Below are 57,671 nucleotides of genomic sequence, written 5' to 3'. Positions count from 1 at the left end.
GTTACTGGCGACTGGCATAATTTTTCGATGTCGCTACCAAGGTTAACTTCTCTTGGTGCCGGAGAGCCACATAACACCACTTGCATGCCTTGTTCGACAGCATAATCAGCAATAGCTGCATATCGCTCAGTTAACCAATTGCGTGAATCTTTGCTTGCAGCTGGGGAGATAACCAAGGTCGGCTTGTCTGCCATGGTGCTAATTGCGAGTTGTTCATCTTCAGGTGTTAAAGGGATATCCCATTGAGGCTTATCGAAGGGGACACCAATGTAGCGAGCAAATTCGGCAAAGTTATCCAACACATGAAACTTATCTGAAATAGGTAGATGGTGGTTGGTAAAGAGTGACTGCATTTCACGAGTACGGTTTTTGCCAAATCCCACTTTGCACTTCGCCTTTATCCCCCAAGATAGCACGCTGGCTCTGAGTGCGGCTTGCATATGCAGAAGTGCATCAAATTTACGATCAGATAGCTGACGCCATAATTCACGCATTCCTTTGAAGCCTTGTTTCTTATCGAAAACAATCACCTCAATACCGGGTAGATCACCGATCAGCATGGCTTCTATTTTGCCCGTTATCCAAGTGATTTTCGTTTCAGGCCACTGCTTCTGGATGGCTTGAACCACAGAAATAGCATGACAAACATCGCCAATCGCGGAGAGGCGAAGTATGCAAAGAGATTGAGGTGCAGTTGAGAACAGTGACATAAAGTGCCCGAAAAAAGTGAATAACATCAGAATTATGCAGATACTCGCATTAGTTGTAAAATAGCAATGACGAAAAGCGACCCAAAGGCCTCATAGATGGAAACGATTAGCATCAAGAACCAAACAATTTGGTACGACCCTGAACTTTTGGCTCAGGTACCAGAGGGCGATATCGCTCAGATCTTTGAGGCTGAATATTGGCAGCAACAAGACGCCATTTCAGGCAGTGCTCAAGGACGCGGTACCACATGGTTCATTCAGCTTGATGGAATACAGGCCGCATTGCGCCATTATCGCCGTGGCGGATTGTTTGGGAAGCTAGTCGAAGACCAATATCGCTTCTCTGATTGGGAAAGCACGCGCTGTGCGATGGAGCTTAATGTTCTCAAGGCATTGGCAAACTCAGGTGTGAATGTACCGAAGCCCATTGCTGCTAGAGCCATTAAAAGCGGACTACTTTATCGAGCGGACTTAATGTCTGAACGAGTTCCCAATGCCAAAGATCTGGTTGATGTCTTGGTCAATGGCCCGATAGATGCGGATGTTTATCGTCGAATTGGGCAAGAGGTACGCAAGATGCACGATGCTGGGGTTAATCATACCGATCTCAACATTCATAATATCTTGCTTGATACTTCACAAAACGTGTGGATTATTGACTTTGATAAGTGTGGTCATCAAGCGGGTGATGACTGGAAAGAAGATAACTTGAATCGCTTAAAGCGCTCGTTCTTAAAAGAAGTGAACAAGCGCCAGATTCAATGGCAAGAGCAGGATTGGGAACCGTTATTGCAAGGCTACCAAGGTTAGTTGCTGTTAGTTAAGAGTGGTGACTAGCTAAGAAGGCCATTAGCTAAGAATGTATGCCAAGGTTTTATTCAACGCCCCTCGGTTCTGTTCAACCACTTGATAAGCCGCTAAGCCTCTGTTTTTACGCAAGTCAGGCTGAGAGAATAGCTCTCTTAGCTGGCCTGCAATTTCATTACTGTTTTGACTAATAGTGACAGCTTGAGCTTCAAGTAGTTTGTCTGTGATCTCGCTGAAGTTAAAATAGCTAGGGCCATTGAGTAAAGGTAACTGCAGTGCCGCAGGCTCTAGAAGATTGTGGCCACCTACCTTATCGCCCACAAGGCTCCCTCCCATAAAGCACACATCAGATCCGCCGAGTAATACCAACATTTCTCCCATCGTATCCGCAATATACACTTCAACATTAGAGGTGATTGGTTGCTGACTCGTTCGAGTAATGGTGTTGAATTGGTGTTGTTTAGCCAGTTCCGTCACTTGATTAAATCGCTCTGGATGACGAGGCACAATCATCAGCAAAGTATTAGGATTGTCTTTAAGGAGCTGTTTATGAGCGTCTAAGATAATTTCATCTTCGCCTTGATGAGTGCTGGCTGCTATCCACACACAGCGTTCAAAGCCAATTTGTTCACGTAACGCTTTGCCTTTTGATACTTGTTCAGCGGAAACTTCAATATCAAACTTGATCGACCCAGTCACATGCACAGATGCTTTATCTAACCCTAATCGTATAAAACGCTCAGCATCACTTGGGTATTGGCAAAGTACTTGAGAGGGATTTTTGGCTAAGAGCTCAAAAACGGCTTGGAATTTAGCATAACGCTGGCACGAGCGTTCAGATAGGCGAGCGTTGAGTACCGAAATGGGGATTCCAGCTTTCGCGACGCAGTGCAGTGTATTTGGCCATAACTCGGTTTCCATGATTAGCATCTGTTTAGGCTGAACAGTCTTCAAAAAACCTCGAATACACCAAGAAAAATCAATCGGCATGTAGCGATGCTCGACTAAATCACCGAGTTTTTCTATCTGCTCTGCACCCGTGCTGGTTGTCGTGGTAACGATAATGGCTTGGTTTGGATTGCGTCGCTTCAGTTGCTTGATGATCGGTACGGCGGCAATCGATTCACCAACCGATACTGCGTGAATCCAGATAGGATTCTTACCTTGAGTTTGCGGTGTGATCCCGAAATGTTCTTTCCAACGCTGACCAAAACTTGGCTTTCCAGGTTTGTTCTTATAAAGCCCATACAGCAGTAGCGGAGAAGCTAATGACAATATGAGAGTATAGATAAGTCGTATAAGCATAAGAACAGTGACACCAGAAGGTAAAATCAATATTCAGAAGAGTATTTTCTTCAATCTCGAAAGTAAAGAGCGTTATAATTAAATGCTTAGTTGCGCTTTCAAACGGACATGGTGAATTTTATCTCATCGCTTATGCAAACCGATCAAACCTATCGTTTCTTGCTCTACGTCGAGCAAAATTATTCATTTGCTATTCTTCGCCCATTCTATGATTACGCGAAGCAACTCGGCCATGAGGTTAAGTGGTTGCTTGTTGGTGAAGACGCTTCTGAACATCTTTTACTGGATCAAGAGCAGAGCGTCTCTTTGACAGAAGCTATTGCCTTTAATCCTTCTGCCGTTCTAGTGCCTGGTGATCGTGTTCCGGCGTTTATTCCAGGGTTGAAGGTACAAGTATTTCATGGTTTGAACGAGAGCAAACGTGGGAACTTATACCCTGAACGTGGTCTATTTGATTTGTATTGCACCGAAGGCCATGAAAGAACAAGCTCGCTTGAGCCGCTAGCTAAGCAGCGCGGCTATTTTCAAGTTAAAGAGACCGGGTGGCTGAAGCTCGATAGCTTGTTTAATTATCAAGCTAGTGAGAATCGTCATGAGAGACCTCAAATTCTGTTCGCTTCCACTTTTTCGCCAAGCTTATCGTGTGCAGAGTTGGTTTATGAAGAGCTTAAGCGCCTCAGTCAACTGAGTCAGTGGCAATGGTTAGTGACTCTTCATCCTAAAATGAATCAAGAGACGAGAGCGAAATATCAAGCACTGGAAGGGGATAACCTTCTCTTTTTCGATAATGACCGAGTGATTGAAATGCAACATCGTGCTGATGTTATGGTGTGTGACAACTCATCGATATTTCAGGAATTCTTGTTGCTCAATAAGCCTGTTGTCACGGTAAATAATCGAGACCCTCAAGCAAGCTTTATTAACATTACTCAAGCCGAGAAATTAGAGTCAGCAATTAAGCAAGCAATGCTACCTGATGAAGAAAGAGATAACGCTATCGCTCATTACGGACCGTCAATAACACCATATTTAGATGGGCAATCCTCAGCGAGAGTTCTGAGTGCTATTACTGATGTGCTAGAAAGCGGCTGGCAAGATAACAAGCCAAAAAATTGGATTCGTAACTTTAAAATCCGTAAATCATTAAACTATTGGAAATTCTAGGGCTGAATAATGAGAAAACATACCCTGTCTGTCATTGTTATTACCAAGAATGAAGAAGACCGAATTGAAACTTGCCTTAAATCTGTTGTTGATATTGCCGATGAACTGATTGTTTTAGACAGTGGCTCAACAGATGCAACCGTTGAAATATGCCAAAAATATACAGATAACGTGACCATCACAGATTGGCCTGGCTTTGGTAAGCAAAAGCAGCGAGCGCTAGATAAAGCAACATGTGATTGGGTGCTATCAATTGATGCTGACGAAGCGTTAGATGAAGAAATAAGTAACAATTTAGTTGAACTATTAAAGCAAGATCAAATCAAACACACAGCGTACAAACTGCCTTGGGGAGTGACTCTGTATGGCACGACTCTAAAATACGGCCGCAGTGCTCGTGCAGTATTAAGGCTGTTTAAGAGAGAAGGCTCTCGATATACGTTGGACGAGGTTCACGAGACAATTATTCCGGAGCAAGGTTCTACTGGTGTCCTGAAGGGCTATTTACTTCATTATACCCATCGTGATTATGGTCACGGCCTAGACAAAGCAGCGCAGTACGCTTGGCTTGGCTCGCAAAAGTACCATCGCAAAGGTAAGAAATCACACGGCTTATTTTTAGCTTTATTACGTGCAATATGGACGTTCTTTCTTGTGTATATTATTCGTCGTGGCTTTATGGATGGCAGCGTCGGCTTCATTATGGCGATGACCTACGCTCAAGTGAATTTCAATAAATATGTTGGCTTATGGCTTATCGAAAAAGAAAGGAGCTAACCAGTGGCTTTTAAATTAGAGTACTGCTTGTCAGATACTTACAATGTAGGGGATGATCTAAATCCCTGGCTGTGGCCACAGCTTTTTGGTGACTTGATTGCAGAAGATAGCTCTCGTTACTTTTTAGGTATCGGGACTATTTTGACGGAGAAGCGAATAAATAAAAACTTAGCCAGTGCAGAAGAAATTATTATTTTTTCCTCAGGGGCTTGGGAATGGAATGTGCCGACGCTGGATGATAAGTGCACAGTGTATGGGGTGAGAGGTCCAAGAACGGCAAAAAAATTGGGGTTAAAACCCGAATTGGTAGTTGGAGATGGTGCTTATCTGCTGCGTGAAGTTGACTTTCCGAAAGCGGAAAAACAAAAAGGGAAGATTGGCTTTATACCTCATCACCGTAGTGAAGACTTTATTGATTGGGAAAAAGTTTGTCAGGAGATAGGTTTAACCTATATTACAGCCAAACAACCTGTAGAGGCCTTTTTGTTGGCTCTTCAAGAGTGTGAGTCCGTTGTGACTGAGGCTATGCACGGCGCCATTATTGCAGATGCACTTCGCATCCCTTGGAAAGGCGTTCGGTTCTCTCCAGCATTTGACGATGAAAAGTGGTATGACTTTGCCGAATCTATGGATGTAGAGCTGACCTTACACGACTTACCTTTCATGAGTGTCAATAAGATGCCCATTGGTAAATTATTAGAAAACTCATATAAGAGAATTGTGGCTAAATTATTGCCATCTTTATCAAGAAAGTGGTTGTCATTAGTAACAGTTTATAAACTGGCCTCTAATGATAATATGACCACGTTAAAAGCTAAGCTTGAAGCATTAGCCAATGACAAGAGCAATTACCAGTTGAGTTCTTTGGAACAACTGAATGCGATAGTCGAGACTCAAAAAGAAGTGATAAACAGAATTATTCAAGACCACAAGTAGGTTGTTTGGGCAAGTTGGTTTATCCACTTACTTGCCCTTTGATTGCTAAGCTATTTGTTCGTTAATTTTTCAAAAAAGCGAATGTGTTGTTTAACTGTTTCTGATGACGAAAAGTAGCGTTGGAGTCTGATCTTTGCTTTATGCCCCATTTCTGAACATCGTTCTTTACTCTTTGCCATGTTGTTTATAGATTCACCTAATAACTGAGCATTTTTTACGGGAACAATGTGGCCAGTTTCGTTTTCTTCGATCAGCTCTGGGGAGCCACCCGTTGTTGTCACTATTGACGGTGTTCCATTTGCCATGGCTTCAACAATCGTTCTTGGAAGCCCCTCTCCACTGATTGATGGTTGAATTTGAAAATCAGCCATAGCCATAATGGATGGAACATCTTTTCTGTGACCAATGAAGTGTATTCTCTCTGACATAGGGCTATCTTTCGCCATATCAAAATAAGGTTCGTAACCACTGCCAATTAAAAGAAGATGAAAGTTTGGGTTATCAACAAAGTGTGTAGCTTTTATTAGAACATCGATTCCCTTGCTAGGTCTCACATGAGCTGCACAAACAGCAATGACGTTATTGGAGTCTAAGCCAAACTCTTCTGGCTTATTTGCCTGAACGGTATACCAGTCTAGTTCATGACCTTTATAAATGGTAACTACATTATCTTTACTGCACCAAACTCTCTTTTTAACGTCGTTAGCCACCGCTTTTGATACGCAAACAACACCACTGACTTTTGGGTGCAGGTGAGTGAGGTAGGCTGAAGGATCATGGCGATACAAGCCACCTGTAGTCCCGCGATATGTAATTAATTTTGTCTTTTTGCCAATACAAGCAAACGCCGCATTTGGGATAGTTTTAGAATTAAACGCATAAAAGATGTCATAGGCTTTGCTGTTCAGCTCGGCTCTATAAGCTTTGATAGTGCTTAAGCAGATCTTTTTAGTTGGATATGCATCAACGACTTTTACACCACATGCTCTAAATCGTTCCGTATATTCGGCATCTCCTTGGGTAATTACAGTGACCTCATGGCCCTGTTTTACCATTTCTATAAACATTTCAGCTTCAGGGCGTACGCTATTTTGAGCATGATAGTAAGAACTAGCAACAAGAATTTTCATTGGGTTACCGCTTCGAGTATTTGAATTTTATATTATGTAGATGGCGTTGGATGGTTTCATTTAAATTAAACCACTCGCGTTTACATTTTTTTAATAAACTTCTGGTGCTTATTCTTTTTTCATAGCCGATATCAGAATCAAATTTAGGATCGTTTGTTAAACAAGGAACAGCAGTCCCATAACACTCAACTTCGTTTTGCCAGAATCGATCCATATAAATATCTACTGCCATACACCATTCATTCGAATGGTGGAGGAATTTTTTAGCCCCAGAAGGTCTTAAAAAATAAGCTGTAGCGCTCATGTGACCTTTAGTAAACTTGTGAATACTCGTTGATTTAGCTCCGAACACTTCATAAGAGTCATATTTACGGCGCTTATTTTTGAATAATCTCACACATTCTACAGTTTCAGGTATGTCACGAATATCTTGTATGAAATTAAGAAATGCCTCTTTAAATATAAGAGCATCATCTTCAATGACGATTATTGGTTCATTTATTTCAACACACTTTTCCCATAACAAGTAGTGACTCGCATAGCAGCCTAGTTGGCCAGCACTCAAAGTCTTTGCTCGGTATGTCTGGCTTAAACAATCGTTATAACGGTTAAGTAGTGGATGAGGAGGGGATGTTCGACCGTCTACAGCATTAAAAATATCAAATGAAAGATCTAATTCATTCAATTGATGACTAATATTTTTTCTTCTTTCTATAGAAGATTCTAGGTTTATGACAAAAATTTTAGTCATTGGGATCTCTCTGAATTCTTGAGTATGTAGGGGCTAGAAATAATAAATATAGCATCAGAGGCTGAGGATGATTAAAAGGAACATCAGTTAAACCAGCGATAAAAAATAAACTAACCAAACCAATTATGATATACACATCGAGTGGTGGTGATTTTCTCATCATCACTAGTGGATAAAGTAGAAGGCTAAGTACAAGTATTACGCCTATCATCCCAGATTTAACCATTTTATCCAAAATTTGATTGTGGAAGTGGGCTGAAGCATAATGATATAGCGGTCTGGATATTTCACCATGTTCTAACTTATCTTTTAATATCTCCCGTTGTTCCTTGCCGTGTCCTAGCATTGGTTTCTGTTTTATTAATTCCGGAGCTAACATCCACATTTGTAACCTAAGCCCAACGGAAGTATTATAATCGCCCGATTGAATCTTTTTGATTTCATAGATAGTTTGGTCGTATCTCTCATTTATTTTCTCTTTAAATAAGAAAGCGCCAGTAGCAGTGAGAACGGCTGTAAATACAAAAGTAAATAATATATATTTTCTCGAAGGCGGGTTTTTAATACATTTAGCTACGATTATAATAAAGACACTTAAAGTAAACGCTAACCAAATCCCTCTAGTTTCACTTAGTATGATAGGAGGCAACGACAGCAGAAAAGCGACTAAAGGAAGAACTTTACCCTTAAAAGGAGAGCTATCTAGCAATAAAGAGAACGCGATTATGGATATTGATGCGCACGCCGTCGAGTAAGGGATCGGGTTTATATAACCAGCATTGCGGCCCGTACCTATATAGAGGTTGAAATAGACGCTATTGGCACATATTGCCAAACTACCGATCAAAACGACCCATTGAATGACTTTTTTCGTCAAAATTTGGTATGGAAAAGCGATAAGAAAAAGAGTAACGCCAATCAGTGCTCTTAGTTCTCTAGAGCTGGACCCATGATAATAATAGCTAAACACAGTATATAGACACGAAATGCCAATGAGCCATACAAATGGGTTCCGTATGTTATTTAATATGGTTTCTTTTTTGAATGCAAATATACTAACGATGATACTAATCAAAAATAGTGGGATCATTTTCTTATCGCCACTATCCCAAACTAACATGCCCGTAACAGCAAAAAAATAAGGTAAGAGTAGGAGCGCTGTATAAATCTGCTGTCTGTTAATAATATTCATGCTGTTCAATGTCATGCTAACGATGATAAGGGTTGATATTGCTATCAGGACGAGTCTTAAGCAGCCTTAAGATCCACATATATTGCTCTGGGTTTTTGCTCACGTAATTTTCAATACATTGGTTCATCATACGGGCGTCCTCTTCTTCGCTTCCTGTTGGGAAGGGTAGAGCAGGGTAGAAGTCCAGGGCGTATTGGCCTGTACTGCTATCGTATTGAGCAAACAAGGGCACAATTTTAGCTTTACTTAGTTTTGATAGGCGACCAAGGCCTGAGATAGTTGCTTTTTGAGTCGCGAAAAAGTCAACGAAGACACTGTGCTCACGGCCAAGATCTTCATCAGGGAGGTAGTAACCCAGGTACCCATCACGTACCGACTTGATGAAAGGTTTGATACCACCGCTGCGATCATAAACACGACCGCCGTATTGCACGCGCTGTCGGTGCATTAGCCAGTCACTGAGTTTGTTTTTTTGTGCTTTCGCCATCGCAGATACAGGTAAATTGCGTGAAGCTAATAATACCGCTGGGATATCGATAGCCCATGTGTGTGGCACCAGCAAGATCACATTCTCGCCACTGTCTGTAATATCGGTTAGGTTGCTCAGGCCGTTTATCGCAGTGTTATTCTCTAGCCAAGTTTTACTCTTGAGTGTCAGTGAAGCAAATCCCATCAAAAATGAGATGGAAGTAACGTATGACTGATAGAGAGTTTCTTCGCGCTCTTCGATAGATTGCTCAGGGAAACACATCTCAAGGTTAACTCGAGCCCGGCGGTTAGCCTTATTCTTAATTTTTACAGCTTGCTTAGCCATAAACTTAGCTAATGCTAAACGAATGCTGTTAGGTAAGAAGCAGACTAAAGACGATAACAAAACAGCAATCCAAGTTCCCCAGTATTTAGGTGCTAGAAAACCCCATTCAAACTCAGGATTGTAAGCTTTTGGATCAAAATCATTGCGTTGTGTGGTCATTCATTCACTACATTATTTAAATCAGAGAGTTAACTTAATATCGGTCACTCTGGGAATGATTATATTCGTTAGACATTCCCAATAATACACGCTAAAAGTAGGGTGTATTATTGGTCCTAATCTGAAATATACCGTTAAGCGTTTACGATCTTCATGTACTCAGCAACGCCATCGGCTACTGCTTTAAACTCGATATCGCAACCTGTACCGCGAAGCTTCGTTAGGTCTGCTTGAGTGAATTCTTGGTAAGCACCTTTTAAATGCTCAGGGAAAGGAATCGTTTCGATTTCGCCTTTACCATGGTGCTTGATAACTGCCTTGGCGACTTCTTCAAACGACTCAGCATTGCCAGTACCTAGATTAAAGAGGCCAGATACCCCATTCTCTAAGAACCACAAGTTTACAGCCGCGACATCACCCACATACACAAAATCACGCTTAAAGGTTTCGCTACCTGCGAACAATTTCGGGTTTTCACCGGCATTCATTTGGTTGTTTAGGTGGAAAGCGACAGAGGCCATGCTGCCTTTGTGTTGCTCGCGTGGACCATAAACATTGAAGTAACGGAACCCTACGATTTGCGAAAGCGTTTCGTTGTGTGCTGCTGCATCCGCGGTTAAGCGACGAACGTAGTTATCAAATTGTTGTTTTGAATAGCCGTAGACATTCAATGCACCTTCGTACTCTCGTTCTTCAATGAAAGTGTCGGTTTCACCGTAAGTTGCAGCTGAAGAGGCATACAAGAAAGGAATTTCACGTTCAACACAGTAATGAAGTAGCTCTTTTGAGTATTCATAGTTGTTGAGCATCATGTATTTGCCATCCCACTCAGTGGTAGCAGAGCATGCTCCTTCATGGAAAACAGCTTCAATATGACCAAAATCATCACCGGCCATGACTTGAGTTAGGAAGTCATCACGATCCATGTAATCCGTGATGTCTAGGTCTACAAGGTTCTTAAATTTCTTACCATCTTTTAAGTTGTCGACGACTAGAATATCGTTGTGGCCCGCTTCATTAAGCGCCTTAACAATATTGCTGCCAATCATGCCAGCACCACCCGTTACGATAATCATAATTTTCTAACTCTTTTGAATACAAAACTGTCACGAGTATAGCAAGGAATGGATAAAGCGGGCTAGTGGAATAATTCCCCAACCAGAGTATGATATGGCAAGCTAAGTTATAAATTATGTTGAGTTAATTACTCAAAACTATAGGTATTATCATGAAGATTGCAGTAGCCGGTACAGGGTATGTGGGTCTATCAAACGCTATGCTTTTGGCACAACATCATGAAGTCATTGCGGTAGATATCATCGATGAAAAAGTGGCAATGCTAAACAATAAGCAGTCACCGATTGTAGACAATGAGATTGAGCACTTTCTATCAAATAAGACGCTGAACTTCATGGCAACAACGGATAAAGCCGCTTACAAAAATGCTGAATTTGTCATCATTGCTACACCTACCGATTATGACCCTAAAAACAATTATTTTGATACCAGCTCTGTAGAATCAGTCATCAAAGACGTCATGGAGATCAATCCTGATGCGATAATGGTTATTAAATCAACGGTGCCGGTTGGCTATACCGAGCGTATTAAGCAAGAGCTGAACTGCGAAAACGTCATGTTCTCACCGGAGTTTTTGCGTGAAGGTAAGGCCCTGTACGACAATCTACACCCATCACGAATTATCGTTGGTGAATGTTCTGAACGCGCTAAAGTGTTTGCGAATCTTCTTGTGGAAGGTGCGGAAAAAGAAAACATCGACGTACTGTTTACTCACTCAACGGAAGCAGAAGCAGTAAAGTTATTCTCAAATACTTATCTAGCGATGCGAGTTTCTTATTTCAATGAGCTTGATTCTTACGCGGAAGCGCATGGCTTGGATTCTCGTCAGATCATCGAAGGTGTTGGCTTAGACCCTCGTATCGGCAATCATTACAACAACCCTTCATTTGGTTACGGTGGTTACTGCTTACCAAAAGACACCAAGCAACTATTAGCAAACTATCAAGATGTACCAAACAACATTGTGGGTGCGATTGTTGATGCAAACCGTACCCGAAAAGACTTCATTGCGGATTCAATTATTAAGCGCTCGCCTAAAATTGTCGGTATTTATCGTTTGATTATGAAGGCGGGCTCTGACAATTTCCGTGCTTCTTCCATCCAAGGGATCATGAAGCGTTTAAAAGCCAAAGGCATCGAAGTCGTCGTGTATGAGCCGGTATTGGAAGAAGAGCATTTCTTTAACTCTAAAGTTTATTCTGACCTTGAAGAGTTTAAAACCGTATCGGATGTGATTGTATCTAACAGAATGGTAGAAGAAATCGCAGACGTAGCAGATAAGGTGTACACACGAGACCTGTTTGGCAGCGATTGATTACAGTAGCGATTGATTGTACGAGTGATTAAGATTAATGAAACGAGCGATTAATGACAGCTGTGATTGATCAAAGATGTGATTGATCAAAGGTGTGACGGTTGAAGGTGAATTTTAGCGTTTGCTAATTCGACCAGATGTTAACAGCTCGATCTATCCGTTTAGTGGCGATATACTGAACCTCTAAACGGATAGGGACACTTATTACCAATGAAAACACGTGACAAGATTGTTTATGCTGCTCTAGAGCTTTTTAATGAGCACGGCGAGCGCAGTATTACGACCAATCATATTGCTGAGCATATCGAAATTAGCCCTGGTAATCTCTACTACCACTTCCGCAACAAACAAGAAATTGTCCGTGATATCTTTACTCTCTATTCGACAGAGTTGCTTGAAAGGTTCACACCGATTCAAGGGCAACAAGAAAGCCTCACGCTACTCAAGCGCTACCTAGATTCTATCTTCACGCTGATGTGGAAGTACCGATTCTTCTATGCGAACCTACCTGAAATACTGTCTCGTGATGAAAAGCTCCACCTTGATTACATGGCCGTACAAGAAAAGCTGCAAACCAACCTTGTGGGTATCATGCGAGCCTTCGTTGAGTTGAACTTGCTCAAGGCAACAGATGCAGAAATGAAGTCGATGGTGACGTCTCTTCACTTGATTGCATCAGGTTGGTTGGCGTATCAATCTGCGATGTCTCCAAAAGCTCAAATTACCGAGCAAGTGGTTCATCAAGGAATGCTGCAGATGATCGCGACGGTTAAACCGATTGCGACAGCTCAAGGTTTTGAGCAGCTGACATTATTGGAAGATGGTGTAAGGGCGTTGAACTCTAAATAGAAAGAGACGAGTAAGCGATATACGGGATTCGAAGAAAGATACTCGCATCCCGTATCTGCTCTTTATCGAACCAACCAGCTCTTTGGATTCTGAGCTTGGCTGTTTCTACGAATTTCAAAGTACAGTGATGGGCGTGTTTGGCCGCCAGTGTCACCTGCAAGCGCGATGGCTTCACCCGCTTTAACCTTGTCACCTTCTTTCTTCAGTAGTGCTTGGTTAAAGCCATAGAGCGTCATATCACCTTTACCATGATCGAGAAGAACCACTAAACCATAGCCTCGCAGATACTCGGCAAATACCACCGTACCTGAGTAAACGGATTTAACCTGCTGACCGTACTTGGCGTTGATCACCATGCCTTTCCAGTTAATTTGCCCCGTTTGACGTGAACCGTAGTTATGTAGAACTTTATCTTTGATCGGCCAAGGTAGCTTACCTTTACGTTTTGCTAGGCCATCCATTGGGACTGCATTACGTCGTTCTCGAGCCGCTTTTTCTGCTTTTGCTATTTCAGCTTTCAGGCGAGTTTCATTTCGCTGAAGTTCAGCCAAGTAATTTTTGTCGCCAGAAATATTCTTCTTAATGCTACCAACGGTTTTCTTACGTTGTGTTTGAGTCTGAGACAACTTGTCACGCTTGGTGGTTTGCTGTTTTAACAATGTTGCGATTTGTTCTTGCTCGAGTTGACGCTGTTTGTGGCTCTCTTCTAATTCAAGTTGCGTCTGTTCAATTGTTTTAATTGTTGCGGAGCGAGCTTTGGCCAGGTGCTGGTAATAATGACTGATGCGATCTTCTTCTACACCAGTGTTGAGAATGTGAGAAGAAGCCTTAGCTCGACTTGTCATGTAGTAAGTCTGAATAAGCTGCTCTAACTTGTCTGTCTGGACGTTTTTCTGTGCAGTGAGGGCTTTGATCTTGGTGTCTAAGCTAGCAATATTCGCATTAGCGGTATTGAGCTGCTTCTTGCTGTCTAAAATCGCTTTTTCCAGTGCAGCGATGGATAATTCTTGTTTCTTGAGGCTTGCTTGTAGGCTATCAAGTTTTTTCTGTTGTGAGGACAAGTTTTTTTGCTGGCGAGAGATTTCGCTTGATACGCCTTTCAGCTCCCCTTGAGAGGCAGCAAATGATGAGGAAGACAAAAGAGCCACACCAAGGCTGGCAGATATCAAAAGAACAGTGCTCATTGATTGAATGGGTTTCATCATTATCGTCATTTTGCTCTTATTAATAATCAGCATCTGCTGCGAGTCTTTTGCTGTCAGTCTTTTCGCATCTCGGCTATCGGCTATTCGTCGGATCCCGAATCTGCTCTTAAATCCCATCACCATGGATGAAGTTCTGAGAGCGACCGTTAAACCCCTGATCCATGTCTAAAGATGGCTTGTCAGTTTTCGGCTTTCCAACAATTTTTGCAGGAACACCAGCGACAGTCGTATGAGGCGGAACGGCTTGAAGAACCACAGAGCAAGAACCAATTTTCGCGCCTTCACCCACTTCAATATTGCCAAGTATTTTAGCGCCGGCACCGATCATTACACCTTCTCGGATTTTAGGGTGACGATCGCCACCTTCTTTACCCGTACCACCTAAAGTCACGTCTTGAAGGATCGATACATCATTTTCGACGACAGCAGTTTCACCAATCACGATACCGGTGGCGTGGTCGAGCATGATCGCTTTACCGATACGAGCGGCTGGGTGAATATCCACTTGGCAAGCAACCGAAATTTGGTTCTGTAGGTAAGTAGCAAGTGCGATACGCCCTTGCTTCCATAGCCAGTTAGCCACTCGGTAACCTTGCAAAGCGTGGTAGCCTTTCAGATAAAGCAGAGGCATCGAGTACATCTCGACCGCAGGATCTCGATTTACCGTCGCGCAGATATCACAAGCAGCCGCATCAATAATCGATTGATCTTGCTTAAATGCTTGTTCAACCACCTCACGCACCGCCATTGCGGGCATTGAAGCCGTCTTTAATTTGTTTGCTAGGATGTAACTTAGCGCAGCGCCTAAGCTTTCGTGGTTGATAATGGTGGCATGGTAAAAACTCGCAAGCATAGGTTCTTGCTCTGACTGCTGTCGAGCTTCCTTCACAATGCATTGCCAAACCTTTTGCTGTTCACAGTGTTGCATTTTTCCATCCATTTTATCTATTTCATTCCACGACTTAATAAGCGATGTTATCGCTCTGACTTCTTGTCTCGAGCAAGCAGATCTTGTGCCGCTAAGTGGGCATCTTTCCCTTGATACAGCACTTGATAGATTTGTTCAACAATTGGCATCTCAACGCCCATACGTTCGGATAGTAACCAAACTTCTTTCGTGTTGCGATAGCCTTCGACCACTTGGCCGATCTCTTGTTGTGCCGTATCGACGTCTTTACCTGAACCTAAAGCCAATCCAAAACGACGGTTACGTGATTGGTTATCAGTACAGGTTAGTACTAGATCGCCCAGCCCGGCCATACCCATAAAGGTTTCGGGTTGTGCACCCAGTGCAGCGCCTAAGCGACTCATCTCAGCTAACCCACGCGTGATAAGGGCTGTACGAGCATTGGCACCAAAACCAATACCATCCGACATGCCTGCGCCAATTGCGATAACATTTTTCACCGCGCCGCCAAGTTGCATGCCGATGAAATCTGAGTTTGCGTATACGCGGAATGTTTTACCGCAGTGGATCTTCTCTTGCAGCTCTTCTAAGAATACTTCATCTGGTGACGCGACAGAGATAGCCGTTGGCATGCCCATCGCTAACTCTTTGGCAAAAGTAGGCCCTGATAGAACCGCTAGCGAGTACCCAGCACCCAGCACATCGTGCGCGACATCTTTAAGTAAGCGGCCTGTTTCTGGCTCTAGGCCTTTGGTCGCCCAACAGATGCGAGAATCCGTACCTAAGTAAGGTTTTAGGCTGTTTAGAACAATGCCAAACACGTGGCTAGGCACAACAACGAGAAGGTCACGACTTGCTGTTACTGCTTTCTCAAGATCGGATTCGATGATTAGGCTTTCTGGAAAGTCGATATTTGGCAGGAACTCATTATTAGCACGCTCAGATTCAAGACGAGCCATATGAACAGGGTCGTGTCCCCAAAGAACAACATTGGCACCGTTACGCGCTAGAGATATCGCTAAAGAGGTTCCGTAAGAACCGGCGCCTATCACTGTCATGGCGATGTCTTTACCGTAAGCGCTGCCTTTACCGCAAGCATCTGGCGTGTTAGTCGGGCGAGTTGTGTCTGTCATGCTTCCACCTAAAAATAATGAGGGAAATCGAAGAGTTTTGGAGAAACCCTTTACTAAGAAGAAAAAGCGCTCTACCAAAGTACAGTGTAAATAAAAAATGCACATCGCAGAAGCTGCGATGTGCATTTAAAACTAATTATTTCACAAAAACTAGCTATCGAATAAAAGGCAATCTTCTAATAAAAATAGCCGTTTGTTGGCCGTTCGTTTATTAGTTATTTATTGGTCATTTATTCGCTAAGCGTTAAGACTACATTGAGACTTAAGCTTGTTCGCCTTCAGCTTGTTGAGCTTGGTTTTGTAGGTAGTTCATGAACAAAGCATCAAAGTTTACTGGAGCTAGGTTCAGTTGTGGGAACGTACCTTTAACCACTAGGCTAGAAATTGTTTCACGCGCGTATGGGAACAGGATGTTCGGGCAGAATGCACCTAGGCAATGTGCCAGTTGGCCAGCTTCCATTTCGCTTGCAGAGAAAATACCGCCTTGTTGAACTTCACAAAGGAACGCTGTGTCTTCTGCATTCTTAACAGTAACAGTTAGACGTAGGATAACTTCGTAAACACCTTCGCCAAGCTCACGGCTTTGAGTGTCTAGGTCCAGTTTTACATCTGGGTTCCACTCTTTTTGAAACATATCTGGAGAGTTTGGCGCTTCGAAAGAGACGTCTTTTAGGAAAATACGTTGGATTGCGAAGTTCTGTTGTGCGTCTTGTTGTGCTGCTTCAGCCATTTTCTTGTCCTTAAAATTTATAATTAGGCTCTGTCCATCATATCAGTCGAACAAAGCCCTAAAGTAATATCGTTTTACTCGGTCAGCTTATTTTTTACCTTTAACCTATTTCTTACCTTTAACTAAAGGAAGGTTAGCTTCGCTCCAAGCCACTAAGCCGCTTTTCAGCACGCTTACGTTTTCGAAACCTGCTTTAACCAGCAAGTTCGCGCTTTCTTGAGCGGTTTGACCCGTCTTGCATACTACGATGATTGGGTCTGCTTTGTGACTTTCAAGGCTACCAAAGTTATTTGCTTTGATATCTGACGGTAAAATGTGAACTGCGTCAGTAATATGGCCTTTCTTGAACTCATCCTTAGTACGAATATCAACCACAACACCGTTTTCACGGTTAATCATGTGTGTGGTTTGCGCTGCAGTGATCTCTTTATAAGCTGCGTTTGATGTCTTGATAACGTTCGCAATGATGGCAACAACCAAGCCGATCCATACGATGGCTAAAATCATATTCTCTTGAACAAATGGAACTAACTCTTGCATATCTTGAACTCTTATTCGTTATTGGGCGAAAAACTCTAGGTCAGGAGTATAGCGAGAAAGGTAAGGAGAATACAGAGTAGGCATAGGGTTATAAATACAGGCGAGAGACAAAATGGTTTCAGTTTACAAATTATGCATTTACTTGAACACGCTTATTAACTAATATCATTAGCTGATTGTTTAAGCTGAGCAATCAGTTGAGGGCATTATTAACCTCAGCATATAAACGTTTATATACATGGGAATCATTATGAAAAAAATGGCTTTAGTAGCAGCACTAGCTGTTAGCTTCTCTGGCGGTGCTTTTGCTGTAACAGAAACTGCGGGTGCGGGTGCGGGTGCAGGTTCTGGCGCAGCAGCTGGCGCTGGTGCATCAGCAGTAGCAGCAGGCACAGCAACAACAGTAGCAGTAACGACTGCAGCAGTCGCAGCAGCGGCAGCGGTAGCCGTAGCTTCTAACGAAAGCGGTGCAACGACTACAACAACAACTAACTAATTTTTGGTTAGTGCGTGTTTTAGTTAACGTATGTTTAAAACCATTTTATGTGAAAGCATAAAGTGGTTTTTTTATATCAGATTTTCATATTGGATATCAGCAACCAAATTGCTAGGAAGCAGAATTCGTCATGCTTAAACCTCTAATCATATCCCTTGGTCTTTTTCTTGCTGGTTGTTCTCAGCAGTTTCAAGACGTCAATTCCACTTTTGATGAAGCCTTTTTTGGAAGCTCTGATGTTGAGTTGTCGAAGGAATACATTCAAAACTTACCTTATTCGAGCATTTATGCAGAAGTGAATGACCAAGGTAAAATCTTCATGGTCTTAGCGTACGTCGGTGAAAACTCGCAAACGGGCGCAGAGCAGTTAAAATGGATGTCTTCTGACAAAGCGATGATCGTCACTGAAAATGGACGTATCGTACAAACACTATGGCTTCCTTACGAAAACCTTTCTGGTTTGGCATTCCAACCGTTAGATACGTTCTCGTCTGAAAACAACTCGTCAGCCGATTCTTCTGCTGTGTTTGATGTGTCTGCCAACCCCGGAGCTCAAAAATGGCAAGCGGTTTACGACTGGCAGCCTAACTATCGATTCGGCTATAAAGCGAACATCACCCGAACGTATGCGGGAAATGAAACGGTTGAAACTCCGTTAGCGTCTATCGATACCAAGAAGTTCCAAGAAAAAATTCAATTCCCAATGTTAGAACAAGATATCACCAACGAATATTGGGTCGACAGCAAAGGTAAAGTAGTAAAAACCATACAGTATTTAGGCCCTGATATGACAAGGCTTGAGTTAACCGTCCTTAAGCATTATCAAAGCAACTAACGAACAGGGTAGTGAACTAAAATGATCAATTATATGAGTCATACATCAAAAATGACGGGGCGTCGGTTGCTGATGCTGAGCGCTCTGTTTGTTTTGAGCTCTGCTTCTGCTGCATCTATTGATAAAACTAATAGCGCTTCTTCAGTTAAAACAACCATCGAGCTTCCTCTTCAAGGTGTGACGCTTGAGTATCAAACCAACGTTCGACTGCTTCGTGTATTAGACGACGCAAACGCGAATGCGAGCTCTAGCGCTTACGGTACTATTGGCTACTTCCCACTTTCGGCTCAACTGTTTGATATAACCAATACTGAAGCGACTGCAGTTACTGGATTTAAAGAAGCTAACCAAGCTAATGAATCTATCGAAGCCAAAAAGCGCAATGTACTGAACCAGCTTGAAGCTTTCGCAGTAGAAGAGCCAGAAGCAAACTTAGTGCGCCAACAATTAGCCTCTTTCCAATATCTCAATCGAGTGTTTATTGATTTAGACCGTAATGCCGTTATCTCTCAATCAGATAAGAATCCACTGCTTGTTTCAAGTTCTCATGCTAACAAGCCGTCAGACAGTCAAACTCAAGCCTTTTCTCTGTACTTACCACAACGACCAACGTCAATTCAGTTGATGGGTGCAATGAAAGAGTCGGTCACAGTCAATCTGATTGAGCATGGCACGTTGAATGATTATCTCGATGCATTACCGAACGGCTTTATTGGTGAATCTGCAGACAAAAGTGTGGCGTATGTTGTTCAGCCAGATGGCGTGGTGCAAACCATTCAATATGCGTACTGGAACGAACAGCCGGTGTACTTAGCGCCAGGTGCTACCGTATTTATGGCGTTCTACTCTCTGCCATCGGAATATTCAACGTTGAACCAAAATATTGTCGATTTGCTACGTCATAAGGTTGGCCTGTAATGCTGAAACAGAAATCATTCCCTCTATCGGCAGTGTGCACATCGGTTACCTGCGCCTTGTTAATGGCCAACAGCGCTTCTGTTTTTGCAGAGACGGTTTTTGCTGACCCGGTTCGTGCAGAAACAGCCATTGATTCCTCGTCAATCAGAGCTGATAAATCATCATTCGACGACACAGAATACCGAACATCGCAAATGAACTTTGGCGGTGTCGGCTTAATGCAAATGCCTACCGCGCGCATGGCTCCAGAAGGTGAGTTCAACTTTAGTGCTTCGTTTAACAATGAATACCATTTTTATAACGTGAGCCTGCAGGTGATGCCTTGGCTTGAAACCACCATTCGCTATACACAAACTCAAGATCTTTATTATAGCGGTAGTGGCAATCAAGACTGCTCTCAAAACTCATTCAGTGGTTGTACTAAGCACACCGATAAAGGCATCGACTTTAAAGTACGCTTAATCGAAGAAGGGTATTACTTACCGGAAGTGTCGGTCGGTGTGCGTGACTTTGGTGGTACCGGTTTATTTGATGGCGAGTTTGTTGCGGCGACCAAACGCTTTGGCCCTGTTGATTTTACCTTGGGCATGGCTTGGGGATACATGGGCACCAGTGGCAACTTCACCAACCCATTGTGTAAAGCCAGTGACAAGTATTGTGAACGCCCATCAGATTATAAAGGCAATGGCGGCAGTGTCGATTTTGAACGTTGGTTTAAAGGCGATGCGGCAATCTATGGTGGCTTTGAATACCAAACCCCTTACAAGCCGTTAACCTTGAAGCTTGAATACGATGGTAATGATTACTCTCAAGACTTCCCAGTAGTACGTGGTGGTGTCGACATGACACAACACACGCCATGGAATGTGGGTGCGGTGTACCGTTTCACCGATTGGGGTTCGGCTAAAGTCAGCTACGAGCGAGGTGATACGCTAACCCTTGGTTTTGATCTCTCTACTAATTTCAATGAAATGTATTCCGTGTGGCGAGATACCGAAACAGCAGAGTTGCGCCCGAGTGGTGTAGAGACGGTTGATGACATTGATATGGCGGCCCTTGCAAGCCAACTTGAAACGATAGCAGGCTATGAACAAGCGCAAATTTCGGTCGATGATAACAGCATTGTGGTCAAGGGCACTCAGGTTAAATACCGAGACAGAGATATCGCCGTTGAACGCGGTGTGACTGTGATTGCGAATGCGGTGCCAAGTTACATTGATACTTACAAAATCATTGAGAACGATAAATCGTTGGAACTGACCGAGACAACGGTCAATGCCCAAGCGTTCAAGGCGGCGGCGAACAACCATTATCTTAACGCTCAAACCCGTGATGCTTCACACACTCACGAATTAGAACGCCAGAAGTCCGTTGTCTATCATGATGGGCGTGAGCGATTCGATGTATCGATTTCACCAAACCTCGCTCAATCGTTCGGTTCTGCTGAAAACTTCTATTTATACAGCTTGGGTTTATACACCAATGCTTCGTTCTGGGCGTTAAACAATGTTGAACTGTCAGGTTCTCTGTACGTTAACTTAGTCGATAACTACGACAAGTTTAATTATACCGTCCCATCAGACGGCACTGACCAAACGCCAAGAGTAAGAACCTTGTTCCGCTCTTACGTTGACGATTCGGTTCGCTTAGATCGCTTACAACTGACTTGGTTTGAAGACTACGGTAGCGGTGTCTACACCCAAGCTTACGGGGGCTACCTTGAAAGCATGTTTGCGGGTGTGGGTGGCGAAATTCTGTATCGACCATTCAATCAAAACTGGGCCATTGGTGCAGACATGACAGCAATAAGCCAGCGCGATCCTGAAAGTTGGTTCGGCACGTTTGATCAAGAGATCCAAGTCAACCCAGACGATAGCAGCCGAACGTACAAAGTGATTGATAAGGGCACGACGGGCTTTATCACCGGTTACTACACCCCACAATGGGACTTCCTGAGCGATACCTTGCTTAAAGTGGGTGTCGGTAAATTCCTGGCGGGTGATATCGGGACTCGTGTCGATTTCTCTAAGCAGTTCAAGAGTGGCGTTATTGCCGGTGCGTTTGTCAGCTTAACCGACATGACAACTGAAGAGTACGGTGAAGGCAGCTATACCAAAGGCTTCTATGTATCAATTCCGTTCGATCTTGTTACCGTGAAACCAAGCTCAAGCCGCGCAGGCTTTACCTGGTTACCGATCACGCGTGACGGCGGCCAAGTGTTGAATAAGCAATACAACTTGTTCGATCAAACTGATGCTCGCTCACCTTGGTTCCAAAGACCAAGTAGCGTTAAGTAGATTTAGGGGCCGATACGAAACAGAGGCTGATGCGAGATAAAGGCAGGTACGAAATAAAGACAGATGCGATTAACGAGATTTGAAGAGCTCTTCGCTTTCGTCTATTCGCATCTCGCTACTCTCATCCGCTCCTAGGCTCTCGCATCAGCCCTTAAGCTCTTTCACCTTGAAAGCATTCAACTAGGTTGATAATAAGCACAGATTGTGGATAATGCTTACGCAATAAAATAACCGTGTGGAAGTACGGTCTTTGACACGGTTTACGACAAAAAAACTTCTATCTCAATTCCAAATAGATAGAGGCACATTAACTACGCAGTGTGATGTCGCGGAATATCAAAGGGCGGTAGCGTCCCACTTCCCAATCGTAAATGGGAGCAAGATCACAGCTCTTTCACTCCTAGGCTCAATTAAATATTGCGTAGCTGATAAAATGACTCGCTTAACTTCCTTTGGGTATCCTTCGGGATATCACGACACATTCCGTTTCTATGAACTTGGTTAACATGAAGATTAATAAAAATCGTCTCCTTATAGCGCTCCTTCCTGCACTGCTTGCAGGCTGTACGACTCCAGGAACCCACCTTACGACTGGCAATAAGAATGTGATTCAGCCTTCAGAGGAACAACAAGAGTCTGATATTTCAGACGTGGTTAATCTTTACCCATTGACCGCTCAATCGGTATCAAACTACCGAAGTGACTCTTTATCGGTTTCACAAGCAAACCCAAAACTCGATGTTGATATCGCGAAGTATGAATACCAAGTGGGTGTCGGTGATATCCTAAACATTACTATCTGGGATCACCCTGAATTGACCATTCCTGCTGGTTCTTACCGTAGTAGTGCAGAAGCAGGTAACTGGGTTCATGCTGATGGCACCATCTTCTACCCGTACATTGGTACTGTTGAAGTCGCTGGTAAAACCGTACGTGAAGTGCGTTCTGATATTTCAAACCGCTTAGCGAAATACATCGAAAGCCCTCAGGTTGATGTTAACGTTGCAGCTTTTCGATCTAAGAAAACCTACATTACCGGCGAGGTTTCAAACCCTGGCCAGCAAGCGATTACCAATATCCCTTTAACATTACTGGATGCCGTGAATCGCTCTGGTGGTTTGTCTGAAGATGCCGACTGGCGTAATGTTTCATTAACGCGTAATGGCGTGGAAGAAAATCTTTCACTTTACGGTTTGATGCAACGTGGTGACTTAACGCAAAACCGCTTACTGCAAGCGGGTGATATTGTTCACGTACCGCGTAACGATAATCAAAAAGTCTTCGTGATGGGTGAAGTGAATGACCCACAACTGTTGAAGATCGACCGTGTCGGCATGAGCCTAACGGAAGCACTGAGCAACGTAGGCGGCATTAACCAGTTGTCGGCAGATGCAACAGGCGTGTTCGTGATTCGCACTTCGGATGATAAATCGGAACGCATGGCCGATATCTACCAACTGAATATGGAAGATGCCTCTGCATTGGTGATTGGCACCGAGTTTGATTTAAAACCTTACGACATTGTGTATGTCACCGCCGCGCCAATCAGCCGCTGGAACCGTGTGATTGGTCAGCTTGTACCGACCATTTCTGGTTTCAACGACCTAACCGAAGGCATGTTGCGCGTTCGTAATTGGTAATAAGCCATGACTAGTACTTTGCAATCACTGGTATAAGCCCTGATTGATAATCAGGTTGCATGTTGCGTGTAACCTGATTTTTTACATTTATAAGCGCGTCAGATTTATAAATACGCTCGGTTGATGAAAAACTAACGTTATTAAGTGAATTATGTTTAATAAAATTTTGGTGGTGTGCGTGGGTAATATCTGCCGCTCACCGACTGGAGAACGTGTTCTTCAAAAGCTGCTTCCTAATAAAGAAGTGGCCTCTGCGGGTATTGCTGCCGAAAAAAGTCGTTTAATCGGTAAGCCAGCAGATGAAACGGCGATTTTGATCGCCTCTGAAAATGGTGTTGATGTTGAAAATCATCAATCTCAACAAGTCACACCGCAGCTTTGTGCTCAGTATGATTTGATATTGGTGATGGAGAAGGGCCATTTAGAAGCGCTCACTCAAATATCACCGGAAGCGCGTGGTAAAACCATGCTATTTGGTCAGTGGATTGGTCAGAAAGACATTCCCGATCCGTATCGTCAAAGCCGTGAAGCATTTGAACACGCCTATCAATTGATTGACGAAGCGGCACAAGCTTGGGCGAAAAAGCTGTAATTTAGTTTTGATATACTCTCGCTAAGTTATGTAGCGCGCCATAAGTGATGTACCGCACCACCAATAGAATCACATAAGAGGTAAGGGGACGTAAGCCGTACGTCACTTATCTTCAAAATATTAGTTTAGGAAGTAGCAATCTGATGACAACACAACCATCTCAGCAATCACACACAGATAACTCTGATGAGATAGATTTAGGGAAACTGCTTGGTATCCTGTTGGACGCTAAATGGTTAATCATGCTCACCACATTTGCTTTTGCTGTGTTCGGTATCGCGTTTGCGCTACTTTCGACTCCAATTTATAAAGCAGACGCACTGATTCAAATTGAAGAGAAGAGCTCTGGCGGCATTTCATCAATGGTCGGTGATATGGGCGAATTGTTCTCTCAAGAGTCTTCTGCCACGACAGAGGTTGAGATCATTAAATCTCGCATGATCTTGGGCGAAACGGTTGATAAATTCAATTTAACCACCGTCACCGCTCCGAGTTATGCCCCAATTATTGGTAAAGGGCTTGCTCGCCTAACCGGTGATATTAACCACATTGTTGTGAGTCGTTTTGCGCTGCCAAGCTATGCCAGCGATTACGGACATACGATTCAGATTATTGATGCTGAAAAAGGCACTTACCAGCTCGTGCGTGACGATGAACGCGTTATCTTAAAGGGTAAAGTAGGTGAACTCGCGACAGCCGACGATTACAGCTTGTTTGTGGCAGGTTTTGAATCAAGTAATGGCTTTGAATTTACCATTGGTAAACGCAGCCGATTAGAAGCGATTGAATGGCTGAAATCTTCTTTGTCTCTGTCTGAGCAAGGTAAGCAAACTGGGATTTTGAAGCTAAGCTTTGAAGGTGAAAACAAGCAGCAGATCTCTGAGATACTCAACCATATCAGCCAAATTTACTTCTTACAGAACGTGAAGCGCAATTCAGCGGAAGCAGAGAAGAGCTTATCTTTCTTAGAAAGCCACCTTCCGGGCATTAAATCTGAGCTAACGGGCTACGAAGACACACTGAACAACTACCGCCAAGAAAACGAATCGATCGACTTGGGCCTAGAAGCACAATCAACACTGAAGGTAATGGTTGAGCTTGAAGCGCAATTGAATGAGCTGACGTTTAAAGAGAGCGAAATCAGCCAACGCTTCACTAAAGATCACCCAGCTTATAAATCACTGCTTGATAAGCGTAAAACGTTATTGGGCGAAAAAGATCGCCTAAACAAGCAAGTACAAAAGCTACCGAAAACCCAACGTGAAGTACTGCGTATGACACGTGATGTTGAAGTAAACCAACAGATTTACATCCAGCTTTTAAACAAGGTTCAAGAGCTAAGCATCATTAAAGCCGGTACCGTGGGTAACGTTCGTATTCTAGATGACGCTCAAGCGTATGCTAATGCCGTTAAACCGAAGAAGCCGTTGATTGTTGTGTTAGCAACTTTACTGGGTGGCATGCTCAGTGTTGCGTTTGTGTTAGTAAAAGCGGCGTTCCACCGAGGTGTTGAAAGTCCTGATCAAATTGAACAGATAGGCCTGCCTGTATATGCAGCGGTACCAAAATCTGATTTGCAGATTGAACTGAGTAACCGATTCAAATCCAAGAAACAAAAAACTAAGGGTGCACAAGCGCTGCTGGCTGAATCTAACCCTGCCGACCTTTCCGTTGAAGCACTGCGTGGCCTTCGTACCAGCTTGCACTTTGCGATGCTAGAGGCGAAAAACAACATTCTGATGATTTCAGGCCCTGCGCCAGGCATTGGTAAATCATTCATTTCGACCAACTTTGCCGCAGTCGCCGCCAAAACAGGCCAAAAGGTACTGTTGATTGATGCTGATATGCGTAAAGGTTACCTGCAACAAAGCTTTGGTGTGGGCTGGGATAATGGCCTTTCTGATGTATTGAGCAGTAAACAAGAGTTCGCTCAATCGATTAAAGCCACACCGGTAGAGAACCTAGACATTATTACTCGCGGCCAAGTGCCACCGAACCCCTCTGAGCTGCTGATGCACCCACGCTTTGCAGAACTGATGGAATGGGCATCGAAAGAGTATGACTTGGTGATTGTTGATACCCCACCCGTACTTGCGGTAACCGACCCAAGTATTGTTGGCGCCTTTGCGGGTACCACATTAATGGTTGCGCGTTACGGTCAAAACACCATTAAAGAGATCGATGTAGCTCGTAACCGCTTTGAACAATCAGGTATCGAAGTGAAAGGCGTTATCTTCAACGCCATCGAGAAGAAAGCATCAAGCTCATACGGCTACGGTTACTACAACTACGCCTATTCGAGTGATAAAAAGTAAAGAAAGCAGAGATGGGATGTGGTGACACATCCCGTTATTCCGCTATTCGTTATTCACTACTCGCACCACTCGCACCACTCGCGACTCCGTCATTCCGCCATTTTGTTACTTAAGAAGTGAGGAACGAAGTATCTGGAATCTGCCTTTTATCTCTATCTCTATCTCTATCTCTATCTCTATCTCTATTTGCCGCATTCCGTTTACTCGTCCCCCCTTATCTGCACTTCTATTTCTTAACCACCCCTCCTGTTAAATACAAACCAATTGCCGCTAACACCGGATAACCAAACGCTTCATTGGTCATTTCCCCCAACGGCTTCCAATCGTAGCCGTGCATACAACCCAAGATCACCATCACATGCAGTGCCACATAAGGAATGGTGAACAACAACACAATGTAGCGCTGCACTAACTTAAAAGGTTCATACGCCTTAAGCAGTGCCAGTTTGTGCTTCGCTTTTTCCTCATCAGTAAAAAACATCGCATCTCCTGTGTTGGTGAGTGCATCTAACCCTTTGTTAATGGAAGACTGGCTCCCGAATATTCTTCCGAACAATGTCATACAGCTCCTTGGTTTGTTGATTGGCTTTGACTGTTTAACCTTATTTGCCTAACCTCTATTTATCTAACCTTGAACTGTCTTCCCTCCGTCGGCCATTACCTGAAACTAGATTCCCTATCACGCTCGTTCCTCACTGTAGGGAATGACGACTTTTTATTTAATTAATACCCTCTAGCAGCATCGTTTAGCTTATCCATGCCACCATATTGTCATTCCGCCATTTTGTTACTCAACAAGTGAGGAACGAGGTATCTGGAATCTGCTCTTACTCTCTTAGCCTCACTACCGGACACTCCTTATTCACCCCCCAATCTTTATGCCCCTTCACATTCTCATCTGAAATCAAGAACTGCTCTTGCAAGGCAGCCACCAAACCAAACAGCGCCTTACGCTGCGAAAGTGTGAAATTATCTTCTGGTTGCAGCTCGGTATTACAGCCACCGACGATACAAATGCCAATATTGCTCTTGTTGTGTCCTTTCACGTGTGCGCCGGTTTGCGACAGCGGCCTGCCAAGTTCGACATCCCCACTGCGACGAATCACAAAGTGGTACCCCACATCGCGCCAGCCTTTCTCTTTATGCCATCGGCGAATCTCGGCGACGTTAACATCTTGCTCCGGTGGTGTGGCGCTGCAATGCACCGTAATAAAAGAGTATGGCGGGCAATGAGGTAAGCGGAGTAAAACCGAAACCAGGCTGAAAGAATAGGATGCTGAAGGCAAACAAGGATCTAACGAGGGGATGAGCTTGACCTTGCTAGCCTGTTCTTCCGAGCCTTCCTGATCTCGTGAACAATTTTGCTCTTCCGTACAAGCCTGCTCTGGCAAAACAGACGCCTCTAATGGCGGGTGTGAAACTCGATCAGTTGCTGGTGGAGTGTTTGGCAAAATAAATCCTCTTGTTGTTGTAACCAGGTGACTAAAAATGTGGATAACGAATCTTTTAAATCAGGGTGTAAGGCGATGTGTTGTCGCAAACTTGCTTCTACGGTTTTTGCATAACCAGAGTGATGACGGACATAGCGTAAATACATCACGTAATAACCCAGTGGCGATTTACGCCGCGCTCGGTTGATCATCCAGCAAACATCCTCATAGTTGGGATCTTCAAGGTGCCGGTTTTCGAAATACAGATCTTCAAAACACAGCTCTTCAAAACATGGATCTTTAAAATAACGGCATTCGATGCTCGCCATACCGGGTTGATACGCTGGAATAAAAAGAGAAACTATCGCCTTCATTAAGCACCTTATTGCTGTATGGGGAGAACAATGTACTTCAAGAATTTTGATTGGGGTTGGTGGTAATAATGCGAAAACGGAGGAACACAAAAAAGTGAGAGGTGCTTAGAAGGTAATCATCTTAAGTAGTGTTCTTGTTGCATAACAGTGAGAGCACATAGGAAAAACACTTTTTGTTACTTTTTATATCGCCGTACCTTCGCCCCCAAAGCGCTAAAAAGTGTTGTTAATGCCTTTTTTATCAATGGTTATGCCTATCTATGAGCCTTTATAGCGAAAACCATGCAGATAGGTAGACCAATTAACAAGGAGCGTTACTCATGTGTGTTTCCCTCATTCTTTCATTCATTCCGTTAAAAACCGGATCGCCAATAAGTAAGTTGGTGTTATTAAAATTGGCCGATAACGCAGACGCACGTGGCGTGTGTTTTCCATCTTTAAATTATTTAGCGCAATATTGTGAAGTGTCGGTAAGAACCGTTAAACGACATGTGAATGAACTCGAAAGGCAAGGGTTTGTGAAGCGGATAAAGCGGTTTGATGATTCCGGGCGCCAGCGCAGCAATCTATATCAGCTACGTGTACCCAGCGATAGCCACATTCAACAGGCCGAACTAGACCAAGCAGCCAGAGCTTTAGATCAAGAAGCTAGATCAAGAAGACAAAGATCGAAACCCAAATGAACAAAATCCGGATCTTAAGCTAAACCCGTCTATAAGTGACCATTCAGACACTCATCAGGGTGACTCAAGATCCAACACGGAGAGTGACCATCCGGCACACATAATCTTTCATAAAGAACATAAAACAGAGTGGAACTTGAAAAATGGCATTGTAGATGGCGCCGATATTCTTGATACACCAAGCGGTTCTGAAGATCCTGAGACGGCTACCTCCACCTCTAAACCCAAAACCAAGAACGAAGCCGTGATTGACCTGCTCACCAAAGAGGGCTGCGCCCCGATTTATCATGAGTTCTATGAAATATTAAAACGCACCTGCCCAAAGCTAGATGTGCTGCATGCCATGCAAGCTTGGTTATACATCAACCCCGATAAACGCAAACCCTTTGAGCACATCGGCCATTTTGTAAACGGTTGGCTGAGAAGAAGTGCCCAAGCTAAAACCAAACGAGGTTTAACGCCTGTATTTAAGAAAACAAGAGGCCCCAAGCAAGCCCAAGCCTCTAAACAAACCCAAACGTCTAGACAAGGAACCGCTAAACCCGCCAACCCGATCAAAGCCCTTGATTCAATAAACGCAGCTAGGCCAATAACCGCAACTGGGCCAACAAACACAGATAAACCGACAGAAGATCTACACCACGCATACTCAATCCAAAATGACCAAGCTGAAAGTAAATCGCTAGAACCAAAACAACCAACGCCGGTCACTCAGGCCCTCGCAGACTACAAAGCCAAAAGCACCACCAACCCATTTGAAGCGCGCATCAAGGCTCTCATTCAATCGAGATCGACGAGTACAACAACCAGCAGTGAGAGCCTTAATGCCAAACCAATGACAGGCTCAAACCAGGCAAAGCGCACACAGACAAAAAACGTCTAGAAACAAAAGTACTATTAGGAGAGGGCAACATGGATGAGACCAACCTAAAAAAGCTGACAACGGAAGAGAAGGTAACGATTTTGGAAAAAGAGATAGCGCGGGTTGAAGGGCGCATTGGCGAGTTCTTAGGCTTACTTGTTCACCACTACCCACAGGGGTTAACACGCACTGAAATTAAAGCGTTGCTGGCGGTAAACAATAACCCAAGCTTTGTTTCGCTATACCGAAACGGCAATATTTTCATTGATATAGAAAAGCGCTATTGCGATGCAGCACAAGAAAACCGCTACTTCATAGGAACCCAGTACCTACACAACGTACAATGCTTTCGCTGGGTAAATGCTTGGTAAGTTGCTCGACCAGCCAAGGTGAAATTCAAACTGGTTAATATGCACTTACTTTGCTAGAATGCCCACCAAATTAAAAAATCGTAAGTAAACCGCATAACGCGAACAATTTGTTACCATTGCCTTTAGGAGCCAAACCTAAGGGCGGTAGCGTACTCAAATTTCGCTCGTTAGCAAGTAATAGCAATTCAAAAGCGCTACAAGCTACAGAAAGGCTGCTTTTGGCGGCCTATTGGGGCGGTTTTTAAAAAGGTAGCAATATCTAGGTTTTATAAGGGACTGTCAAAAATAGACTGTCTCAAAATGAATAAAAAGTGTCTCAGTGGCTTAATATTGACTGAGGCGTTTTCGTGAGATTAACCTCAAAAAATGCTATACATATTCACGTTCGTGAGTTGTTCTAAAAACATACTACAAGAGAAAACTATGAAGATCCTCGTCACTGGTGGTGCTGGCTTTATCGGCTCTGCAGTCATTCGTCATATCATCAAGAATACATCTGACAGCGTGGTTAACGTTGATAAACTGACTTACGCAGGCAATTTAGAATCTCTTATCGAGGTGGATTCAAGCGAACGTTATGCATTTGAACAAGTCGACATTTGCAACCGGGCAGAGCTTGATCGTGTGTTTGCCGATCACCAACCAGATGCGGTGATGCACCTTGCGGCAGAGTCGCATGTTGACCGCTCTATCACTGGCCCTGCGGCGTTTATTGAAACGAACATAGTTGGAACATATACGCTATTAGAAGCGACACGCGAATACTGGAATACGCTGGAAGAAAGTGCAAAGTCAGAGTTTCGCTTCCATCATATCTCTACTGATGAAGTTTACGGTGATCTTCCACATCCTGATGACATGGATGTAGGGACAGAGCCTTCAGCCAATAAAAAGTTGCCAATGTTTTTAGAGACAACCTCTTATGAGCCATCAAGCCCCTACTCGGCATCAAAAGCATCGAGCGATCACCTCGTGCGAGCCTGGTTACGTACTTATGGTTTACCGACGATGGTAACGAATTGCTCAAACAACTACGGCCCTTACCACTTTCCTGAAAAATTGATCCCATTAGTGATTCTTAATGCTTTAGAGGGTAAAGACCTTCCTATCTACGGGAAAGGCGACCAAATCCGTGACTGGCTATTTGTCGAAGATCACGCTCGCGCACTCTACAAAGTGGTGACGGAAGGTAAAGTAGGCAAGACCTACAACATCGGTGGCCACAACGAGAAGAAAAACCTCGAAGTTGTGAACACTATTTGTGACATCCTTGATACGTTAGTACCGAAAGACTCGAAGTATGCAGAGCAGATCACCTATGTACAAGATCGCCCTGGTCATGATCGCCGTTATGCGATTGATTCAAGCAAAATGCAGCGTGAACTCAATTGGACGCCTGAAGAAACGTTCGAAACCGGCCTTCGCAAAACAGTGCAATGGTATTTAGATAACTCGGTATGGTGTCAAAATGTACAAGATGGTAGTTACCAACGTGAACGTTTGGGTGTAGAGACAACAGAATCAAAGGTGAAGAAGTAATGAAAGGTATTGTTCTTGCGGGTGGCTCTGGCACTCGCCTATACCCATTGACTCGCGGCGTATCTAAACAGTTATTGCCAGTCTACGATAAACCAATGATCTATTATCCACTTTCTGTGCTTATGTTGGCCGGGATTCGTGAAATACTCATTATCACAACGCCAGAAGACCAAGATGGCTTTAAACGTTTGTTGGGCGATGGCTCAGATTTTGGGATTTCTTTAGAGTTTGCTATTCAGCCTACGCCAGATGGGCTTGCACAAGCTTTTGTTATTGGTGAAAAATTTATTGGGGATGATTCGGTGTGTTTGATCCTTGGTGACAATATTTTTTATGGTCAAGGATTTAGTCCGATTCTTCAAAGAGCTGCAAAGCGTGATACAGGTGCGACAGTTTTCGGTTATCAAGTAAAAGATCCTGAGCGCTTCGGTGTAGTGGAATTTGATGACTCAATGCAAGCGGTATCAATCGAAGAGAAACCTGATTTACCAAAATCAAACTATGCGGTAACAGGTTTGTATTTCTACGATAACCGAGTTGTGGAGATGGCGAAACAAGTGAAGCCATCTCATCGTGGTGAGTTAGAAATTACCACACTTAATGAAATGTACCTCAATGACGGCTCGCTGAATGTTGAACTACTGGGCCGTGGTTTTGCGTGGCTAGATACAGGCACTCATGAAAGTCTTCATGAAGCCTCGTCTTTTGTACAAACGATTGAAAATGTTCAAGGCCTAAAAGTGGCGAGTCTTGAAGAGATAGCTTGGTGCCAAGGCTGGCTTTCTAGGGAACAGCTCTTGAAAGCTGGTCATGCTTTGGCGAAAAATGAGTATGGTCAGTATCTGCTTGCTTTACTCGAAGAATAAGATTGAAAGAGATTGGATATGAGTTTAATTCATTTTATTGATTTCCCCAAAATTAGTGATGATAGAGGCAACCTCGTTGCATTGGAGGGGGTTAAAAACATCCCGTTTTCTATCAAGCGCGTTTATTATCTTTTTGATTTGCAATCAGACATACCCCGAGGCTTTCATGCTCACAAAGAACTGATTCAAGTCGCCGTTTGTGTTAAAGGTCGCTGCGATATTTTAATGGATGACGGAAAGAGTAAAGAAATAGTAACGCTAGATTCACCTGATAAAGGTTTACTCATCGATGTTATGCAGTGGCATGAAATGCAGAACTTTTCTGATGACTGTGTATTATTGGTTCTTGCTAGCGATGTCTATGATGAAGCTGATTACATCCGAAGCTACGAGCAGTTTCAAAACGAGGTGCAAAAGTGAAAATTCATCCATTGAGTGATGTAGCATCATCCCATATTGGTTCGGGGACGACGATTTGGCAATTCTCAGTTGTATTAGAGGGTGCCCAAATCGGTCAAGACTGTAACATTTGTGCTCACACCTTTATTGAAAATGATGTGGTGCTTGGTAATCGAGTTACAGTTAAAAGTGGCGTTTACCTGTGGGATGGTATTCGAGCGGAAGATGACGTATTTATCGGTCCATGTGTCGCGTTTACTAATGATAAATACCCTCGCTCTAAGCAGTACCCATGTGACTTCCCAAAGATACACATTGGTTCTGGTGCGTCAATTGGAGCCAATACTACTATTTTACCCGGTGTTAAAATTGGTGAAAAGGCTATGATTGGTGCTGGCTCTGTTGTGACAAAAGATGTCCCTTCAAAAGCTGTTGTTGCAGGAAACCCTGCGAGAATTATTCGATATATTGAGGTTCAGTAAGCCGTGATTCCATTTTTAGATTTGAAAAGTATCAATCAACAATATCAACAAGAATTAAAAGAGGCATGTGCGCGTGTTATTGATTCTGGTTGGTATATTATGGGCAATGAACTCGCAGCATTTGAACAAGAGTTTGCAGCGTATTGTGGTACTCAATATTGTATAGGCGTTGCCAATGGTCTTGATGCTCTCACATTGACGTTGAGAGCGTGGAAAGAGCTCGGAAGGTTACAAGCCGGTGATGAGGTGATTGTGCCTGCGAACACCTATATTGCCTCAGTTCTTGCGATTACAGAAAATGATTTGGTACCTGTCTTAGTTGAGCCTGATGAGGACACCTTCAATCTCAATGCTTCGAATATTCAGAGTGCATTAACAGATAAAACCAAAGCGATCTTACCTGTGCATTTATATGGCCAGATTTCGCCAATGGATGAAATTGTGGGCCTTGCAAGCGAGCATCAATTACTGGTTTTAGAGGATTGTGCTCAATCTCATGGAGCACAGATTAAAGATACAAAGTGTGGTGCATGGGGGCACGCTGCTGGGTTTAGTTTCTACCCAGGAAAGAACTTAGGCGCATTGGGCGATGCAGGTGCGATCACTACTAATGACAAAGAGCTATATGAGGTACTTGTTGCACTTAGAAATTATGGCTCACATAAAAAGTATGAGAATAAGTATCAAGGTGTTAATTCTCGTTTAGACGAGATTCAAGCGGCTATGTTGCGAGTTAAACTGCAGCACTTGGATAAGGAAACCGCACATCGTCAGCAGATTGCACAATTGTATCTTGAAGGCATAAGTAATCCAAAAGTTATCTTGCCAAAGTTAACAATAAAGGAAGGGCATGTTTGGCATCTTTTCGTTCTTCGTACTTCGGACAGACCTGCACTAATGGAGCATTTGGATAAGCACGGTATACAAACTTTGATTCATTACCCAACACCTCCCCATCAACAAGCGGCTTATCCGGATTTTTCACACTTATCACTACCATTGACAGAGAGCATTCACGAGGAAGTAATGAGTATTCCTATGAGTCCTACGATGACAGTTGAATTCGCGATAAAAGTTATAAAAGCAATTAACGGTTTTAATGTGTGAAAAGACTACTCAAAGTAACAGGCATGACTGGTATTCTGACATTACTAAGGATGCTGGTAGGTTTTGTAATTGCGAAAGTAGTCGCTATATATACTGGCCCTACAGGCATGGCAATGTTGGGGCAAATCCAAGGTATGGTTTCGGTTCTGAACGGGCTTGTGAGCTCTCCAGCGGGAAGTGGTGTCGTTCGCTATACAGCTGAAAATAAGGGTTCAAGCCTTGAAGTGTGTGCTGTATGGTGGCGTGCTGCAATACAATGGATAATCATATTATCATCTATCGTTGTACCTGTTGGCCTACTATTGTCAGAAAATATTGCTAACTGGTTGTTTCAAGACCCGAGTTATTCTTGGTTAGTTAAAGCGACAGTTTGTGTCTTGCCTCTCTCTGCTCTAGGAGTGCTATGTAACTCGATTATTAATGGTCAGGAGCAATACAGGCGATATGTCACGTTGGGCATACTATCAGTTATTGTTAGCGGGACAATCATGCTCATTATGATTACACAATATCATATTAAAGGGGCATTGCTGGCATCAGCTGTACAATCATCCATTATTGGTTTGGTAATGTTGATAGCTAATATTCGACAACCTTGGATGAAAGTCAAATTTTGGATAGGAAACACTGACAATAAAGCTAGACAAGATATCGCCAGATATATGCTGATGGCTCTAACTAGTGCTTTAACTCTACCTATTTCATTAATTGTAATTCGAGGCTTTCTTGTAGACCAAGTTGGTTGGGATGTTGCGGGCTTATGGCAAGCAGTTTGGAAAATATCTGAAGTTTATTTAGGAGTAATCACTTTAGCTCTAAGTACATACTACTTGCCAAGGTTAGCATCTTTGAGTGGTGTAGATAGTATTGTATATGAAATACATAAAACGGCAAAAATGGTTCTGCCTATTGTGGTTTTTTTAGCCATCAGTGTATACGTTGCTCGTGATGTTATTATATACATCCTATTTACCGAGGAGTTTATAAAGGCAAGAGAGCTTTTTTCTATTCAATTGACTGGAGATGTTGTAAAAATTGCTAGTTGGCTCTATGCGTATCCAATGCTGTCAAGAGGTGCTGCGAAGTGGTTTATTTCAACTGAGATTGTATTTTCTCTTTTTCTAGTTTCCTTGAGTTACGCCTTTATTTCTTACTTTGGGATCATAGGTGCACCTATGGCATATCTGACTAATTATATTATATATTTCTTATTTGTATTTGTTAATGTAAGAAGGTTTTCTAAGTAGCTATTTAATATCATGCGAGATAAAGAATTGAAAAGAGTATTGGTTTACGGTGAATATAGTGGTTATGGAAAATCACTAGTTGATGGTTTTCGAGAGAACGGCTACGAAGCGGCTGTTTTTAGCTTTGATAATGATGCGTGGAAGAATATAAGTATAGACATTTCACTGCCAAATGTTAATTGGTTTTTTAAACTATATTATTTAATTAAGTTACTTCCTGAGTTGGGGCAATATGATGTGGTTTACATTATGAACCCTCAGTTTTTATCCTTAAAGAGGATAGGTCCAATAGTAGCTACTTACTTTAAGTGGAAAAACATAGAAATTAATTTACTATGTTGTGGTGATGATTGTGAGTATATCAAGTTAGAGACTGATAGTAACTTTGAAGGATGGGTTTATAAAAACATTAGTTTACCAAGGACAAACTACTTTAAAAGATGGATAGATTGGGCGGTAAACAATCAAATAGCGTCTATATCTAAATCAATTATACCAACAATGTATGACTACTCATATGGTTGGCGAAGAAGTAAATTTAAAGATAAAGTTACTGAAACCATCCCATTAGCATGTGATTATAAAAGCGAAAGTATATCATTTGAAATAAAAGATAAGGTAAAGATACTTCATGGGATTAATAGGCCTGACGTAAAAGGGAGTAAAGTAATTCTCTCTGCGTTAAAAAGGATTAAAAGTGAATATAGTAATGTCGAAATTTTAGAGGCTAATAGGTTGTCATTTGATAAATACATAAACCTATTAAGAGAATCTGATATTGTTATTGATCAATGTAGAAGTAATTCATATGGTATGAATGGGATATTTGCAATGTTTTGCGGATCTATTTTATTATCTTCTTTCAGCCGTGAAGCAAAAGAAGATCTAGGCATCAATAACAGTCCTGTAATATCCATAATTGAAGATGAAGATGTTATTTACAATAAATTGTGTGAAGTGTTAAATATGAAGAAGTTTGAGATGGAAAAAATAAAAAGAGAAACTTATGACTTTGCATATTCATTACATGACTCAAAAAAAGTTGCTAAGAAAATTCTAGATACTAGGAACTAATAATGAATACGAAATTTTCTATAATCATCCCTGTTTATAATGTTGAGGGTTACATCCTTGAATGTCTCGAATCGGTATTTTCCCAAAATTACCCTCATTATGAAGTTATAATTGTCAATGATGGTTCTAAAGATCAAAGTATTGAAATTGCGAAAGAATATATTGAAGATAAACCTAATTTTGTGATTGTCCATCAAAATAATGGAGGGCTGTCAGTAGCTAGAAATACAGGTTTAAAAAATGCAAGTGGAGAATACATACTTTATTTGGATAGTGATGATTTACTAAAATCAGTTGATGCTCTCGATATTATTGACAGGAATCTCTCAGAAAAGAATGCAGATGTTTTATTTTTTGGTTCCAACGCATTCAATGACGCTGATGGTGCTAAGAACGAAAGATTTTGTATTAAACGTAATAACTCAAAAGCTAGTCAGACTGGTAAAGAGTATCTTTGTAATAGTATAAGTACGAATAATTACCAGCCTATGGCTTGGTCGTATGTGTATAATAGAAAGAAATTTAATGACCTAAATTTTGAGCCTGGAATATTACATGAAGATAATCTATTTACTTTATTGCTACTAATACATGATAAATGTGATAGTGTATATGAAATAGAATCGGTTGTTCACTTTTATCGAATTAGAGATGATTCAATTATGGGAACTAAAAAAACATCTAAGCATGTCAACGGATGTCTTGTTTGTGCTAAAAAGATGGACATATATATTAATGATAAGGTAAGGAATACTGAAAAGAAATTACTTCGCTCGATAAAATACCTAATAAAAAGTTTGTACGTTTCTTCTGTTGGTTCTTTCATCTTATCAAAAGATACACGCTTAATAGAAAGGATTTTTTTCATATGGAAGAATATCCCAATTAGTTATATGACCTTGAGGGTCGTAATTATCATGTTGATTCCCAATATATATGTTAAAAGAAAATCAAAATAACTTAAGTATAGTTCTATTTTTTTGTTTGTTAGTGATAACGCCTTTTATTAGTTATGGTTTGTTTTTTTTAATATTGCTAATTTATGGGTTTAGTGTTTCTTTAACAGAAAAATATATAATAACATCAAAAGAAATATCTATATTTGTCGGGCTATATAGTGCTGTTCTAATGGCTCTCCTTTTTAGCTCCATTGAAGTTTCATCCGATGTTGAAGAATATCATAGACTAATATCGATCTATACTGATCCAAATGTTTCTATTTTTTCTCATAAAGGCGAATTTTTATTCGTAGGCTATATTAGGGTATTGTCTAAAATATATAACGACGTTGATTTTATATACTTTTTGTTGAATTTAACATCTACACTATTGTTTTATTTTTTATGTTTGAAGATTTGTGGAAGAAGAGCAATATTATGCTTTCTCCTGTTGGGTTTTTATAACTTTTTTTTCGTTTCTGGTTTTCTTCTTAGACAAAATATTAGTTTATTAATATTCTCATTAGCTCTTTGCTATAATAAAAATATATTTAAACATATTGGTGCTTTTTTTAGTTTATTCTTTCATCTTACGACTTTGATATTCTTGCCTTTATTGATTAATAGGTTATCAAAAGCCATTGAAAGTAATGTAAAATTAGTATTTTTCTTCATTCTGATTAGTGTTTTTTCTTTCTTGATTCTGAATATGGAGTTTCTCCGTATATTAATTTCAATGTTGGGCACATTATCTTTTGCTGATAACCTTTTTTCAAGGTTGGCATTCTTCCATCAAGATTTATCTTTTAATTCTACATCCTTTAGTGGGTATTTGTTTTCTTTTTTTATTATGTATGCTTCTTATTTAAGAGCAAAAGGTAGGTTAGATTATGATAATCGAGCGTTAATGTTGTTTTTGTTTGTTAGTTCTTGTTTATATATTGCCACAGCGAATATACCTGTATTGCCAACCAGGCTTGGTTTTATTAGTAATTACTATGGCCCGATTGCGTTATTTATCGTAGGCGAGGGTTCATTTAATAGGTTCATTAAATTACGTTGTTCATTATTTGACTCGATTGTTTCTATATTGATAATATACCTCTTTCTTAAGGGAGTACAAAAGTTATCATTGAATGAGCTAGGGCTTGGTTTTTTATCTTTGGCAGGTGATAATATTATTAATTTTACAGCTATGAAGATCCTGGAATTATGAGTTTTATATTACTAGTTAACGATGTTAGCATGCCCGGAGGTTTAGCTACAATTTCAAAAAACATTTATTCTAGAATTAAGTCGGATGGGATGGATATAAAGCTTTTGACCGCGACAAACTCTAATTCTTGTTTATTAAATGATGGTGAGATTGATTTGGGCCTGCCTCTTCTGCACGGGAGGAATATTTTTTATAGATTGTTTTGGTACCTCAGTCTTATATTTGTTTTGCGAAAATTACTAGTCTCTGACTATAAGACATGTACGTTTGTTCCAATTGGAACTATGATGAGTCTATGTGTTATTATATCAAAGTTGCTCTCGCATAATTTTGATGGAAAAATTATCGCTACAGAGCATGTTCCGTATGTTTTACATTCTAAGTTCATACTTTTCCTTATACGATATCTTTATAAGTTTACATCTAGTCTAGCTGTATTGTCTGAATATGATAAAGACTACTACAGTATATATTTAGATAACGTGGTTGTTATGCCTAACTTTCTTGAGAATAGTAAGAAAAACTTTAAAGTGGCAAAGACAATTTCCCTACCAACAAAGTTTTTGTATGTAGGGAGGTTCACTAAAGAGAAAGGTGTCGATAGGCTTGTTGATATATTTTATTCTTTCAAAAAGCTAGAAAAGTTAGAGAAAAGAGAAACAGATTCTGTACTGACTATTGTTGGGGAAGGTCCGTTAGAGTCATATCTTAAACAGAAGATTGAGGATTATAATCTTAATGAATATGTCGAAATCCATCCCCCTGTTACTAATGTAATCAATTTATATAATAGTTCGGATGTGCTGTTAGTTTGTTCTCGATTCGAAGGGTTTGGGCTTGTAGCTTTGGAAGCATATTATAGTGGAGTGCCTATAATTGCTTTTGACTGTCCTGGTGGCTTATCAGATATTGTTATTCAGGATGAAAATGGTTATTTGGTCAAAGATACTGATGAATTTGATTATGTTACCAAAATGTTGGTGCTTTCTGTTGATGAGGAGCAAAGGTTACGCCTCTCAAATAGCTTAGTTCTCGGTGATCGTTACTCCGCTAGTTTCGTTATTAATTTATGGTACAAGCTTTTTTTTGATGTTTGTCAATGTTCTAGATAGTAAGTCAACATGTTTGATTTGTTTGATTTTATTTATTCTGAGGATACAGAAAACCACGGGCATGCCCGTGGGTATCTACATCGTTTTTGTTTTCTGGTGGTTTTTCTATGATAAAGAAAATAGTATGCTTTGACCCTCCATATAGTAATTATTTTAACGACATTTCCTGTGAAATAGAGAATATAATAGGGTGTAAAATTGAGAAAGAGTGTTTTACTTTTAATAAGGCAAATAAGATTTACTTGAGCGACTTCAATATTTTTGTTCCTAGAGTATCCGATGTTGATAACGTTAGTATTGAAGATTATCTGTTCGTATCAAAGATAAAGTCATTAAGTAATATCACTGGTAGCCGCGGAGAAGACCTCGATAATATAAAGTCAGACATTTTAAATTATAAGGTAATAGAAGAGTATATTGTTTCTAATAAAGAAAGTGTCTTTCTATTATATAATGATTTACGCTGGCAGCATGCATTTGCTATCGATATTCTAAAAAGAGAAAATCTAAAATACTTTGTTTTTGAGAGGGGGGTTTTTCGCCCATATTCAACGACAATTGATTCTAAAGGAGTAAATGCAAATTCTAGGTTTTGTAGTTTTGATGTTGAAAATAATATAGTCCCGGAATGTGATAAAATCAGTATTGACGACGCTTTCTTTGTCGAAAGAAGAGAAAGGCCATCTAAAATTAAGTTTTTTTATTACTTTATGCTAAGTGCAATATATAGGTTTTTTTATCATGAACATACAAAAATTTCGTCTAAAACACCATATAGAAAGAACTTGGCAAATTATATAAGTCTGCAGGCAAAAATTTTATTTGAAAGAAAAAATAGTCAATCCATAGATGAAATAAACGTCATCGATAAAGATATTATATTTGTGCCATTACAGTTATCTAATGATACTCAGACGTTAATTAACTCTTCATTCCGCAGTACTCAAGAATTTATTGATTTTGTATATAAACAATATGTAGACTCTGAATACTATAAGAGTATGCAGTTAGTCTTTAAAATGCATCCACTTGATGTGGACAATTACAAATTTCCACCCGAAACCATTATAACAAATGAAAATACGTTAAAGATGGTATCAAATTCTAAAATTTGCGTAACTATAAACTCAACTGTTGGATTTGAAGCTATACCTTTTTGTGATGTTATATGTTTAGGAAAGTCTTTTTATACTGAACATGGATTAGTAAATAGACCATTACCTTCTCATAATATATTTTCAGATACCTCGGCTAAAGGTGATTTTGAAAGTTATAAATATCAAGTTTTACAACAATATCAAGTTCCTGGTTCCGTTTATAATTATCAAGAACAGGACGTAGAATATGCATCAAATAAAATCATTAATTACATTATTTAGAGGTTAACATGTTCCTTATAGCTGGTCCTTGTGTCATTGAATCTGAAGGCTTAGTCCTAGATACTTTTGCACAGTTACAAGAAATTACAAATAAACTTGGTATTGAATATATTGCTAAGTCTTCTTTTACCAAAGCTAACCGTTCATCGGCTTCAGCTTTTACTGGTCCGGGTGTTGAAGAAGGATTGAAGATCCTTCAAAAAGCTAAAGACCAGTTAGGCGTAAAAATTATAACAGACGTTCATGATGATACTCCTTTGGATGAAGTTGCATCAGTTGTTGATGTCTTACAAACTCCGGCTTTTCTCGTGCGTCAAACTGGTTTTATTCAACGAGTTGCCTCGATGGGTAAACCTGTCAACATTAAAAAAGGTCAATGGATGCATCCATCAGACATGGCTCCAGTAGTAGAGAAATGTCGTGCAGTTGGTAACGATGATATATGGCTATGTGATCGTGGTACTAGCTTTGGTTTTGGTCAACTCGTTAACTATATGCCTGGCTTAACTATCATGAAAGAAACAGGGTGTAAGGTTGTAATGGATGCAACGCACAGTGTTCAAATGCCAGGTACTCTGAATGGTTCAACTGGTGGGAATCGCTATCATGTTCCGGCTATTGCAAGAGCAGCAGTGGCTGTTGGTATTGATGGCTTGTTCATGGAAACTCACCCGAACCCAGATAAGGCATTATGTGACGGTCCAAATATGTTGCCACTGAAACATATGGAAGAACTACTAGAGACTTTGCTTGAGATTGATGAAGTCGTTCATCGTCGCGCTTTTATTGAATCTAAATTGGTCTAATTATGTTGGATAAGCAGGTCTGTAATAATATCAAAATGGTTTTGCTTGATGTTGATGGTGTAATGACTGATGGCTCAATTTATATTAATCAAGACGGTGAGTGCTTCAAATCATTTAATGTTAAAGATGGTTTGGCTATCGAGTTATTACGTAGCCATAGTATTCTTGTTGGTGTTATTTCAGGTAAAGCGAGTTCAGCTTTAGATACTCGATGCCAACAACTGGGTTTTGATGAAATAATTACTGGTTGTAAAAATAAACTTCCCGCTTTAATGAATATCTGCTCTAAATATGAAATCACATCAGATCAAATTGCTTTCCTAGGGGATGATGTGCTGGATATACCGATCTTTGAAAAGGTAGGTTTAGCTGTGTCGCCAATTGACGCTCACAGTTTAGCTATCGATAGTGCAGATTGGGTTTCGTCTTTTGAGGGTGGTAAGGGCATGGTAAGAGAGTTTGTTGACCTATTATTGGTGACACAACTTGATAAATCACTAAAAGAGGTATATGAACCTTTACTTGATAAAATCCGCTTAGATGACGTAGCAACAATGGAGCAATAAATAATGAGTGTGAAAGTTGTAATTCCAGCACGATACGGCTCATCTAGACTACCTGGTAAACCTTTATTAACTTTGCTTGATAAACCTGTTATTTGGCATGTAATAGAGCGTTGTAAAGAGGCGGGCATCGAGCAAGCTGATATTTTTGTCGCCACTGACGATCAAAGAATCAGTGATGTGCTAAAAGATGAGGGCATCCAAGTGGTTTTAACGTCCTCGTCACATCAATCCGGTACGGATCGTATCAATGAGGTTGTTGAGCTTAAAGAGTGGAGCGGTGATACCGTTGTCGTAAACGTGCAAGGAGATGAACCAATGATCCCACCAGTGCTCATTCAACAACTTGTCTCATTTACGTTGTCAAATCCCTCTTACCATCTCACAACAGCAGTAGTTCCTTTGCGTTCCCTAGATGATTTTGTAAACCCTAATGTAGTTAAAGCGGTTCTTGGTCATAATGGTCGAGCGCTTTATTTTACTCGTTCCGCGTCGCCAATGAATCGTGATAACCCTTCTGATTTGTCATTTGCAAAAAGACATATCGGGATTTATACCTACCGAGTTTCTGCTTTGAAAGAATTTTGTTCATACGCAGAAGATGAACTTGAGAGTTATGAAAAATTGGAACAGTTACGTGCTCTAAGCCATGGAATGAGTATTGGGGCAATGACATTTGATGGTGTCGTCCCTCATGGTATAGATACTAGTGACGATTACGAAACTATCAAAAAAATAATGGAAGAGAAGACGTTTTAAATGGCTAGTTCAATTGATATTGCAAGAGAGGTAATTCAAACCGAAATAGAAGGATTGGATTACATGGCAAAAAGGTTAGGTTCTGAATTTGAAGTGGCTATCAATGCCATTATTAACACAAAAGGTCGAACAATCATTTGTGGGATGGGAAAATCTGGAATTATAGGGAAAAAAATAGCAGCATCTTTTGCGAGTACTGGTACACCAAGTTTCTTTATGCATCCCGGTGAGGCATTTCATGGTGATCTTGGAATGGTGAAGCCTGAAGACGTGTTCATTGCTATATCGAATTCAGGTGAAACTGATGAAGTGTTAAAGCTATTACCTTTCTTGCGTGATAATGATAACTTCGTCATTGCGATCACAGGTAAAGAAAACTCGACACTTGCTTCAAATTCGCACTGTCATCTAGATATTGCTGTACCTAAAGAAGCTTGCCCTCTGCAGTTAGCACCAACATCTTCAACTACAGCAACTCTTGTTATGGGTGATGCATTAACAGTCGCTTTAATGGATGTTCGCGGTTTTAAACCTGAGAACTTTGCACGTTTTCATCCTGGGGGGAGTTTAGGTCGTCGGTTACTGTCGAAAGTACGAGATGAAATGTTTTCTGACAACCTTCCCAGTGTCCCTTCGGATGCTGACTTTACTTCTATTATACATAAAATATCATCAAGCCATTTAGGGTTAACATTAGTAAACTTAAATAACGAAACCTTAGCTATTATCACTGATGGCGACTTGAGGAGAGCAATGGAGTCAAAAGGTAGAGATGCCTTCGATTTGGTAGCAAAAGATATAGCTTCAATTAATCCGGCTTCAATATCCCCTGAACTTAATATACAAGAAGCTTATGAAGTGATGGAAAATAAGGGCATCACGTCTTTGTTGGTTAAAGAAAACAACGAAGTTGTTGGTATTTTGAAAAAGTGAGTTCGCTTAAAGTTAGTGCATTGTTATGGTAAATGAATCTATACGTATTCGAATAGTTTACTTTTAGACAGCAATGGTTAGTTTTGAAATTACTATTTTGGAAAATAAGCCTCCACTATCGGAGGCTTATATATTTGATTTACTGCTGAACAACTTATCTACCCATTCCAAAAACAACGGTCTTAACGGTTAAGAAGAGAATCTTCAATTCCATACGCCAGTTCTGGTGTTTGATGTAGTAAATATCAAATTTATGCTTCCAAACCGCGTCTTCAACAGAGGCGCCGTATGGGTATTTTACTTGAGCTAAACCTGTTACTCCGGGTTTTACTGCATGACGAAAACGGTAGTATGGAATCTCTTTTTCTAGAGCCTCAATAAACACCTCACGTTCAGGGCGTGGCCCTACCATCGACATCTCACCTTTATATACGTTGATCAACTGTGGCAGTTCATCAATACGTGTCTTGCGAATAAAGTTACCGACTTTAGTTACTCGAGCATCATTCTTCGTTGCCCACTGAGCACCATTCTTTTCTGCGTCGTTACGCATTGAACGGAATTTGATAACTTCAAATTCTTGATTGTATTGGCCAGTTCGTCGTTGTTTAAAAAAGACAGGGCCAGGTGATTCAAGTTTGATTAATGCGGCAGTTAAAAGCCCGATAGGAATCGCAATCAAACCGATCATGAAAACGAACAGTAGGTCTATAAAGCGCTTTTCATTAACATTTCTTTTGTTTGACAGAATTGAAAAGGCTTTTTGGTGCAGAAAGTATCCGCTGTGGAGCAGTTCTGTTTCAGTATAACCAAGCGTTCTATCAAAGTAGCTAGCTAACGGCTCAACCCAAGCACCAAGCTCTGTTGCACCGATCAAAAAAGCACGGTTTTCTTCACTTAGTTCCATACTTCTAAAGTGACATAAAGTTTCACCTTTAAAGTCTCTGATTGAGTAATTGTTTATGTCGTGTTTAATGTCATGTCGAGCTAAAACAGAACGAAGGGTATCTAAACATGATTCGGGTGCGTATATGTGGAGTGTCGATTTACTTTCTGATGATAGGGTTTGTAGAGCCTGGTGATCTGACTCTGCTTCAAAGGTTGTATCGGAAAGTTCTGATGGGTGAGACTGTTTTAGAGCAACTGAGTTTTTCATTATAAGTTTGCTTTTATAATTGTTGTTCAAAGAACGTTTAGTAAGTTTAATATCCATATCAACAAAGCTTTTCTATGTAAGCCCGATTGTTCCGCATATTGTTATGTTTTGATTCTATTGAATTAAACGATACTCCTTTGACAATATGAAGAAACTTAGCCTCTGTTAATATGGAATATGAATGCGTGAATAATACGCTAAAGTGGCAAACATGTACACATGTCAACGCCAGTTTAAAATTGACCCACTTATCGACGTTATCGCCGAAGTAAAACTGACCCACCCACGTAATTAACTTCTACTTTCAGATAGATTCTCTAGAACCGTTGGTATGGTTCCAGCCGCCTTCTTTCCTCGTAATCGATAGCTTTCTCCACTGATTTGTACGATGTGCGAGTGATGAAGAAGTCTATCCAGTAACGCCGCCGTCAGTGTCGTATCGTCGGCGAACGCATTTGACCATTGAGAGAACGGCAAGTTACTGGTCACGATAATGCTGCCTTGCTCGTATCTTTTAGCGATGACGTTGAAGAACAAGTTCGCCTCTTCTCTGCCGAACGGTAGATATCCGATTTCATCGACGATAAGAAGCTTTGGAGCGAGCACGCTTCGTCTCAGGTAGCTTTCAAGCTTGCCTTGAGTTTTTGCTGTAGACAGTTGAAGCATTAAGTCTGCTGCTGTGATGAAGCGTGTCTTTAGACCCTTTTGAACCGCTATTTGACCAAGGCTCACAGCAAGGTGGCTTTTACCAACGCCACTTGGGCCAAGTAATATCACGTTTTCCTTTCGCTCAATAAAGGCTAACCCTGTTAGCTCCTTAAGCTGTTTTCTTGGAGCGCCTGTTGCGAACTTGAAGTCATAGTCATCGAATGTTTTCTCCATAGGGAAGCTGGCGAATTTGGTCAGCGTGGCTCTTGTGCGTTCAGCTCTCGCATCAAGCTCTGCGTTGAGAAGTGACTCTAAGTAATCGGCTAGGCTGAACTCACGACTATTAGCGACTTCTGCCAGTCTTGGCCAGTCCTGACCTATAGCTTGTAACTTCAGCGCTGCACAGGCCGCTTCGATGCGATTCATTTGAAGGTTCATACTCGTACCTCCAACAGCGCGTCATAGGTTGAGAGTGGGTGTTGGAAGCTCTCAACTGGCATTACATTATCACCCATTGTTAGCGGTACCATTAGGCGTGTCGGTGACGTGAGGGGTTGAAGTGTAAAGCGCTCTTCATCTAAGAGAACTTGAGGCTTTGTACCCGTCGTACCGTGGATCCGTTGGTGAGCGACGGTTTCTAACCACGCGCCGATATGCCCATTAAGAACATCGACGGTGACTTTAAGTCCGTGTTGTTTGAGTGTCGCTGCAAGCGGAGTAACGAAGCTACTTTTCAAGTAAGAGTTAAATCGCTCCACTTTCCCTTTGGTCTTTGCGCGATAAGGGCGGCAAGCTCTTGGTTTGAAGTTGTACTTCTTAGCGGCAGTGAGCAACATAGGATTCCATCGGTGTTCACCTTCACCGTAAGCATCTCGTTCTATCATGATGGCTTTTGCATTATCGAAGAGAACTTCTTTGGGTACGCCACCGAAGTATTCAAACGCTTCTTCAAGACCTTCAACCCAGTCTTCTTGTCGCTCTCGCTCGCAAAAGCGAACGAAGGTCGCTCTGCTATAACCAAGCGTTGCAACGAAGGCTTTAACACGTACGCCGTAATGCGTGATGGTAGTGAAGTCGACCTGCATCTGCTCACCAGGCTTTGTCTCGAATCGAACCACGGGGCAGGGCAAGATCATGAAAAACCCTTATGGAATAAGGGATGACGAGTAGTCATATTTTCACTAATTAGATACTGAAGTCACAATAATCTCAATACATCCAAGATCGATTTGATGATCAGATTTAGGTGTGATCATATACTGTTTTTTAACAGCAGATATTTAGCCTAATGAACGGATTAAGCCTTTTGGACCATATTTCAGTTATTCGAGACCCTCGCCAAGCTTGGAAAATAGAGCACACGCTAACCGACATTATCTTCTTAACAATTGCAGCAGTGATTGCTGGTGCTGAAGGTTGGGAGGATATTGAAGATTTTGGTGAAGATAACTTGGAATGGCTTAGACAGTATGGTGATTTCAAACAAGGCATACCAGTACACGATACCATTGCCCGAGTTATCAATCTTATTTCCGCCAAGCAACTGCAACGATGTTTTACTGCGTGGATGAAAGACTGTCATGAGGTGACTGAGGGTGAAGTGATTGCTATCGACGGCAAAACTCTCAGAGGCACATACAACAAAGACAAGCGTTGTGGTGCAATCCATATGGTTAGTGCGTTTAGTGCTGCAAATCAAGTTGTGTTAGGGCAGGTTAAAACAGCAGACAAAAGCAATGAAATCAAAGCGATCCCCGAACTGCTTGAAATGCTTTCCTTACGAGGTTGCTTAGTGACGATTGATGCTATGGGATGCCAGAAGGATATAGCTGAAAAGATAGTCGGCCAAGATGCAGATTACCTCTTAGCGGTAAAAGGTAATCAAAAACGATTGGAGCAAGCGATTAGCCAAGTCTTTAATTCTAGTATGCTTAATAGTTTTGAAGGTGATAAATACGTCACTCAAGAGAAAGGACATGGTCGTACAGAAACGCGTTTGAGTATGGTTGTTCACAATACAGATTTCTTAGGCGATATAGCGCTTGATTGGGCGGGACTCTCCACCATTGGTATGGTCGTTTCAATTCGTCAAGAAGGTGATAAGCCAGCAGAAACAATGCAAATCAAGCACTACATAAGCTCAGCAAAACTGACAGCTAAAGCTTTACTCGAGAGCACGCGAGCACATTGGAGCATTGAAAGTGTGCCGCAGGCACTGAAGTTAGCAGCATAAGGAGATGCTATGACTTAAGGCATAAGCTCAGGAAGAGATGGTGGTAGGCCCACCGAAGTCTGCTGTCGGAAGCTGGCTTCAAACCACTCCAAGTGGCTGTAGTTAAGAGCTATGGTCATGAGCGTTGGAGTCAAAGTGCGAACGAAAGTTCGGCAGGTACGATATAGAGAGACGAGTTAACCCGAACCCATGTGGACGCGTCGTAATCCAGAGACTGACATCAAAACCAAGGGCGTTTCTATCTCTTGGGATAAGTCTATGAGTAAACTCCGAATGCTGCATAGACGGTGTCCGGCGTATAGTGGGCGTGAATCTATATCAGGCTCTTTCTGGGAACTGCGGGAACCAGTCGTTGTGATGCTTAAGGAAGACATACAAGCCACTGAATTGGCGAGTATTAGAGTACCGATGCACAGCACTGGGACGGAGCTATCTGTAGTAGTGAGGAAACAGCTGTAATGGTTGTGGAGCGAAGGGGTAGCGTTAGGTCGTCGTTAAGTTCTGCCCAACTGACAATGCGTCAGGAGGAGGCAGAGGTTAAGACAAAACAATTCAACATTTCAAAATGGCAAGTAGTCAACGCATACAAGTTGGTGAAAGCAAATGCAGGCGCGGCAGGGGTTGATAATGAAACACTGGCCGACTTTGACAGGAACTTAAAAGGAAATCTCTATAAAATTTGGAACCGATTGGCATCGGGAACCTACTTCCCTCCGCCAGTACTGGCTGTAGCCATTCCAAAGAAAGCCGGAGGCGAGAGGATACTTGGTATACCAACCGTCAGTGACCGCATCGCACAGATGGTGGTCAAACTGACGTTTGAACCCCAAGTAGAACCGCACTTCTTGCCAGATTCGTATGGATACAGACCAAAGAAATCGGCTCTAGATGCTATAGGTGTAACTCGAAGACGGTGTTGGGACTATGACTGGTGCCTTGAGTTCGATATTAGGGCATTGTTTGATAAAATACCGCACGACCTACTGATGAAAGCAGTCGATAAACACTGCACAGAAAAGTGGGTAAGGTTATATATCAAACGTTGGTTAACAGCACCGATGAAAATGCCAGATGGAGAGTTGAAAGCAAGGGATATGGGAACACCTCAAGGAGGGGTAATCAGTCCTGTTCTCGCCAATCTCTTTTTACATTATGTCTTCGATAAATGGTTACACAAGCATTACCGCGGTATACCTTGGTGTCGATATGCGGATGATGGGCTGGTTCATTGCAAAAGCAAAGAAGAAGCCGAACACATGCTAGAGGTACTGAGAGAGCGCTTTGCTGAGTGTGGTCTAGAGTTGCATCCAGAAAAGACCAAAATAGTTTACTGCAAGGACGGAAGCCGAAAAGGCAACCATGAACACACAAGCTTCGACTTTCTTGGATATACATTCAGGCGTCGATTAGTGAAGAACACCAAGCGAAACAGTATGTTTGTAAGCTTCACGCCAGCGGTGAGTAAGGTTGCTTTGAAAGCGATGAGGCGGAGAATTAAAACGCTGAAGGTACGAAGCCGAACAGATCTCAACATCGCACAGATATCAGGTTGGTTAAATCCAATGATAAATGGCTGGATTGGGTACTATGGTAAGTACTATCGGTCGTCGCTATACCCAGTGTTTAGACACATCAACAAAGCTCTGATTAGGTGGGCGAGACGCAAATACAAAAATCTTCGTCGCCATAAGACTCGAGCAACGCTGTTCTTGGAAAGGATAGCTAAGCAGAATCCGTGGTTGTTTGCCCATTGGAGGCATGGAATGAGAGGATCGTTTGCCTAATGGAAGCGGTATGAACTGAGAGGTTCACGTACCGTTTTGCGAGAGGCTGCAGGGGTAGTTCCTGCGGTCTACTCACCATCAGATGCACTGGCGATTAGACGTAGGTTTTAAAGAAGATGAATGTCGGATTCGTCGAGAGCAAGCTGGTGAGAATTTAGCAGTTATAAGACATATAGCTTTAAATCTGCTGACGGAAGAAACCAGCTTCAAAGCAGGGATCAAAAGAAAGCAGAAAAAAGCAAACCGTAGCAATAGCTACCTTTCGCAAGTCCTTGCAGTACAAGGGGCTTCGTAATCTTGCCCTGAACCACGGGGTCGACTGGCGTGCTAGGTTTGTATTGCTTGATGTGCTCCTTGAGCATCGTTATACCGCCCTCATAGCCAAGCGCTTTTAATTCACGTAGTAGGACTGTTGCTGGTATCCAATACGGTTTTGCTGCGTCAATGCGAGTACGCAAGTAGTCATGGTATGGCTGAAGTTTAGTTGGTCGCGATTGACGCTCGGGGTACACGAGGGCTTTGCTTCTATCACGGAGATAGTTACGAACGGTATTCCTTGAGATACCCAAATCCTTGGCGATACGGCGGATGCTGCACCCTTGCTGATGTAAAACATGTATTTCCACTAGTTGCTCCTGATTGATCATAATCCGCCGCTTTGTCCATTTACGAACGGATAGTTTGCCTCAAGTGGGTCAATTTTAAATCGGCGTTAGTGGGTCATTTTTACATCGGCGCTGACACACATAGTTGATTATGGTTTGGCCTGTGTATAAATCTAAAGTTATTTATAGGGAAAGTGATAAAAATAAAAAACCTAACATTCTGATATTTAATGTTTTTATCGCTTTTTGAACAGCGTTAATTTCAAGTTGCGTATTGTTAGTTAAAGCCACTGATGGGATTGCGGTCAATGTATTGCTGCGGCTGGTTCGGTATTACAGTTCTTATCGTGCATTAGTTAATACCGCATTAGAAAATGAGTATGGGCTTGGTTAAGCTGTGGAGGTAAAAGAAACCTTGGAAGGGCGACAATTGAAATGCGCCACATACAAAGTTCCGTGAGAAGCTTTTTTTGATACTTATACTTTTAACCATTTTTCCCTTAACCTAGAAAAACCATGCTTCGTCGCTAATCGTCCTCGGATGCGAGGACGATTATTAAGAATCAAGAGCTAGAGAGATATCTAGCCCTTGATATAAGTAGAGCTACATATCTAGTGACTCTCCCCACTGCCAAGGTAGTTGCCTGTACTGATATCGGTTGAGCTGAAACGACACGGGTTTGTTGATGGCCGTGTAGCTGTAACACTGCTTATCATGCGGTTTATCGACAATGACACTTTTCTCGCCATAACAAATATCACTGCGTGGATCTTGATAATGTTCATACAAAGCTAATGATAACGCTTGGCACCATTGAAGATGCTTTTCCCAGACCGTTGTTCTATCCCAATGCCCATCGGTTTGTTTCAGTGCGCTGTAGTACTTAGCTAAAGGCAACCCTGCGTATTGGGCGTGTAACCGAACATCGTGTAACATGACCATCTCTGGACTCAGTATGCTGTCGGCATACGCATTCAGTACCGAACGCAGCCTCGGATCTTCCATAAAACGCTCATAATATTGCTCTGCTATCGCTTCTAGACGGCTTTGTTCGTTCAATGAATTCAACGGCATGACTCGTTTATTACCGATGAGGGTATAAACCGAAGGCAGCTCAATGCCTAAAGCAAAGGAACACAGTTGATGTTTGTCCGTCAGGTTTTGATGAAAGTATTGGGCGCGGTTAAAAGACAGTATCATCATGCTATGCCTCCTAACATCATATCGTTAAACGCGTTTCCGTCTTGTCTGGAAGCGTTGGCGACATAAGGGGCGTACACCTCAAAAAGGAGCTTGGTATCGCTGTGCCCTAACTTGTGTGAGATAAAAAGCGGATTCTCATGCGCGGCAATGTGAAGTACTGCCGCAGTGTGACGCGTCTCGTAGGCGCGGCGAGGTGTGAGCCCGGCCTTTTTCAAGGTTGGATGCCATACCTTTTGGCTGATGTATTGCGTATTGAGTCCCTCTCCGGTTTTGGAGGGAAACACAAACGGGCTGTTATTCTCTCTTTTTTCCCACTGGCGTTTGAGCGCGGCGTATAAGGTGTCACACATCTGTAAATCACGACGTGATTTAGGCGTCTTCACATCGCAAACTTCCCCATTCACATAGTTTTGTTGAACATGAATCAATCGATGGTCAAAATTAATGTGCTCCCAATGCAGCCCATGTACCTCACAGCTTCGCATCCCCGTCCAAAATCGCAGTAAAAAGTAATCATGCCACTGCTCATCGCAGCACTCTAAGAAAGTGCGCACTTCCTCCATGGTCAGCGGTTTTGAGTTTGCCTTTTCTTCTTTAAGAGACTTATAGCGTCGAAAGGGGTACTTGAAGTCATGCTCTTCGGCGGCAAGACTGATAATGGCAATCAATGGCCATAAAATATTATTAATGCGTTTGTTGGTGAGCTTGCGCGTGCCATCATCTTTTCGACCTTCTTGCAGCGTCTGACGAAAAAACTCCACTTGCGACAGTGACACCTCGGAAACCAACGTATTGCCAAAGTGCGGAATGAGGTAGTGTTCGAGCGTGTTTTTTACCACGCTTTTATAGCTGCTTTTCCAATTGCCTTTTTGACGCTCATACCACTGGTTCGCAAAGTCATTAAAAAATGGATACAGGCGGTCGGGGTACTTCTCGCGCTGTAAACGTTCAAACAGGTCGACTTTTTTACTGTCAGGGAAGTAGTCGCGGTATTGAAAAGTGCCAAGGTCAATCTCGGCGTTCATTTGTTTGAGGGCGGCTTGAGCAAGTCTTAAATTTTTTGGGCTAGCCATTTGTTTGGTGCCTTCGCGAAAGCGTTGGCCGTACACATGAATATCGAACTGAATGCGCCCGTTAGGGCGTACGCGAATATGAGCCATAGTGGCCTCCATGGATGTCAGATCGTAAATAGATCTGTCCCTCACCAATGGAATTCGCTAGAATCGAGCCATCGGCTGGGTTGCGTTAAAGTGCTCGCAGCCGGTACGGGGTAGGGAGGTTGCCGCCTTCCTATCCCAACTGCATGTTTACTCTTCTCAAACTCGGGTGTGTGTCACGGCTTTATTACCTAATGAACCTATCACCCTGCTTGTATAAAGTTTCACCATTCAATTTAGACTCATACTGTTTTAATGTCCAGTGTTTATGCGAATTTTTTGTGCGGTTATCTCTGCATCGCTTCGCTTTTTAAAACATCGACTCTAAATCTAAGGTGTGGTTTTCTCCTGCTTTTTCCGGCTTAACCAAGCCTTTGTCTTTTTTATAATCTTCCAGTGCGATATTGATCTCTCGAATTTTCTGCGGGTTGGTAACGTGTTCGACAGCAAGGGATTGTGTCGGGAGATCTTTTCTGGCTTCGTCAAAGAAGCCCATATACGTTTCGAGACGGTCGTTCTTATAGATGGTGACTTTCATCTCTTTCATTTCGATGAAGTTCGAAATTTTCAGGTCGATAAACGGTTTTAAATGAATCTGTACAATGATTTGATCGTAGCCTGACATGGATAAATTAGACACCACAATGGGTTTGGTGTGCGTTTCTATGGGTTTGGTGTGCGTTTCTTTTTCAACTTGCGCGACTAAGAACGAGTCCTCTTTTTGAAGCACAAAATACGCAACGTCTTGAGAACGAACATCAAGGTATTTGCGCAACTCTTCAACTTCAGCCTTGAACGGAGAGATGTCAACGGTGAAGGTGGATAAGACGTTAAGTATATCGGCCATTTTTTGCTTAAATTCATCAAGCCCCTCAAGCGACAGTGCCGAGCATTGTTCGGAAGTTTTGATGATCAGTCGATCGTTTTCTTGGCGGATCTGGATGTCTTTATCGGCCGTGATTTCGATCATGTGCCCAAGCATTTCCACACCCGGCTCAGAGGAAATGAACGAATGCCCGAGATCGATGTTAAGGTTAGTTTTGCTCGTTGCAACCTTACCTTGGCGCATGATTTTGAGTTCTTTCGTCTCCGGTTCAAATTCAATCATTTGAAAAGGGGAATGCGGCTTTATCTCATGGATAAGGTTTTGACAGGTGGATTTGCTGATCGTTTGATAGTCACGTTGAATATCGGAATCAATAAACTGAAGGTGCAGAACCAGCGGATCGTGCGTCTTAATTTGGCGGCGACAAGCACGAGCTAGTATGGCATCAACGTCATTTTTTTTGTTAAGAAGAGAGACCGCTTTGATGTCGTAGATGACGATAGAAGGCGTAGTGTCTTTTAAATGACCGTCAATATGCAGAGTAACGAAGTCCTCTTTCATGAGGTGTTGAAGTTCGATGGCAGATTCAAGCCAGTTTTTAAACACATCACCCGACAATGAAAATGAGCGTAGCGCCTTGTTCGCTCTGATGCCGTCATTGAGATCTAAAGTAATGAGCGAATATTCAGGCGCATGCCCTCCAATGATTTTGCATTGGTTTTTATCAAAGTCAAAACAGAAGCTGACACAAAAGTCGTCGCTATTTTTGATGAGTTGACGTTGCATGCGCTGTAAACTTTTTTGGGCGAACTTCGCGTTAATATGAAGTGGGGCGGTCTTTTTTTTCATTCAATTTCCTTTATTAACTAAGGGTGTCGTCATTGACACTGTGCGGCGTTTGGTTTCTTTATGTCATTCATGATGCTTGCTGTGCGTGAGTCTGAAAATAGGCCAGATACTCATAGATATAATGCACCGTTTGCGGTGCCAGTGTGATGCCCTCTCGAGGGGAGAGTGTGATATGAAGCGTTGTACTTCCTTGGTCTTTCTTCGTGATAAGGATCGTGTCTTTTTCATCGGCAAAGCGTTCATGGATATTTTTCTTTTGTCGCGTCGGGTCTGTCTTTTCATTCACCATAAGGTTAAAGGTCGAGTGAAAAAACTGAAGCTCGGGTACTTTAAAGGCCTCTCGAAAAAGGGTGCCATCCTTTTGGTTTGTCGACATTTTGATTAAAATATGCGGTTCTCCATCACCGTCAATCATCTCCATATGTTTCACTTTACCTATGGCTTTCTCCCATTTTTTGCGTGAAACCTCAGGCTTATGCTTGTTGGAGTAAGACCAAATGGTGCTGATGTCTGAAATGAGGAAGCGGTCTTCATTGTGATTGTACTGCTGGCAAAAAAGCGTCTTGAGTAAACTGTGTTGAATACTCGGAAAAGAGTGACAACCCGGTTGATTTGCACGTAACGTTTTATCGGATAGCTCCGTAAGCAGCGTAGTTAAGTGCAATGTTGCTACGGTGTTGGGTTGACCCTTGAGCTTTGGTGGGAACAAGTGGTTGCGAAGGGCCTCTTCGGAGAATAACAATGGGTAATGTTTCTTTTCTTCTGTTGAAAGCTGCGCGTATTGCGCGTCTAACTTCGCGATGCGTCGAGAGAGATCGTTCGAGCCTTTCTTCAATCCCAAAAGCCAGCAAAGCTCTGCTCGAGTGTAGTGTTTGCTTTTTTTTGGATTGCCGGCTTTGCGATAAAACGGGTAGAGCCAATCAATGCCATGGACATAGTGCTTACGTGTTGTGGCGTAGTGTTTGTGCCCGATTTCTCGAATGAGCTCTTCAAACAACACATTATCATTAAGGCTAAGCGTGTCTTGCTGTTCTAACCAATGTTGAAATTGTGCTTTCAATACCTCTTGGGTCATCAAAGCATGCAGTTTGGGCGGTAATCCCATATCGACATCAACGGCATAGCTGATGAAATGCAGGCTTTGTAGAAGAGAAACAAAGGCGCCCGAATGCCTTAAATGATGAAAGCGGGCATCTTCACCACAAATCGCTTTAATCGCTTTGGTGGCGGGTAATAAGTAATGCAGCTGTCTTGATGTCGTGCTTTCATTTTCGAAACCAATAAGTGGCATCTGTGGGGAGCGACTGGTCATGCCCGCGCGAGCGGACAATTTTGGTTTGAGTTTGATGCACATACGAATGAGCGTGGCAAACTCAGGGGGAAGGTATACGTGCACCCATCGTGATTGTCTGCTCTTCGTTTTACCTTCCTTTGTCTGGGTTATATGCAGCGTAAAATATTGATTATTATCTTTATCTTTGTTCGTGATGGCTTTTCTGCCGGGCCAAATATCTTTAATTCTCAGTCGTATTATCTCACCGCGTCTGAGTTTGCCAAAATACGCAAGAATGACCGCCGATGCGCTGAATAAGCGCTGCAAGAAATGCCCTTTTGTATTGCTGACTAAGGCATGAACAATCTGGTGTAACGCGTCAATAGAGATGAAATTGGCGTCCACATTGATGGGAACTGTGGGGTTGTGCAGTTCGTTTAAATTGATGTGGTCAGTTAAATCTTGCGTCGTTAAAAATTCAAAAAAACGACGGAGTTTTTGTTGTGAACTGGGAGTGGTGAGCTTGGCATACGTGCAGTGTGCCCAAGCCATGAGTGCATCATGGCTTTGACTCGACTCAAAGCTTAATGGGAACGGATCGAGTATCTTCTTTAATCCTGAATATTGAGTCAGCGTACTGTCGCCGAGATTTTTAACTCGCTTACCTCCGAATAAAATAAGATTTTTCACAAACAGGGCAGCAAGTTGAGGCAAGACATTGTGTGCTTGCCATTTCGTCACTTCGTAGTTTGTTGGCTTGGTTCCGTTTCTCTTAAAATCATTTAATAGCGCCTGGTGAGGCCACTGTTCTTTTTTGCCTGTCTCGATTTTTTCATACCACTTGTCATCCCAAGTTTGTGTATAAATATCATCGATCTGTTTTTTTTGATTGGGAATGTAAGGGCTTTGTAGCTCATAGGCCACATGTCTGGTCGGGTAAGCGATGTCTTTTAAGAGCGTGGGCACCACATCGTCGCGGTAATACCAGACGGCTTGAAAGAGAAAATGCAATTGTCTCTTGGAACAAAGATGGGGGGATGCTCCCATTCTAGAAGATGTCTCAGCACCTGTGAGCAGTTGCACAGTGAAGGCATAAAGCCGGTCTCTGAACGGATTGAGCCCCGTTGAGGCATGAGAAAGCGTGGCCGCCTTTTGTTCATAAAAGGTGGTTAAGGCGCGATAAACCGAGAGCGGTAAGTGGT

At 42.1% G+C, this 57,671-nt stretch carries 52 protein-coding genes and 5 pseudogenes (2 of these 57 only partly in view); 34 read left to right on the top strand and 23 right to left on the bottom strand.

The features are described 5' to 3' along the window. On the bottom strand, positions 1-710 hold the 5' portion of the coding sequence (locus OCW38_RS14145) for a glycosyltransferase family 9 protein (RefSeq protein ID WP_010433790.1). 373 nt of this gene lie to the left of the window's left edge; the window shows 710 of its 1,083 coding nt (coding positions 1-710); its start codon is at positions 708-710; its stop codon lies off the left edge, out of view. Between the two features lie 96 nt (positions 711-806). On the opposite strand from OCW38_RS14145, the gene OCW38_RS14140 reads away from it, so the two are divergent. Beyond that, positions 807-1,520 carry a 3-deoxy-D-manno-octulosonic acid kinase gene (locus OCW38_RS14140; protein WP_261894598.1) on the top strand — a complete coding sequence of 238 codons (714 nt, stop codon included), beginning with the start codon at positions 807-809 and terminating at the stop codon, positions 1,518-1,520. Between the two features lie 39 nt (positions 1,521-1,559). On the opposite strand, the gene waaA is transcribed toward OCW38_RS14140, so the two are convergent. Beyond that, positions 1,560-2,822, bottom strand: coding sequence for a lipid IV(A) 3-deoxy-D-manno-octulosonic acid transferase (gene waaA, locus OCW38_RS14135; RefSeq protein WP_261894596.1), 1,263 nt, complete (start codon positions 2,820-2,822; stop codon positions 1,560-1,562). A gap of 132 nt (positions 2,823-2,954) precedes the next feature. Here waaA and OCW38_RS14130 point away from each other — a divergent pair, with 132 nt between their 5' ends. Genes OCW38_RS14130 through OCW38_RS14120 form a run of 3 tightly spaced genes read left to right on the top strand, consistent with a single transcriptional unit; the run spans position 2,955 to position 5,699 of the window. After that, positions 2,955-3,986 carry a UDP-N-acetylglucosamine 2-epimerase gene (locus OCW38_RS14130; protein ID WP_146492842.1) on the top strand — a complete coding sequence of 344 codons (1,032 nt, stop codon included), beginning with the start codon at positions 2,955-2,957 and terminating at the stop codon, positions 3,984-3,986. A 9-nt stretch (positions 3,987-3,995) separates the two neighbouring features. Beyond that, complete coding sequence (locus OCW38_RS14125) at positions 3,996-4,763, top strand: glycosyltransferase family 2 protein (RefSeq protein WP_146492843.1); 768 nt, start codon at positions 3,996-3,998, stop codon at positions 4,761-4,763. A 3-nt stretch (positions 4,764-4,766) separates the two neighbouring features. After that, entirely contained in the window at positions 4,767-5,699 is a 933-nt protein-coding gene (locus tag OCW38_RS14120) for a polysaccharide pyruvyl transferase family protein (RefSeq protein WP_146492844.1), read from the top strand. Positions 5,700-5,749: 50 nt separating this feature from the next. Here the strand turns inward: OCW38_RS14120 and OCW38_RS14115 are convergent, their stop codons facing one another. The 5 genes from OCW38_RS14115 to rfaD form a co-directional block, all read right to left on the bottom strand. Beyond that, positions 5,750-6,829: a glycosyltransferase family 4 protein gene (locus tag OCW38_RS14115; RefSeq protein ID WP_146492845.1), complete on the bottom strand. Its 1,080-nt coding sequence runs from the start codon at positions 6,827-6,829 to the stop codon at positions 5,750-5,752. A gap of 4 nt (positions 6,830-6,833) precedes the next feature. Continuing rightward, positions 6,834-7,580, bottom strand: coding sequence for a glycosyltransferase family 25 protein (locus tag OCW38_RS14110; protein WP_102297186.1), 747 nt, complete (start codon positions 7,578-7,580; stop codon positions 6,834-6,836). Continuing rightward, complete coding sequence (locus OCW38_RS14105; RefSeq protein ID WP_261894592.1) at positions 7,573-8,772, bottom strand: O-antigen ligase family protein; 1,200 nt, start codon at positions 8,770-8,772, stop codon at positions 7,573-7,575. Before OCW38_RS14105 ends, OCW38_RS14110 begins: the two co-directional genes overlap by 8 nt. 16 nt (positions 8,773-8,788) lie before the next feature. Then, positions 8,789-9,745 (bottom strand): lauroyl-Kdo(2)-lipid IV(A) myristoyltransferase, encoded by a 957-nt coding sequence (gene lpxM / locus OCW38_RS14100; protein WP_102397647.1) that lies wholly within the window; start codon positions 9,743-9,745, stop codon positions 8,789-8,791. A gap of 134 nt (positions 9,746-9,879) precedes the next feature. Continuing rightward, positions 9,880-10,821 carry an ADP-glyceromanno-heptose 6-epimerase gene (rfaD, locus tag OCW38_RS14095; protein ID WP_010433822.1) on the bottom strand — a complete coding sequence of 314 codons (942 nt, stop codon included), beginning with the start codon at positions 10,819-10,821 and terminating at the stop codon, positions 9,880-9,882. Between the two features lie 152 nt (positions 10,822-10,973). On the opposite strand from rfaD, the gene OCW38_RS14090 reads away from it, so the two are divergent. Next, a complete protein-coding gene (locus tag OCW38_RS14090; RefSeq protein WP_261894589.1) occupies positions 10,974-12,137 on the top strand; it encodes a nucleotide sugar dehydrogenase in 1,164 nt (387 codons plus the stop codon). A gap of 210 nt (positions 12,138-12,347) precedes the next feature. After that, complete coding sequence (locus OCW38_RS14085; protein ID WP_010433829.1) at positions 12,348-12,986, top strand: TetR/AcrR family transcriptional regulator; 639 nt, start codon at positions 12,348-12,350, stop codon at positions 12,984-12,986. A 62-nt stretch (positions 12,987-13,048) separates the two neighbouring features. Here OCW38_RS14085 and OCW38_RS14080 read toward each other — a convergent pair whose 3' ends face one another. From OCW38_RS14080 to OCW38_RS14060, 5 genes are all read right to left on the bottom strand, one after another. After that, on the bottom strand, positions 13,049-14,200 hold the full coding sequence (locus tag OCW38_RS14080) for a murein hydrolase activator EnvC family protein (protein ID WP_261894587.1): 1,152 nt from the start codon (positions 14,198-14,200) through the stop codon (positions 13,049-13,051). A gap of 97 nt (positions 14,201-14,297) precedes the next feature. Further along, a complete protein-coding gene (gene cysE, locus OCW38_RS14075; protein ID WP_261895680.1) occupies positions 14,298-15,119 on the bottom strand; it encodes a serine O-acetyltransferase in 822 nt (273 codons plus the stop codon). 47 nt (positions 15,120-15,166) lie between these two features. Continuing rightward, positions 15,167-16,231 carry an NAD(P)H-dependent glycerol-3-phosphate dehydrogenase gene (gene gpsA / locus OCW38_RS14070; RefSeq protein WP_261894585.1) on the bottom strand — a complete coding sequence of 355 codons (1,065 nt, stop codon included), beginning with the start codon at positions 16,229-16,231 and terminating at the stop codon, positions 15,167-15,169. Between the two features lie 262 nt (positions 16,232-16,493). Then, complete coding sequence (gene secB / locus OCW38_RS14065) at positions 16,494-16,961, bottom strand: protein-export chaperone SecB (RefSeq protein WP_009847959.1); 468 nt, start codon at positions 16,959-16,961, stop codon at positions 16,494-16,496. A gap of 105 nt (positions 16,962-17,066) precedes the next feature. Continuing rightward, entirely contained in the window at positions 17,067-17,501 is a 435-nt protein-coding gene (locus OCW38_RS14060; protein WP_010433842.1) for a rhodanese-like domain-containing protein, read from the bottom strand. 250 nt (positions 17,502-17,751) lie between these two features. Here OCW38_RS14060 and OCW38_RS14055 point away from each other — a divergent pair, with 250 nt between their 5' ends. The 7 genes from OCW38_RS14055 (at position 17,752) to OCW38_RS14025 (ending at position 26,594) form a co-directional block, all read left to right on the top strand. Then, positions 17,752-17,997, top strand: coding sequence for a hypothetical protein (locus tag OCW38_RS14055; protein WP_261894583.1), 246 nt, complete (start codon positions 17,752-17,754; stop codon positions 17,995-17,997). A 130-nt stretch (positions 17,998-18,127) separates the two neighbouring features. Further along, complete coding sequence (locus OCW38_RS14050; protein WP_065100480.1) at positions 18,128-18,832, top strand: YjbF family lipoprotein; 705 nt, start codon at positions 18,128-18,130, stop codon at positions 18,830-18,832. 21 nt (positions 18,833-18,853) lie between these two features. After that, a complete protein-coding gene (locus OCW38_RS14045; protein ID WP_261894582.1) occupies positions 18,854-19,750 on the top strand; it encodes a capsule biosynthesis GfcC family protein in 897 nt (298 codons plus the stop codon). Continuing rightward, positions 19,750-22,047 (top strand): YjbH domain-containing protein, encoded by a 2,298-nt coding sequence (locus tag OCW38_RS14040; RefSeq protein ID WP_261894581.1) that lies wholly within the window; start codon positions 19,750-19,752, stop codon positions 22,045-22,047. The genes OCW38_RS14045 and OCW38_RS14040 overlap by 1 nt, the downstream gene beginning before the upstream one ends. A gap of 506 nt (positions 22,048-22,553) precedes the next feature. Further along, positions 22,554-23,687 carry a polysaccharide export protein gene (locus OCW38_RS14035; RefSeq protein WP_261894580.1) on the top strand — a complete coding sequence of 378 codons (1,134 nt, stop codon included), beginning with the start codon at positions 22,554-22,556 and terminating at the stop codon, positions 23,685-23,687. Between the two features lie 151 nt (positions 23,688-23,838). Further along, positions 23,839-24,279 (top strand): low molecular weight protein-tyrosine-phosphatase, encoded by a 441-nt coding sequence (locus tag OCW38_RS14030; RefSeq protein ID WP_016799575.1) that lies wholly within the window; start codon positions 23,839-23,841, stop codon positions 24,277-24,279. 143 nt (positions 24,280-24,422) lie between these two features. Next, positions 24,423-26,594: a polysaccharide biosynthesis tyrosine autokinase gene (locus tag OCW38_RS14025; RefSeq protein WP_261894578.1), complete on the top strand. Its 2,172-nt coding sequence runs from the start codon at positions 24,423-24,425 to the stop codon at positions 26,592-26,594. A 226-nt stretch (positions 26,595-26,820) separates the two neighbouring features. Here the strand turns inward: OCW38_RS14025 and OCW38_RS14020 are convergent, their stop codons facing one another. The 3 genes from OCW38_RS14020 to OCW38_RS14010 all read right to left on the bottom strand — a co-directional run bounded on the left by OCW38_RS14020 (position 26,821) and on the right by OCW38_RS14010 (position 28,398). After that, positions 26,821-27,156, bottom strand: a complete 336-nt coding sequence (locus OCW38_RS14020; protein WP_016784030.1) for a hypothetical protein — start codon at positions 27,154-27,156, stop codon at positions 26,821-26,823. Positions 27,157-27,421: 265 nt separating this feature from the next. Then, entirely contained in the window at positions 27,422-27,985 is a 564-nt protein-coding gene (locus OCW38_RS14015) for an N-acetylmuramoyl-L-alanine amidase (RefSeq protein WP_261894577.1), read from the bottom strand. 11 nt (positions 27,986-27,996) lie between these two features. Then, entirely contained in the window at positions 27,997-28,398 is a 402-nt protein-coding gene (locus tag OCW38_RS14010) for a hypothetical protein (protein WP_261894576.1), read from the bottom strand. A gap of 320 nt (positions 28,399-28,718) precedes the next feature. Here OCW38_RS14010 and OCW38_RS14005 point away from each other — a divergent pair. From OCW38_RS14005 to OCW38_RS13925, 17 genes and pseudogenes are all read left to right on the top strand, one after another. After that, positions 28,719-29,964: pseudogene (locus OCW38_RS14005) on the top strand (helix-turn-helix domain-containing protein). Positions 29,965-29,993: 29 nt separating this feature from the next. Next, the gene (locus tag OCW38_RS14000; protein WP_261894575.1) at positions 29,994-30,314 is read left to right on the top strand and encodes a hypothetical protein; all 321 of its coding nucleotides are present in this window, start codon (positions 29,994-29,996) and stop codon (positions 30,312-30,314) included. A gap of 423 nt (positions 30,315-30,737) precedes the next feature. Then, complete coding sequence (gene rfbB, locus OCW38_RS13995; RefSeq protein ID WP_261894574.1) at positions 30,738-31,853, top strand: dTDP-glucose 4,6-dehydratase; 1,116 nt, start codon at positions 30,738-30,740, stop codon at positions 31,851-31,853. Continuing rightward, positions 31,853-32,719, top strand: a complete 867-nt coding sequence (rfbA, locus tag OCW38_RS13990) for a glucose-1-phosphate thymidylyltransferase RfbA (RefSeq protein WP_261894572.1) — start codon at positions 31,853-31,855, stop codon at positions 32,717-32,719. Before rfbB ends, rfbA begins: the two co-directional genes overlap by 1 nt. 18 nt (positions 32,720-32,737) lie before the next feature. Then, a complete protein-coding gene (locus OCW38_RS13985) occupies positions 32,738-33,139 on the top strand; it encodes a sugar 3,4-ketoisomerase (RefSeq protein WP_261894570.1) in 402 nt (133 codons plus the stop codon). Further along, positions 33,136-33,600, top strand: a complete 465-nt coding sequence (locus OCW38_RS13980; protein WP_261894569.1) for an acyltransferase — start codon at positions 33,136-33,138, stop codon at positions 33,598-33,600. The genes OCW38_RS13985 and OCW38_RS13980 overlap by 4 nt, the downstream gene beginning before the upstream one ends. Positions 33,601-33,603: 3 nt before the next feature. Next, on the top strand, positions 33,604-34,707 hold the full coding sequence (locus OCW38_RS13975; RefSeq protein ID WP_261894568.1) for a DegT/DnrJ/EryC1/StrS family aminotransferase: 1,104 nt from the start codon (positions 33,604-33,606) through the stop codon (positions 34,705-34,707). Then, positions 34,704-35,954, top strand: a complete 1,251-nt coding sequence (locus OCW38_RS13970) for an O-antigen translocase (RefSeq protein ID WP_261894567.1) — start codon at positions 34,704-34,706, stop codon at positions 35,952-35,954. Before OCW38_RS13975 ends, OCW38_RS13970 begins: the two co-directional genes overlap by 4 nt. 12 nt (positions 35,955-35,966) lie before the next feature. Continuing rightward, complete coding sequence (locus OCW38_RS13965; RefSeq protein ID WP_261894566.1) at positions 35,967-37,028, top strand: hypothetical protein; 1,062 nt, start codon at positions 35,967-35,969, stop codon at positions 37,026-37,028. 2 nt (positions 37,029-37,030) lie between these two features. Beyond that, positions 37,031-37,987: a glycosyltransferase family 2 protein gene (locus OCW38_RS13960; protein ID WP_261894565.1), complete on the top strand. Its 957-nt coding sequence runs from the start codon at positions 37,031-37,033 to the stop codon at positions 37,985-37,987. Beyond that, entirely contained in the window at positions 37,965-39,182 is a 1,218-nt protein-coding gene (locus tag OCW38_RS13955) for an EpsG family protein (RefSeq protein ID WP_261894564.1), read from the top strand. The genes OCW38_RS13960 and OCW38_RS13955 overlap by 23 nt, the downstream gene beginning before the upstream one ends. Next, positions 39,179-40,294, top strand: a complete 1,116-nt coding sequence (locus OCW38_RS13950; protein WP_261894563.1) for a glycosyltransferase — start codon at positions 39,179-39,181, stop codon at positions 40,292-40,294. The genes OCW38_RS13955 and OCW38_RS13950 overlap by 4 nt, the downstream gene beginning before the upstream one ends. A gap of 107 nt (positions 40,295-40,401) precedes the next feature. Then, positions 40,402-41,673 carry a capsular polysaccharide export protein, LipB/KpsS family gene (locus OCW38_RS13945; protein WP_261894562.1) on the top strand — a complete coding sequence of 424 codons (1,272 nt, stop codon included), beginning with the start codon at positions 40,402-40,404 and terminating at the stop codon, positions 41,671-41,673. An 8-nt stretch (positions 41,674-41,681) separates the two neighbouring features. Next, positions 41,682-42,479, top strand: a complete 798-nt coding sequence (gene kdsA, locus OCW38_RS13940) for a 3-deoxy-8-phosphooctulonate synthase (RefSeq protein ID WP_261894561.1) — start codon at positions 41,682-41,684, stop codon at positions 42,477-42,479. 2 nt (positions 42,480-42,481) lie between these two features. Continuing rightward, entirely contained in the window at positions 42,482-43,045 is a 564-nt protein-coding gene (locus OCW38_RS13935; protein WP_102351258.1) for a KdsC family phosphatase, read from the top strand. 3 nt (positions 43,046-43,048) lie between these two features. Continuing rightward, the gene (gene kdsB, locus OCW38_RS13930; protein ID WP_261894560.1) at positions 43,049-43,801 is read left to right on the top strand and encodes a 3-deoxy-manno-octulosonate cytidylyltransferase; all 753 of its coding nucleotides are present in this window, start codon (positions 43,049-43,051) and stop codon (positions 43,799-43,801) included. Further along, a complete protein-coding gene (locus OCW38_RS13925) occupies positions 43,802-44,734 on the top strand; it encodes a KpsF/GutQ family sugar-phosphate isomerase (protein ID WP_261894558.1) in 933 nt (310 codons plus the stop codon). A gap of 154 nt (positions 44,735-44,888) precedes the next feature. Here the strand turns inward: OCW38_RS13925 and OCW38_RS13920 are convergent, their stop codons facing one another. The 3 genes and pseudogenes from OCW38_RS13920 to istA form a co-directional block, all read right to left on the bottom strand. Beyond that, complete coding sequence (locus OCW38_RS13920; RefSeq protein ID WP_261894556.1) at positions 44,889-45,890, bottom strand: sugar transferase; 1,002 nt, start codon at positions 45,888-45,890, stop codon at positions 44,889-44,891. Positions 45,891-46,181: 291 nt separating this feature from the next. After that, a complete protein-coding gene (gene istB / locus OCW38_RS13915; protein WP_046209544.1) occupies positions 46,182-46,976 on the bottom strand; it encodes an IS21-like element helper ATPase IstB in 795 nt (264 codons plus the stop codon). Continuing rightward, positions 46,973-47,665 (bottom strand): annotated as a pseudogene (istA, locus tag OCW38_RS13910) (IS21 family transposase); the annotation flags it as partial. The gene istB and the pseudogene istA, both read right to left, overlap by 4 nt. A 161-nt stretch (positions 47,666-47,826) precedes the next feature. Here istA and OCW38_RS13905 point away from each other — a divergent pair. The 4 genes and pseudogenes from OCW38_RS13905 to OCW38_RS13890 all read left to right on the top strand — a co-directional run. Next, a pseudogene (locus OCW38_RS13905) lies at positions 47,827-48,738 on the top strand (ISAs1 family transposase); the annotation flags it as partial. Positions 48,739-49,029: 291 nt separating this feature from the next. Further along, on the top strand, positions 49,030-49,230 hold the full coding sequence (locus OCW38_RS13900; RefSeq protein WP_261894554.1) for a hypothetical protein: 201 nt from the start codon (positions 49,030-49,032) through the stop codon (positions 49,228-49,230). Between the two features lie 56 nt (positions 49,231-49,286). Then, on the top strand, positions 49,287-50,555 hold the full coding sequence (gene ltrA / locus OCW38_RS13895) for a group II intron reverse transcriptase/maturase (protein ID WP_261894552.1): 1,269 nt from the start codon (positions 49,287-49,289) through the stop codon (positions 50,553-50,555). 79 nt (positions 50,556-50,634) lie between these two features. Beyond that, positions 50,635-50,850 (top strand): annotated as a pseudogene (locus OCW38_RS13890) (transposase); the annotation flags it as partial. Between the two features lie 58 nt (positions 50,851-50,908). Here the strand turns inward: OCW38_RS13890 and OCW38_RS13885 are convergent. The 5 genes and pseudogenes from OCW38_RS13885 to OCW38_RS13865 all read right to left on the bottom strand — a co-directional run. Then, positions 50,909-51,202: pseudogene (locus OCW38_RS13885) on the bottom strand (helix-turn-helix domain-containing protein); the annotation flags it as partial. Positions 51,203-51,764: 562 nt separating this feature from the next. After that, positions 51,765-52,364, bottom strand: a complete 600-nt coding sequence (locus tag OCW38_RS13880; protein WP_261894550.1) for a hypothetical protein — start codon at positions 52,362-52,364, stop codon at positions 51,765-51,767. Further along, positions 52,361-53,524, bottom strand: coding sequence for a tyrosine-type recombinase/integrase (locus OCW38_RS13875; RefSeq protein WP_261894548.1), 1,164 nt, complete (start codon positions 53,522-53,524; stop codon positions 52,361-52,363). Before OCW38_RS13875 ends, OCW38_RS13880 begins: the two co-directional genes overlap by 4 nt. Positions 53,525-53,831: 307 nt before the next feature. Continuing rightward, on the bottom strand, positions 53,832-55,196 hold the full coding sequence (locus OCW38_RS13870; protein WP_261894544.1) for a hypothetical protein: 1,365 nt from the start codon (positions 55,194-55,196) through the stop codon (positions 53,832-53,834). Between the two features lie 67 nt (positions 55,197-55,263). Further along, a protein-coding gene (locus tag OCW38_RS13865) for a site-specific integrase (RefSeq protein WP_261894542.1) crosses the window boundary here: on the bottom strand, positions 55,264-57,671 show its 3' portion. The gene runs 673 nt beyond the window's last position; 2,408 of the gene's 3,081 nt are visible here — the last part of the coding sequence; its start codon lies beyond the right edge, outside the window — the gene reads right to left on this strand; the stop codon is at positions 55,264-55,266.

The organism is Vibrio cyclitrophicus, from assembly GCF_024347435.1.
Classification (GTDB): Bacteria; Pseudomonadota; Gammaproteobacteria; order Enterobacterales; family Vibrionaceae; genus Vibrio; species Vibrio cyclitrophicus.
The sequence above is the reverse complement of the archived record's forward strand: the minus strand, read 5'-3'. Positions and strand labels throughout refer to the sequence as shown.

What these genes read in the sequence shown, in the direction of transcription:
- OCW38_RS14140 (WP_261894598.1), top strand. Translation starts at nt 807, where the DNA reads ATGGAAACGATTAGCATCAAGAACCAAACAATTTGGTACGACCCTGAA.
- waaA (WP_261894596.1), bottom strand. Translation starts at nt 2,822, where the DNA reads ATGCTTATACGACTTATCTATACTCTCATATTGTCATTAGCTTCTCCG.
- OCW38_RS14130 (WP_146492842.1), top strand. Translation starts at nt 2,955, where the DNA reads ATGCAAACCGATCAAACCTATCGTTTCTTGCTCTACGTCGAGCAAAAT.
- OCW38_RS14125 (WP_146492843.1), top strand. Translation starts at nt 3,996, where the DNA reads ATGAGAAAACATACCCTGTCTGTCATTGTTATTACCAAGAATGAAGAA.
- OCW38_RS14115 (WP_146492845.1), bottom strand. Translation starts at nt 6,829, where the DNA reads ATGAAAATTCTTGTTGCTAGTTCTTACTATCATGCTCAAAATAGCGTA.
- OCW38_RS14110 (WP_102297186.1), bottom strand. Translation starts at nt 7,580, where the DNA reads ATGACTAAAATTTTTGTCATAAACCTAGAATCTTCTATAGAAAGAAGA.
- OCW38_RS14105 (WP_261894592.1), bottom strand. Translation starts at nt 8,772, where the DNA reads ATGAATATTATTAACAGACAGCAGATTTATACAGCGCTCCTACTCTTA.
- lpxM (WP_102397647.1), bottom strand. Translation starts at nt 9,745, where the DNA reads ATGACCACACAACGCAATGATTTTGATCCAAAAGCTTACAATCCTGAG.
- rfaD (WP_010433822.1), bottom strand. Translation starts at nt 10,821, where the DNA reads ATGATTATCGTAACGGGTGGTGCTGGCATGATTGGCAGCAATATTGTT.
- OCW38_RS14090 (WP_261894589.1), top strand. Translation starts at nt 10,974, where the DNA reads ATGAAGATTGCAGTAGCCGGTACAGGGTATGTGGGTCTATCAAACGCT.
- OCW38_RS14085 (WP_010433829.1), top strand. Translation starts at nt 12,348, where the DNA reads ATGAAAACACGTGACAAGATTGTTTATGCTGCTCTAGAGCTTTTTAAT.
- OCW38_RS14080 (WP_261894587.1), bottom strand. Translation starts at nt 14,200, where the DNA reads ATGACGATAATGATGAAACCCATTCAATCAATGAGCACTGTTCTTTTG.
- cysE (WP_261895680.1), bottom strand. Translation starts at nt 15,119, where the DNA reads ATGCAACACTGTGAACAGCAAAAGGTTTGGCAATGCATTGTGAAGGAA.
- gpsA (WP_261894585.1), bottom strand. Translation starts at nt 16,231, where the DNA reads ATGACAGACACAACTCGCCCGACTAACACGCCAGATGCTTGCGGTAAA.
- secB (WP_009847959.1), bottom strand. Translation starts at nt 16,961, where the DNA reads ATGGCTGAAGCAGCACAACAAGACGCACAACAGAACTTCGCAATCCAA.
- OCW38_RS14060 (WP_010433842.1), bottom strand. Translation starts at nt 17,501, where the DNA reads ATGCAAGAGTTAGTTCCATTTGTTCAAGAGAATATGATTTTAGCCATC.
- OCW38_RS14055 (WP_261894583.1), top strand. Translation starts at nt 17,752, where the DNA reads ATGAAAAAAATGGCTTTAGTAGCAGCACTAGCTGTTAGCTTCTCTGGC.
- OCW38_RS14050 (WP_065100480.1), top strand. Translation starts at nt 18,128, where the DNA reads ATGCTTAAACCTCTAATCATATCCCTTGGTCTTTTTCTTGCTGGTTGT.
- OCW38_RS14045 (WP_261894582.1), top strand. Translation starts at nt 18,854, where the DNA reads ATGATCAATTATATGAGTCATACATCAAAAATGACGGGGCGTCGGTTG.
- OCW38_RS14040 (WP_261894581.1), top strand. Translation starts at nt 19,750, where the DNA reads ATGCTGAAACAGAAATCATTCCCTCTATCGGCAGTGTGCACATCGGTT.
- OCW38_RS14035 (WP_261894580.1), top strand. Translation starts at nt 22,554, where the DNA reads ATGAAGATTAATAAAAATCGTCTCCTTATAGCGCTCCTTCCTGCACTG.
- OCW38_RS14030 (WP_016799575.1), top strand. Translation starts at nt 23,839, where the DNA reads ATGTTTAATAAAATTTTGGTGGTGTGCGTGGGTAATATCTGCCGCTCA.
- OCW38_RS14025 (WP_261894578.1), top strand. Translation starts at nt 24,423, where the DNA reads ATGACAACACAACCATCTCAGCAATCACACACAGATAACTCTGATGAG.
- OCW38_RS14020 (WP_016784030.1), bottom strand. Translation starts at nt 27,156, where the DNA reads ATGACATTGTTCGGAAGAATATTCGGGAGCCAGTCTTCCATTAACAAA.
- OCW38_RS14010 (WP_261894576.1), bottom strand. Translation starts at nt 28,398, where the DNA reads ATGAAGGCGATAGTTTCTCTTTTTATTCCAGCGTATCAACCCGGTATG.
- OCW38_RS14000 (WP_261894575.1), top strand. Translation starts at nt 29,994, where the DNA reads ATGGATGAGACCAACCTAAAAAAGCTGACAACGGAAGAGAAGGTAACG.
- rfbB (WP_261894574.1), top strand. Translation starts at nt 30,738, where the DNA reads ATGAAGATCCTCGTCACTGGTGGTGCTGGCTTTATCGGCTCTGCAGTC.
- rfbA (WP_261894572.1), top strand. Translation starts at nt 31,853, where the DNA reads ATGAAAGGTATTGTTCTTGCGGGTGGCTCTGGCACTCGCCTATACCCA.
- OCW38_RS13985 (WP_261894570.1), top strand. Translation starts at nt 32,738, where the DNA reads ATGAGTTTAATTCATTTTATTGATTTCCCCAAAATTAGTGATGATAGA.
- OCW38_RS13965 (WP_261894566.1), top strand. Translation starts at nt 35,967, where the DNA reads ATGCGAGATAAAGAATTGAAAAGAGTATTGGTTTACGGTGAATATAGT.
- OCW38_RS13960 (WP_261894565.1), top strand. Translation starts at nt 37,031, where the DNA reads ATGAATACGAAATTTTCTATAATCATCCCTGTTTATAATGTTGAGGGT.
- OCW38_RS13955 (WP_261894564.1), top strand. Translation starts at nt 37,965, where the DNA reads ATGTTAAAAGAAAATCAAAATAACTTAAGTATAGTTCTATTTTTTTGT.
- OCW38_RS13950 (WP_261894563.1), top strand. Translation starts at nt 39,179, where the DNA reads ATGAGTTTTATATTACTAGTTAACGATGTTAGCATGCCCGGAGGTTTA.
- OCW38_RS13945 (WP_261894562.1), top strand. Translation starts at nt 40,402, where the DNA reads ATGATAAAGAAAATAGTATGCTTTGACCCTCCATATAGTAATTATTTT.
- kdsA (WP_261894561.1), top strand. Translation starts at nt 41,682, where the DNA reads ATGTTCCTTATAGCTGGTCCTTGTGTCATTGAATCTGAAGGCTTAGTC.
- OCW38_RS13935 (WP_102351258.1), top strand. Translation starts at nt 42,482, where the DNA reads ATGTTGGATAAGCAGGTCTGTAATAATATCAAAATGGTTTTGCTTGAT.
- kdsB (WP_261894560.1), top strand. Translation starts at nt 43,049, where the DNA reads ATGAGTGTGAAAGTTGTAATTCCAGCACGATACGGCTCATCTAGACTA.
- OCW38_RS13925 (WP_261894558.1), top strand. Translation starts at nt 43,802, where the DNA reads ATGGCTAGTTCAATTGATATTGCAAGAGAGGTAATTCAAACCGAAATA.
- OCW38_RS13920 (WP_261894556.1), bottom strand. Translation starts at nt 45,890, where the DNA reads ATGAAAAACTCAGTTGCTCTAAAACAGTCTCACCCATCAGAACTTTCC.
- istB (WP_046209544.1), bottom strand. Translation starts at nt 46,976, where the DNA reads ATGAACCTTCAAATGAATCGCATCGAAGCGGCCTGTGCAGCGCTGAAG.
- OCW38_RS13900 (WP_261894554.1), top strand. Translation starts at nt 49,030, where the DNA reads ATGAGTAAACTCCGAATGCTGCATAGACGGTGTCCGGCGTATAGTGGG.
- ltrA (WP_261894552.1), top strand. Translation starts at nt 49,287, where the DNA reads ATGCGTCAGGAGGAGGCAGAGGTTAAGACAAAACAATTCAACATTTCA.
- OCW38_RS13880 (WP_261894550.1), bottom strand. Translation starts at nt 52,364, where the DNA reads ATGATGATACTGTCTTTTAACCGCGCCCAATACTTTCATCAAAACCTG.
- OCW38_RS13875 (WP_261894548.1), bottom strand. Translation starts at nt 53,524, where the DNA reads ATGGCTCATATTCGCGTACGCCCTAACGGGCGCATTCAGTTCGATATT.
- OCW38_RS13870 (WP_261894544.1), bottom strand. Translation starts at nt 55,196, where the DNA reads ATGAAAAAAAAGACCGCCCCACTTCATATTAACGCGAAGTTCGCCCAA.